This is a genomic window from Arthrobacter sp. StoSoilB19 (assembly GCF_019977275.1).
Taxonomy (GTDB): Bacteria; Actinomycetota; Actinomycetes; order Actinomycetales; family Micrococcaceae; genus Arthrobacter.
In genome coordinates, this window is record NZ_AP024650.1 from 282006 (window position 1) to 337857 (window position 55852).

Consider the following 55852-nt stretch of genomic DNA (forward strand, 5'->3'; position numbering starts at 1 on the left):
GTAACCGGGCCAGACGCCCGCTGAAGGACCACACCGCAGGGGCCCGGCCGGCAACGGACGGGCCCCTGCACCGGCCCCGCCAATGGCCGGCATACATGGAAGGGAGGCGGCACGCATGATGGCAGGCACGACGCCGGCACCCGGGTACCGCCGTCGCCATCCGGCAGGCGGCGCGGCGGCAGCGATGGTGGCTGCCGCGTTGGTTTTGTCCGGCTGCGGTCCTGCCGGTCCCACTGGTTCCCCCGGTCACACTGGTTCTGCGGGTCCCACCGGTTCTGCCGGGCAGGCGGCCCCCTCCACGGTTGCCGCGGCAACCGGCTCTCACGAGCCGGCGCCCTCGCCGGGGGCGCCGCCCCCTGCCGGCTCCGCTGTACCTCCCACCGGGGCCATCCCGGTCCGGCCCGCGGCCCCAACCGCCGCGGCGGTTGTGCCGGCACCAACATCACTGACCGTGGCGGGCACTGCCATCGACATGCCGGTGGTGCCCGGGGGAGTTTCCGGCGGGGGAGCGATGGAAATCCCTGACGCCTTCGACCGGGCGGCCTGGTACAAATTCGGTCCGGCCCCGGGCGCAGCCGAGGGAACCGCCGTCATCGCCGGCCATATCGACACCACGTCCGACCGGGCACCGTTCTCGGCATTGAAGTCCCTCTCGCCGGGAACCCTCATCCGCGTGGGCAGGGATGGGGCCGGGCCGCTCGCCTACCGGGTGGTGGGAGTGGAACTGATGGCAAAGGACAAGTTCGACGGCGGCGCCCTGTTCCGCCGGTCCGGCCCGCACGAACTCAAGCTGGTCACCTGCGGCGGCCGATGGCTGGACGAGCGGATGGACTACAGCGACAATGTCATTGTCACCGCAGTTCCTGCATGAACCTGGTTTCTGCATCACCGGTGGCCAGCCATGTAACTCGTGCGCCGACGCCGGGAAGGAGTTGCCTGTGACGCTTCCCGGGCACGCTTTCCGCGGATGGGATGACGCACTGACCGACTCCTTCCTGGCCGGGGATGAGCACGCCCTGGCAGCGGCCTACCGTGAGTTCGCGCCCCTGGTGCACACCCTTGCCCTGCGTTCCCTGCCGGACAGGGCAGCGGCGGACGACGTGACCCAGGAGGTCTTCATCCGGGCCTGGCGTTCGCGGAGTACCTTCAACCCGCAAGTGGCCAGGCTGCCGGCGTGGATCGTGGGAATCACCCGGAACGCCATCACCGATGCCCATTCGGCGGCAGCCCGGGAAGCACGCAAGGCCTTCGCCGCGGCCGGAGCCGGTATGGGCGAAGACGCCGGAACGGGAACAGAGGCGGCGGAAATGCTGGCGGACAGGCTGCTCCTGGACGGCGAGCTGGAGAGGCTGGGCGAGCCCCAGGGGTCCATCATGAAGCTCGCCTTTTACGAGGACCTGACCCACGAGCAGATTTCACGCAAACTGGGCCTTCCCCTTGGTACGGTCAAGAGCCACATCCGCCGGAGCCTGTCGCACCTGCGAAGCAGATTGGAGGTAGACCATGCCGCATCTTGATCCGGAACAGTTGAGCCTCCTGGCACTTTACGACGGCTGGGAGGACCCGGGTGCCCGGGAGCACCTGGCTGCCTGCCCCGAGTGCGCCGCCGATTTTGCCGCCCTGCGCCGCACGGTGGACGCGGTGAAGACCGCACCGGACACCAGCCGCCTGGCCGTGCCCGGGCCACAGGTATGGGCTGGAATCCACCGGGAACTGGGCCTTTCGGGGTCCGTGCGGGAGGATCCGCTGGCGGCGGACGCCGCCAAGGGAAACAGCGTGGGTCCGGCGGCCGCACCTGTGGACGCGCCGCCGTCGAACGTCATCCCTGTCCGCCGGCGGACCAAAGGTGCCTGGTGGCAGCGCCCCGGTACGTGGGTGGCAGCTGCAGCCGCAGCCGTCCTGGTGGTGGTTGGTGCGGTGTTGACCTTGACCCGTCCGCCCCAGCCCCAGCAGCTGGCCTCTGCCCAGCTGGCGCCGCTGGCGCAGCACTCCGCCGCAGGATCGGCCAAGGTGGTGACGGCGCCCGACGGTTCCCGCAACCTGGAAATCAGCCTGGACAAGGATGAAGCCAAGGGTTACCAGGAGGTGTGGCTGATTGCGCCGGACCTTTCCCGGCTGGTCAGCCTGGGCGTCATGAACTCCACATCCGGAACGTTCCAGGTGCCCAGCGGCCTGGACCTCTCCCAGTACCCGGTGGTGGATGTTTCCGACGAACCGATGGACGGCAATCCTGCGCACTCCAGCGTGAGTATCGCCAGGGGCACCCTGTCATCCTGACGCGGTCAGCCGCCGAAGTGTGAGTGCGGGGCACCTTCCGGCAACCGCTCCAGCAGTTCCTCCGCCACCTTGCGCAGCTTGATGTTCCGGTGGCTGGAAGCCTTGGCAAGGATGGAGAAGGCCTCCTGGTACGAGCACCTGTTCTGGGCCATGATCACGCCGCAGGCAACGTTGATGGAGGTGCGGCTGTCCAGGGCCGAACGGAGGTCGGTGGCCAGCGAGCGGGCGGAGTGCAGGTTGATGGCCATCTGCAGGCTCTTGGCTGCCAGGGCGGCAAAGGTGCGTGCCTCGGCGATGGCCTGCAGCGGGAAAGCCTTCGAGTCGTGCGCGAAGAAGGCAAGTGCGGCGGCGGTCCGGCCGGGGCCACTGCTGCCGATCGTTTGGTCATCTTCCGCGGGGTCCGCTTCCAGACGGAGCCGTACGGCAAGGGCACTGCCGAACCCTGATAACTGCAACTGCGACGAATAGTGCTGCCACCGGAAATCCCCGTTCCGCTGGAGCACCGCGACGGGGTGCCCGCCTGACATGACGTCAGTTACCGGCCCCTCGTCCATTTCCCGTTCCCAGTCCAGCATCCGCACTACTTCACCGGTGGTGCCCGTTATGGCAGGAGTCCGCTTGGCCTGGTGCAGCACCAGGCCGCAGCCCACGTCAATCCCGGCGGTGGCGGCCACATGGTCAGCCGAGGCGGCCACCAGCAGCCTAAGGGAATCGGAGAGGGTCTGGGCGTCATTGACCAGGTCCAGCACGAGGGCGGGGTTTCGGGGTGCACCGCGTTCACGGCCGCGCGGCTCCGGATGGGGCACGCGCGTCCTGCGGGCGTTCGCTGCGGAAAGAGGGCCGGCGACGGCTGGGGGAGAGCCCTTGGTCTCAAAGGACTCCTCGTCGCCGGCCCCGCTTAGTACCCGGGTCCTATGAACCGGGAAGCCTGGGTTTACCTGTCGTGCATGCATTGCCAGTCTCACACCCCCTAGTGAGCCAAGTACCGGAAAGCAGAACAGGTCTTGTCTCTGTGAAAAACCTAATGGCCGTCCAGCCCCCAGTGGATGCGTAACCAGTACCTGTTTTTCCGATTAGGGAGTACTTGGGCGCGCCCTGCGGAAACCCCTCAGGCGTGTTGCCGCAGGTGGGAAGCGGGTCGCTTGGCGACCCAGGGGTGAGGCCGCGCTGCCGCCCGGTCAACGGAGCACTTGACTCCCGAGGCGGGCCCCCCAACAATAGTTTCTATAACGTTGTAGAAACCAAGCCGAGGATGCCTTCGTGACCCAGCCAGAACCCGCCGCAGCAAAAATCACCGTCGACCCGTCGTTCACCGTGGGGCCGGTCCGCCGTCGTACGTTCGGTGCCTTTGTTGAGCACCTTGGCCGGTGCGTCTACACCGGCATTTTTGAACCGGACCACCCGGATGCCGACGACGACGGGTTCCGGAGGGACGTCCTCGCGCTCACCCGCGAACTGGGGGTATCCACCGTCCGCTACCCCGGCGGCAACTTTGTGTCCGGCTACCGCTGGGAGGACGGGGTGGGCCCGGTTGACCAGCGGCCAGTGCGCCTGGACCTGGCCTGGCACTCCACCGATCCCAACACGGTGGGCGTGGACGAGTTCGCCACGTGGTCCGCCAAGGCCGGCGTTGAACCCATGATGGCGGTGAACCTGGGCACCCGCGGGGTCCAGGAGGCGCTGGACCTCCTGGAGTATTGCAACATCGACGCCGGCACGGCGCTGGCCGGCCAGCGCCAGGCGAACGGTGCCCGGGACGGCTATGGCATCAGGATGTGGTGCCTGGGCAACGAAATGGATGGCCCCTGGCAGATCGGCCACAAGAACGCGCTGGAATACGGCCGCCTGGCCGCCGACACTGCCCGTGCCATGCGCATGATGCAGCCGGACGTGGAGTTGGTGGCCTGCGGCAGTTCAGGGCCCACCATGCCGACTTTCGGTGAGTGGGAACGCGTGGTTTTGACGGAGACCTACGAGCTGGTGGACCTGATCTCGGCGCACCAGTACTTCGAGGACTTCGGCGACCTGCAGGAACACCTCGCCGCGGGACACAAGATGGAGGCCTTCATCCGCGACCTCGTCAGCCACATCGACCATGTGAAGTCGGTCAAGAAATCTTCCAAGCAGGTGAACATCTCCTTCGACGAGTGGAACGTCTGGCACATGAGCCGCGACGAGTCCAAGGTGCCCACCGGCAAGGACTGGCCCGTGGCCCCCGTCCTGCTGGAGGACACCTACACGGTGGCGGACGCCGTCGTCGTGGGGGACCTGCTGGTCACGCTGCTCCGCAACACGGACCGCGTCCACTCCGCCAGCCTGGCGCAGCTGGTGAACGTCATCGCCCCCATCATGACCGAGCCGGGCGGCCGCGCCTGGAAGCAGACCACCTTTCACCCCTTCGCCCTGACCTCACGGCACGCCTCCGGCACCGTCCTGCAACTCGCCGTCGAATCCCCACTGGTCAGCGGCGGCACGACAACTGACGTCGCCGCCCTGTCCGCCGTCGCCACGTATGACGCGGACAAGGGCGAAGCCGTGGTGTTCGCCGTCAACCGGTCCGCCGGCCAGGCACTGACGCTTGACGCAGCCGTGGCCGGGCTGGGCGATGTCCGGTTGCTGGAGGCGGTGACCTACGCCAACAAGGACCCGTACTGGCAGGCCAGCGCCGACGATTCCACCTCCGTCCTGCCATCGGAAAACGGCACCGTGAAGGTGGACGGCGGGAGGCTCACCGCCGAACTCCCCGCCGTGTCCTGGTCCATGATCCGGCTGTCCGTGGACAGCTGACCCCCCCCGGGGGCGGGAGGGCAGGGGCGCCCTTATGACGACGGCGGGCCGCAGGTGGGAGGATGGACGGCATGGAACTGCACATCACGGGCGATCCCGCCGCGGACAAGTTGTTGAGCGAGGACGACTTCGCCCTGCTGACCGGCATGCTGCTGGACCAGCAGGTGACGATGGAATCGGCCTTTGCCGGGCCCGAGAAGATCCGCAGCCGGATCGGGTCGCTTAAGCCGGAGGCCATCGCCGCGCAGGACCCCCAGGCGTTTGTGGAGATGTTCAAGGAACGGCCCGCCGTACACCGCTTCCCCGGTTCCATGGCCGCCCGGGTGCAGGCGTTGGCCGAGGCCGTCCAGAGCGAGTGGGACGGGGACGCCGCGGCCATCTGGACCAAAGGGTCACCGGACGGGGCCGAGGTGCTGCGCCGCCTCAAGGCCCTGCCCGGATTCGGCGAGCAGAAGGCGAAAATCTTCCTGGCCCTCCTGGGCAAGCAGCGCGGCCTGAATGCGCCGGGATGGCGTGAAGCCGCGGGACACTATGGTGAGGACGGCAGCTACCTGTCAGTGGCAGACATCGTGGACCCGGAATCCCTGGCAAAAGTGCGCGCCAGCAAGCAGGCCGCCAAAGCAGCGGCGAAAGCAGGAAAAGAACGTTAATGGCAGTCACCATGAACGACGTCGCACGGGCGGCGGGCGTTTCCCTCAAGACCGTTTCCAACGTCCTGAACGACTACGAATTCATCCGTCCGGCCACCAAGCAGCGGGTGCAGGATGCCATTGCGGAGCTGGGCTACGAAGCCAACCTCACGGCGCGCAGCCTCCGGTCCGGCAAGACTTCCATGCTGGGGCTGGTCCTGTCCGACCTCTCCGCCCCGTACTACGCCGAGCTGGCGTCCAGGCTGATGAAGGCCGCTTCCCGCCGGGGTTACCGGGTGCTGGTGGAGCAGTCCGACGCGGAAGCGGCCGCTGAACTGGGCGCCCTGCAGGGGACGTTCCGGCAGCTCACCGACGGCCTGCTGTTCACGCCGCTGATGGTTGACGCGGAGGCCATTTCCGCGCGTGCCGGCAGCAAGCCGCTGGTGATGCTCGGCGAGCACATCATGGATCCCCGCTTCGACCTGGTCACGATGAAGAACGGGGAAGCCGCGGCGGCGCTCACGGCGCACCTGCTGGCCGGCGGCCGCCGCCGCATTGCCGTGATCGGGGCGAACGCCGGGGAGACCTCCGGCAGCGGGGGCCTGCGCCTGAACGGATACCGGAAGGCGCTGGAGGCAGCCGGCATCGCGTTCGACCCTGCCCTGGTGGTGCCTGCGGAGTGGCGCCGCGACACCGGCGCCGCCGCCGTGGCCGGCCTCCTGGCATCCGGCGTGGAGTTCGACGCCGTCTTCGGGCTGAACGACGTGCTGGCACTCGGCGCATTGCACGAACTCCTGATCCGCGGGGTTAAGGTGCCCCAGGACGTGGCCGTGGCAGGCTTTGACGACATCGACGAAGCCCGGTTCGCGTCCCCGTCCCTGACCACCGTCTCGCCGGGCATGGACGAGATCGCGGAACGGTCCATCGGCCTGCTGCTGGACCGGATCGCCGGGCGCGAGACATCCGGGGCGGGCGTGCACGTGGAGGCCGGGTTCGAACTAAAGATCCGCGAGTCCGCGCCGTAGTTCCGGGCGGCCAGGTTTCGCCTGCTCCGCAAGCGGGTACGCCTATGCCACCGGTTCAAGAGACGGAAAGGTGCCGCCATGATTGCCCTCCTGGTCATCGACATGCAGAACGCTTTCTTCGAAACCCCCGAACTGGCAGCCCAGCGGGAACGGGTGGTCAGCGAGTGCAACCGGCTGCTGGAAGGGTTCAAGGCCGCCGGCCACAAGGCGCTGCTGGTGGGCACCGAACACGAGCGGGACAAATCCACCTGGACCCTCAGCATGCTCGACGACGACCAGGGGTTCATCTTCCGCGGCAGTGAACAGGCCCAGTCCGTGCCGGGGCTCATCACCGAAGACCTGCCCCAGCTGAACAAGACCCGCGACAGCGCCTTCGTGGGCACCAACCTGCTGGCCCGGCTGCGGAACTGGGGAGCCGACCAGGTGGTGCTCGCGGGCGTCTCAACCCACAACTGCATTGCCCAGACCGCCGCCGATGCATTCGCGCACAACATCCGCGTGACGTATGCCAGGGACGCCATGGCCTCCGAAGCCGACCAGGACGCCGCCGACATGCTCCGCATCCTTTCCGCTACCTACCGCCAGCCCGTCCAGTCCAGCGGGGAGATCCTTTCCGGGCTCAGCAAGTAGGCCCCACCGGTCAGCAAACAGGCTCCGGATAGACCGGCCTGATGCTGCTGAAACCTGGCGGAAACGTGCCGGGTCTACGCTGGAGCCCACGCCGTTGGCCGTCGAAGGGAAATCCATGCATCTGATGCCGCGTGAGCAGGAAAAGCTCATGATCGTGGTGGCCGCGGACCTGGCCCGGCGCCGGCAGTCCCGCGGCCTGAAACTTAATTACCCGGAGGCCGTGGCCATCATCAGCTATGAACTGATCGAGGGCGCCAGGGACGGCAGGACCGTTGCCGATCTCATGAGCTACGGCACCACCCTCCTCAGCCGCGAGGACGTCATGGAGGGCGTGCCGGAAATGATCCACGACGTGCAGATCGAGGCCACCTTCCCCGACGGCACCAAGCTCGTCACCGTCCACAACCCCATCCGCTAAGGAGAGCCGCAATGATCCCAGGCGAGTACGTTCTCCGGCCGGAGCCCGTGACCGCGAACGCGGGCAGGGACGCGATCGAGGTGGCCGTGACCAACACCGGCGACCGGCCCGTCCAGGTGGGTTCCCACTTCCACTTCGCTGAGGCCAACGCTGCCTTGTCCTTCGACCGGGACGCCGCCTACGGCCGGCGCCTGGACATTCCTGCGGGAACGGCTGCGCGGTTTGAGCCGGGCGACTCCCGGAGCGTGCGGCTGATCGAACTGGCCGGGCGCCGCGAGGTGTTCGGGCTCAGCAACGCGGTCAACGGAAAGCTCGACGGCGGCACCCGCCAGGAAGGGGACGTCCAGTGAGCTTCGAGATCCCGCGCCGGCAGTATGCGGACCTGTACGGGCCCACCGCCGGTGACAGGATCCGCCTGGCGGACACCGACCTGTTCCTCGAGATCGAACAGGACCTCACCGTCTACGGTGAGGAAGTAGTGTTCGGTGGCGGCAAGGTAATCCGCGACGGCATGGGCCAGAACGGCCAGGCCACCCGCGACGAGGACATTCCCGACACCGTCATCACCAACGCGGTGGTCCTGGACTACACCGGCATCTACAAAGCGGACGTGGCACTCAAGGACGGGCATATCTTCCGCATCGGCAAAGCCGGGAACCCGCAGATCACCGACGGCGTGGACATCGTCATCGGGGCCAGCACCGAAATCATCGCCGGCGAACGGAAGATCCTCACTGCCGGCGGAATCGACACCCACATCCACTTCATCTCCCCGGACCAGGTGCCCACGGCCCTGGCCAGCGGGGTGACCACCATGATCGGCGGCGGCACCGGCCCTGCCGAAGGCACCAAGGCCACCACCGTCACACCCGGAAAGTGGCACATCCAGCGGATGCTGCAGGCGGCTGAGGGGCTGCCCATCAACATCGGGCTGTTCGGGAAAGGCCACGCGTCCGCCGTCGAACCTTTGGCCGAGCAGATCCGCGCCGGTGCCATCGGGCTGAAAGTCCACGAGGACTGGGGGTCCACCACCTCCTCCATCGACACCTCCCTGAAGGTGGCGGACGAGTACGACGTCCAGGTGGCCATCCACACCGACACCTTGAATGAGTGCGGATTCGTGGAGGACACCATCCGCGCCATCGACGGCCGCGTCATCCACACCTTCCACACGGAGGGTGCCGGCGGCGGCCACGCCCCGGACATCATCAAGATTGCCGGCATGCCCAATGTCCTGCCGGCCTCCACCAACCCCACGCTGCCCTATACGCGGAACACCATCGAAGAGCACCTGGACATGCTCATGGTGTGCCACCACCTCAACCCGGACATCCCCGAGGACGTGGCCTTCGCCGATTCCCGGATCCGGGCCGAAACAATCGCCGCCGAGGACGTCCTGCAGGACCTGGGCATCTTCTCCATCACCTCCTCCGACTCCCAGGCAATGGGCCGGGTGGGCGAGGTGATCACCCGCACGTGGCAGGTGGCGGACAAGATGAAGAAGCAGCGCGGGGTGTTGGAAGATCCCACCGCCGGAATCCATGGCAGCGCGGGCAGCGACAACTTCCGGCTCAAGCGCTACGTGGCGAAATACACCATCAACCCCGCCATCGCCCAGGGCATCGCCGACTCCGTGGGGTCCCTGGAGGTGGGCAAGTTCGCGGACCTGGTCCTCTGGGATCCCGCATTCTTCGGCGTCAAACCGGAGCTGGTGCTCAAGGGCGGGCAGATCGCCTACGCACTGATGGGGGACGCGAACGCCTCCATCCCCACTCCCCAGCCCCGCACCATGCGGCCCATGTTCGCCACGTTCGGCAAAGCCATGCAGCAGTCCTCCATCACCTTCCTGTCCCAGGCCGCGATCGGCGCCGGGGTACCCCAGGAACTGGGGCTGGAAAAGGTCATCCGGGCCGTCTCCGGCATCCGGACCCTCACCAAGGCCGACCTCAAGTACAACGACGCCACCCCCGACATCCAGGTGGACCCGGAAACGTACCAGGTAACCGTCGACGGCGAGGACGTCACCTGCGAACCCGCGGACGTCCTGCCCATGGCCCAGCGTTATTTCCTGTTCTAGACCCCACCGGAGCCCCCACGTGATCATCGACAAAGTCCTCGGCAACCTGCACGACCTTCCGGACCCCGAAACCTACGCCGGGCTGCACCGGGAAAAGGTGGTGCTTCCCAGCTCCCAGCTGGTCAAACGCATCCAGCGCGCCACCACCGACCACGGAAAGGAAATCGGCATCCGCCTCCCCTCCGGCTCCGGGGACCTCCGCGACGGCGACATCCTCCACGTGGAAGAGGCCAACATGATCGTGGTGTCCGTGCTGCCCACCGACGTCCTGGTCATCGCACCCCGCACCATCTCCGAAATGGGCGTCACCGCGCACTCCCTCGGCAACCGCCACCTCCAGGCCCAGTTCTTCGACGCCGCTTCCGAATACGGGGCGGACGTCATGGTGTGCGCCTACGACCACACCGTCGAGGACTACCTCCGCCACAATGCCGTCCCCTACACCCGCCAGGAACGCGTCATGCCTGTACCTTTCCGCCATGCTGAGCACAGCCACTAACTATCAGCTGGCGCTTCAGCAGCTTGTCGATTCCGCTTTGCCTACCGGGGCGTTTGCGCACTCCCTTGGGTTCGAGACATACATCGAGCGGGAGCTCGTATCTGATGAAGAGTCCTTCGGTATCTGGCTCGGCGCATTCATCGGGCAGCAGCTGACATACTCTGACGGGCTCGCCATCCGCTTTCTCTACGGGGGTGTTGATGTGGGGGAGCTGGATACTTTGCTCTCTGCGTCCCTGTTGCCCCGGCAGGTGCGGGAGGCGGGCATCAAAATGGGGCTTCGGTTGCTGGAGATCGGGGCGGAGGTGTTTCCGTCGCCTGCGCTGGAACTGTACCGGGACCTGGTGACCACGGGCCGGGCCGCCGGGCACCAGCCGCTGGCGTTCGCCGTCGTCGCCCGCTCTCTGGGCGTGCCGCTCCAGGAGGCGCTCGCCGCCTACCTCTTTGCCACCGCCACCTCCCTGACGCAGAATGCCGTCCGCGCCATCCCCCTGGGGCAGAACGCCGGGCAGCGGGTGCTGCGGAAAGCGCACGACGACGTTGCTGCCGCCATCGACAGCATCGCCCGCCTGACGCTGGACGACTTCGGCGCCGTCAGTCCGGGGCTGGAAATCTCGCAAATGCGGCACGAACGCCAACGTGCCCGGATGTTCATGAGCTGACCGTGCTTGTAAATACTGTGCTTTTGAGTCAAGGAGGACATATGTCTGAACCCATCAAGATCGGCATCGGCGGCCCCGTGGGAGCCGGCAAGACCCAGCTCGTGGAGCGGCTCACCCGGCACATGAGCGGCGGGATCTCCATGGCCGCCATCACCAACGACATCTACACCATCGAGGACGCCAAGATCCTCGCCGCCAACGGCATCCTCCCCGTGGACCGGATCATCGGCGTCGAAACCGGCGGCTGCCCCCACACCGCCATCCGCGAAGACACCTCCATGAACACCGCCGCCATCGAGGAACTCAAAGCCCGCCACCCCGACCTTCAGGTCATCTTCGTCGAATCCGGCGGCGACAACCTCTCCGCTACCTTCAGCCCCGAACTCGTGGACTTCTCCATCTACATCATCGACGTGGCCCAGGGCGAAAAGATCCCCCGCAAAGCCGGCCAGGGCATGATCAAGTCCGACCTCTTCATCATCAACAAAACCGACCTCGCGCCGCACGTCGGGGCTGACCTGGCCGTCATGGAGCGGGATTCCAAGGAATTCCGAGGCAACAAACCGTTCTGCTTCACCAACCTGAAAACTGACAAGGGCCTGGACAAGGTCATCGACTGGATCCGGCACGACGTCCTGATGCTCGACCTGGCGCACTAGACATGGCAGTCGTGGACTTGCCCGAAGGTGACGTACACGCTGAGGCGGCGAGGCCGGATTTTGGGGCCGCGGCGTGGCGGGCACCGCGAAGCGGGCACGGCCCAAAATCCGGCGAAGCCGCCGGATCCAGCCACGGACAGTCACCTATGGGGCGGCTTGAGCTGGGCGTCACTTTGCGGGGCCGCCGGTCCCTTGCCTCACATCAGTTCCATGAGGGGGCCCTTCGGGTACTCCGCCCTCACTATCTCGATGACTCCGGGCAGGTTTGTTATGTCGTCGTGAATCCTGGCGGGGCGTATCTTGGCGCTGACCTCTTCCTTGTTGATGTTGAGGTCCAGGATGGGGCCGACCTTCTCCTGACCACCCAGTCCGCCACGAAGGTCTACCGGACTCCCGGGTCCTATGCAGAGCAGCGGATGACTGTGCGGCTGGGGGAGGGGGCGCGGCTGGAACTCATGCCCGACCAGCTCATCGCCTACCGCGAGGCCAGTTACCGGCAGCGGACCTCGGTGACCCTGCGACCGTCGTCGAGCCTGGTCATGGCCGAGGTAGTAACCCCCGGCTGGTCGCCCGACGGAGCCGCGTTCCGGTACGAGGAAGTCCGGCTGCGCAACGACATCCGTATTGAGGCCGCTGATGGTGACCCGCAGCTGCTGGCGCTGGACAACCTGCTGATCCGGCCGCCACTCCACGACGTCACCGGACTCGGCTTCATGGAGGGATACAGCCATCTGGGGTCGCTGGTGGTGGTGGACGCACGGGTGGACCAGGCGCTCGCCGACCAACTCCACGGCCTCACCGCCGGCCGGGAATCGCTGACCGGCATCTCCCTGACCCGCACCGTGGCAGGCACAACCGGACTGGTGCTGCGGAGCCTCTCCCACAGCACCGACGAACTGAACCTGCTGCTCCGTTCCTGCACGGACCTGCTCCGCGGACTCTGGTACGGCCAGGCCCCGCTAAACCTGAGGAAGCACTGATGACCAGCATCGGCATCCTCTACCGTGACCGGGACCTGCTGCCGCTCCGGACCCGGGTGCTGTTCACTTTCGGTGCGGTAGCCGCGCTCCATGCCGCCGCCGTCGTCCTCTTGCTAGCCGGGACCTTCGGCGCAGGAAGCCGGCCGCTGTCCTCGGGGCTGGTGCTCACCGCTTACCTCGCAGGCGTGAAGCACAGCTACGACTGGGACCACCTTGCCGCCATCGACAACTCCACCCGCAGGTTCGTTGCCCAGGGGCAGGACCCGGTGAGCGTGGGCTTCGCCTTCAGCCTGGGCCACAGCTCAGTGGTGACCCTGGCAGGCGTGCTGGTGATCGCCGGCGCGTCCGTGGTGGGTGGACTGATGCAGGACGGTACGGCCGGAAACCTGGTCCTGGGCCTGATTGGCAGTGGTGTGTCCGGCCTGTTCCTGCTGGCCATGGGACTGTTCAACGGCTCCGCGTTCACCCGCTCACTTTCTGCCTACCGGCGCGCCCGTGATGGCGCCACCATTGGCCACCGGGACCTGGCGCCGCAGGGGCTGGTGGCGCGGCTGCTCGCCCGTCCGCTGTCCCGGGTGCGCCGGCCGGGGAGCATCTATGTGATCGGCTTCCTGTTCGGCCTGGGCTTTGATACTGCCACCACCATCGGGCTGCTGATGATGGCGACGGCGGCCTCGCTGGCCGGGGTGCCGCCCTTCGCCTTGCTTGCGCTGCCGCTTGCCTTCGCTGCCGCGATGACCCTGTGCGACTCGCTGAACGGCATGGCCATGATGCGGATGTACCGCTCCGCGTTCGATGATCCCCGGCGGAAGCTCGGCTTCAACGCGCTGGTCACGGGCATTTCCGCGGTCTCGGCGCTGTTCATCTCGGTGATTACCTTGGCCGGGTTCTTCCACGCGGCCTTTGCCCCTGAGGATCCGCTGACCGCGTGGCTGGCCTCCGTCGACCTGGGCGACGCCGGCCTGCTGCTGGTGGCGCTGCTCCTGGCCGTGTGGGGCGGGGCCGGGCTGAGAGGGAAGGCACTTCGAAACACGTAGCAGGGCGCGGTGCGGCCTTGACTGCCGCACCGCGCCCTGCGGTGGTCCTGAGGGGTTCTTTAGCCGAAGTCGGCTACGTAGCTGGGAACTCCGACGGCGTCGGTTGACACCGGTGCGCCGGTGTCATTGACCACGTGGTCCAGCGTTCCCGCGCCGAGGTTCACCGTCAAAAGGCTGTGCAGCCTCACACCCGGCGTTACCGGAACCTCAAAGCCACGGGTGGCGTGGATGCTTGGATCCACGTTGTTGTACACGTAGCTGCCGCCGCCCCACAGCTCGTGGGTTTTGACGGAATCTGCCACCTTGTAACCTGCCCAGCCCAGGACGCCGTCGTGCTGCCACGCTGCCTGGTTGGGCGCGTCGTAGGGGAGCTCATTCTGGAAGAAGACGGTCTTGCCGCCTTCGCCGTTCCAGATGACGTTGTACTGCTGGTAGTGCTCCACGAACAGGCCCGTGGCGGTGACGTTGTTGCCGTTGACGATCACGCCGTTCGCGCCGGTGTTGGTGGTCCAGCCGACGCCGTTCCCATGGTCGGCGCGCCAGGCCCAGATGTGGTCCAGGAGGACGTTGTCGCTGTTGACTTCCAGGCTGACCGAAGCCTTGCCAACATGCGGGCCGCCGATGCGGAAGAACACGTCATGGAGCGTGGTGGGGTTGGCCGGATCACTGTGCATGGGAGAGTTGGCCGGCCCGCTCCCTGCGCCCTGGCGGGCCTTACCGACGCGCATCAGGGCAGGTGACTCCACCTCTCCGGCATCTATAGTGACGGCGGCGACGTCGACACCAGGGACATCCGCCACCGTCAAGGGGACCGCTCCGTTGACGGCGGTGAGGGTTGCCATGCCCAGCCCGAGAACGACGGTTCCTGCCCGCTTGACCTCGATGCTTTGGTCAACGTCGTACACCCCCGGGGTCAGGAGGAGGTGCTTTCCCCTGGCCAGCTGGGAGTTGATGGCCTGCACTGAATCGCCGGGCTTCGCGACATAGAAGTCGGCTAAGGGGACGCTGCGGCCCTCTGTGGGACCGTTTTCCCACGTGGTCCCGGCAGAGTCCTGGCGGACGGCGGGCAGGAACACGTTGTACTGGCCGGCCTGATCCAACGTCAGGTACGGCTTCTCGCGGCTGATCGGCGTGGCGGCCAGGGTGGTGTACGGCGGGTTCGGGAAGGACTGCGGAGGCGCCCCGTTTACGCCCGAGAACACCTGGTTCCACACTCCGTTGGACCAGCTGCCGATGCTGCTGTTGCGGACCAGGTACTGCTGCTGTGAGCCGTTGATGACGGCGCCCGTCTTTGAATCCGCGATGAAGCCGCCACTGGCGTACTGCGGCCCTGCCGTGCAGTAGTCCATGAGGGAAAGGTTGCCGCCGGTGATGTTGATCCGCCGCATGGGTGAGGCCTGCGAAGCCGCCCAGAAGTTCGCCGAGCTGCGGCAGCCTTCAAGTCCGGTGACGTTGATGGTGAGGTTGGACAGCGAACGCCAGAAGTTGTTCAGCGCGATGCAGTTGTCCGCGGACAGGCAGCGGTTGTAGACGTCCACGTGCCCGTTGATGGTGACGTCGGTGGGTGCAGCACCCAGCCCCGCAACCTCCGTCGAGTAGCCCACCTGGACAATCAGCGGCTGCTCCGGGGTTCCATAGGTGCCGGGTTTGAACAACAGGGAATAGCGTTTGGTCCCCATTTCGTCGTCCACCTGCTGCGCCGCGATGGAGTCCACCGTTGCCTGGATCCGGGCCACCGGCATGCTGGGGTCGAAGACGTACACATTGGGTCCGAAGGGGTGTTGCGTCGCCTGTGGAGGAGCCGGGATCGCGGCCGGCAGGGGGGCCTGGGGCGCGGCTGCCTGGGTCGGGGCCCATGCCTGTGGTGCGGCGGGCGACGCGACGGCCATTCCTCCTCCGCTGCCTATCAGGCCGGCCAGGAGGACCGCCGTGCCGGTGACGTGTCTGAGGGGGCTTTTCATTCGCCGCGGTTGCGGGCCGTTGGGCCTTTCGGCGCGCGGCGGTTGGGGCAGGTGGGCTAGCGGCATTGCTGGTCCTGTTCGTCGGTGGGATTCGTCGAGACGGATGTGGGCGGCGAAAAGACGCGGCCGTGGGAGCGCTCTCGTCGGGGAAGCCTAACACCGCAACGGGGTGTCGACAAGGGCATATGGGAGCGCTCCTACCTCGCCTTGACAACCATCTGTGAGATGGGATCTCATTTGGTGAGAGCGCTCCCACTACGGATCGGCCTCCGACCCGTCCCCACCGCTCCCCAGCCCCACCGTCCATCGGACCAATGGGGCATTTCTGACGAAGGAGTCTTCCCCTGTGAAAAACCCCAGCAAGTTCTCCGTGCTTTCGGCTGCCGCCGCGTGCCTTGCCCTGTCGTTGACCGCGTGCGGTTCCTCATCGCCCGAGAAGGCAGGAGTCAACGGTGCAACGGGATCCGAGCCCGTAACGCTCACGGTCGGCACGTTCAACGAATTCGGCTACGAGGCGCTCTTTGAGGAATACAAAGCCCTGAATCCGAACGTGACCATTGTGCACAAGAAGGCGGCAACCACGAATGAAGCACGGGACAACCTCACGACGCGCCTGGCCGCCGGCTCAGGCTTGTCCGATATCGAGGCCGTAGAGGTGGATTGGCTCCCGGAACTCCTGCAGTATCCGGACCGCTTCGCGGACCTGAGCGACCCCGCTGTTGAAGGTCGCTGGCTGGACTGGAAGGCCGAGGCTGCCACAACCGCCGACGGCAAGCTTCTCGGCTACGGGACCGACTCCGGCCCTGAGGCCGTCTGCTACAACGCTGAGCAGTTCAAAAAGGCCGGCCTGCCCACCCAGCGTGAGGAAGTTGCCAAACTGCTGGGCACCACGTGGGACAGCTACTTCCAAGCCGGGAAGGCATTCAAGGCCGCCAGGCCGGAGTCCGCGTGGTTCGACTCCGCCGGGGCTATCTACCAGGGCATGAGCAACCAGCTTGACAAGGTCTACGAGGAGGAAGACGGCACCGTCATCGCCACGGAGAACCAGAAGGTCAGGGACACCTACAACCAGGTCCTCAAAGCCTCCACCGAGGACGGGCTGTCAGCTCATCTCAAGCAGTGGAGCGATGACTGGGCTTCCGGTTTCCAGACCGGCGCCTTCGCCACCACCCTTTGCCCGGGCTGGATGCTCGGTGTCATCGAGGGCAACGCGGCGGGGGTCGCCGGCTGGGACGTGGCCAACGTCTTCCCCGGCGGCGGCGGAAACTGGGGCGGGTCCTACCTGACGGTCCCCACCCAGGGCGCGCACCAGGCCGAGGCGAAGAAGCTGGCAGGCTGGCTGACCGCACCCGAACAGCAGATCAAGGCATTCACTGCCAAGGGCACCTTCCCCAGCCAGAAGAAGGCCCTGGAAAGCAGTGAACTGTTGGACCAGACGAACGGGTTCTTCAACGGTGCACCCACCGGCCGGATCTTCGCCGAACGCGCCAAGGCCGTTGACGTGACGCCTTTCAAGGGAACCAAGTTCTTTGCCATCAACGACGCCATGCAGCAGGCCCTCACCCGGGTGGATGTGGACAAATCCGACGACGCCGCCTCCTCCTGGGAGAAGTTCGCCGCCGCGGTGAAAGCCCTCTAGGCATGACTGTCACCGACCGGGTCAAGCCCCAAAGCGCCGGGGGACAGTCCCCGCGTCCGGCGGGCGCGAAGAGTGTCCGGCGCCTGGCCTTCTCGCAGCAGGTCTCCAGGTGGGACGTAAAGCTGTCCCCCTACCTCTACATCTCGCCGTTCTTTATCCTGTTCGCCGTCACCGGTCTGTTCCCGCTGGTGTACACGGCATGGGTTTCCCTGCACAACTGGAACCTCATCGGCGGCCAGGGGAAGTTCACGGGCCTGGATAACTACGCCTTCATCGTGGCCCAGCCCTACTTCTGGAACGCCGTGGGCAACACCTTCAGCATCTTCATCCTGTCCTCCGTTCCCCAGGTTGTTATCGCCCTGGTGATAGCGGCGGTGCTGGACGCGAACCTGAGGGCGAGGACGTTCTGGCGGATGGGGGTCCTGGTCCCCTTCGTCGTGGCGCCGGTGGCAGTAGGCCTGATCTTCAACAATCTCTTTGCGGACCAGTTTGGGCTGGTTAACGGGATGTTGACGGCGGCAGGGCTGGACCCGGTCCGGTGGCATTCAGAGTCCGTTGCGAGCCACCTGGCTATTGCCACCATGGTGAACTTCCGCTGGACCGGCTACAACGCGCTGATCTTCCTCGCAGCAATGCAGGCCATACCCCGGGATGTGTTCGAGGCGGCAACAATCGACGGCGCGGGCAGGCTGCGGCAGTTCTTTTCCGTGACCGTTCCCATGCTGCGGCCAACGGTGATCTTCGTGGTGATCACATCCACCATCGGTGGTCTTCAGATTTTCGACGAACCGCGGGTTTTCGACCAGTCCGGCCTGGGCGGAGCGGACAGGCAGTGGCAGACGCTGACCATGTACATCTGGGAACTCGGCTGGGGCCAGCGCAACTTCGGCAGGGCATCTGCCGTGGCCTGGCTGCTCTTCCTGATCATCGTGCTGATCGCCCTGCTCAACTTCCTCATCACCAAACGCATCGCAAGCAACGGAGGCCGCAAGTGAGCTCCATTCCCATGATCGAACAGTCCGCCGGGAAAGGGGCGGCCAAGGCAGCAGCGCGGCGCGGGCCAGGTACCCGGAAACAAAGGTCGGGCCACGGAAGTGACCGCCGGCCCGGCTTCCTCACCTACGGCTTCCTGGGCGCTGTCCTCCTGGCGTCCCTCTTTCCGCTCTATTGGTCCTTCCTGGTGGGCAGCCACGACAACACCGCACTGAGCCGCGGCATCCCGCTGCTGCCTGGCGGGAACTTCCTGGCCAACGCCGCCAAAGTCTTTGCCAGCATTCCGTTCTGGAAGGCAATGGGCAACAGCCTTATGGTCTCCTGCGTGACGGCGGCATCCGTCGTCGTGTTCTCCACCCTTGCCGGATTCGCCTTCGCCAAGCTCCGCTTCCGCGGCAGCAAGGCGCTGCTGGTGTTTGTCATCGCAACCATGGCCGTTCCCACCCAGCTCGGCGTAGTCCCGCTGTTTATCCTGATGTCCAAACTGGGATGGACCGGATCCCTCTGGGCCGTCATCATCCCCGGCGTTGTTACCGCATTCGGCGTCTTCTGGATGACCCAGTACCTGCGCGACGCCCTCCCGGATGAACTGATTGAAGCTGTGAGGATGGACGGTGCTTCCATGATCCAGGCCTTCTGGCACGTCGGATTCCCGGCGGCAAGGCCTGCTGCCGCCATGCTCGCGTTGTTCACTTTCGTGGCCACCTGGACGAACTTCTTCTGGCCGTTCATTGTCCTTGACCCTTCGAACCCCACCCTTCCGGTGGCCCTGCAGCTGCTCCAGGCGGCCCACTTCGTGGACTACTCCGTGGTCCTGGCCGGCGCAGTCCTGGCCACCATCCCGCTCCTGCTCCTCTTTATCGCTGCAGGCCGGCAACTCGTATCTGGAATTATGCAAGGAGCAGTCAAAGGATGAGTCCCACCCGACTTGAATTTCCGGAGGGTTTCCTCTGGGGCGCGGCAACAGCTGCCTATCAGATCGAAGGCGCAGCACACACCGGCGGCCGAGAGGACTCCATCTGGGATGTGTTCGCCCGGCTGCCCGGTGCCGTCGCGGACGGCCACAACGGTGAGGTGGCCTGCGACCACTACCGGCTCTACAAGCAGGACGTGGCGCTCATGGGCAAGCTGCACATGAAGGCGTACCGGTTCTCCACGTCCTGGGCGCGCTGCGTGCCCGACGGCGTCACACCCAACCCGGAAGGGATCGCCTTCTACTCCCGCCTGGTGGATGAACTGCTGGCCGCCGGGATCACGCCATGGCTGACCCTCTACCACTGGGACCTGCCACAGGCACTTGAAGAGAAAGGCGGCTGGGCCAACCGGGACACCGCATACCGTTTCGCCGAGTACGCGGCCCTGATGCACAGCGTGCTGGGGGACCGGGTCCGCATCTGGACGACCCTTAACGAGCCGTGGTGCTCGGCTTTCCTTGGCTACGCTGCCGGCATCCATGCCCCGGGGCGTCAGGAGCCCCGTTCAGCCCTTGCTGCGGCACACCACCTTTTGCTGGGTCACGGCCTGGCGGTCCGGGAACTCCGGCGCCGAGACGCTTCAACGTCCCTGGGCATTACCCTGAACCTGACGGTCGCCGATCCCAGGGACCCCGGCAGCGCCGGCGACCGGGACGCTGCCAGGCGGATCGACGGGCAGTTCAACAGGATTTTCCTTGACCCGTTGTTCCGCGGCGAGTATCCGGACGATCTCCTGGCAGACGTCGCACACCTGGGAATGGCTGACCTGGTGCATGACGGTGACCTGGATCTTATTTCCACGCCGCTGGACCTGCTGGGCGTCAACTACTATCACGGTGAATCCCTCACGAAGGACCCGGCGGACCCCGGGGAACAGGCGGGGCAGGAGACGACGTCGGTCCCCGGGCAGGCAGCGCGCCCGGTGTCCTCCCCTTTCGTGGCGGCCGACGGGGCGCGGTCGGTTCCAAGGGGCCTGCCAAGAACGGGCATGGGCTGGGAGGTCCAGCCGGAGGGGCTGCGGCGCCTGCTCAACCGGCTGCATGGAGACTACACCGGCCCCGCCGGGATCCCCATGTACATCACCGAAAACGGGGCCGCCTACAATGATGTTCCCAATGAAGCGGGGTTCGTGGACGACCAGGACCGGCTGGGGTTCTTCGCAGCCCATCTCCAGGCCGTCCACGGGGCCATCGAAGACGGCGTGGATGTCCGCGGCTATCTCGCATGGTCCCTGCTGGACAACTTTGAATGGTCCTTTGGATACCATCAGCGCTTCGGCCTGGTCCGGGTGGACTATCCAACCCAGAATCGTGTCCCGAAAGCGAGCGGTTTGTGGTACGCGGCGGTGGCATCCGGCAACGCCATGACGGCGGCCAGCAACCTCGTGCCGGCATCAGGTCAAGGTGTCGTATTGTCGGTGTAATGAACGCAAACTCCAGCCGCCCGGCCCCGGCAGGGGCGGGGCGGCCAAGTCCAACGCTGGAGGACCTGGCGTCGGCCGCCGGCGTGTCCCGCTCTACTGCCTCCCGTGCCATCAACGGCGGATTGAAGGTGAGTCCCGAAGCCAAAGCGGCCGTCGACGCCGCGATCGTCGCTTTGGGCTACACGCCCAACCGTGCTGCGCGGAGCCTGGTTACCCGGCGTGCGGGTTCGGTGGCCCTGGTGATCCCTGAACCTGATGCCAAGGTCATGATGGACCCTTATTTTGCTGCGGTGATCACGGGAGTCAACGAGGCACTGCGCGATACGGACCTGCAGCTGGTCCTGCTGATGTCCCGGGCAGGGGACGATTCTGCACGGACCATCCGCTACCTGCGCGGCGGTCACGTTGACGGCGCGATCGTGGTGTCCCATCACCGGGCGGACGACTGGGTGGAGACCCTGGGAGCCACCGGGCTGCCAACCGTCTTCATCGGCAGGCCGTGGGACACGGCATCCGGGATTCCCTACGTGGACCTGGACAACTTCGAGGGCGGCCGGTTGGCAGCGCGGCACCTGGCCGGCATCGGCCGCACCAGGCTCGGAACTGTTGCCGGCCCTACGGACATGACAGCCGCCGTCGACCGCCTGGAAGGTTGGCTGCAGGGATTGCGGGAAGCCGGCCTCCAGCCCGGGCCCGTCATCCACGGGGACTTCACGACGGCGGGAGGTGCGGAGGCTACGGAGCACCTGCTGTCCACGGCGCCTGAGGTGGACGGGATCTTCGCTGCGTCCGACCTCATGGCGCTTGGCGTCGTGGACACTCTTCGAAGTGCGGGCCGCCGTGTGCCCGTCGACGTGGCGGTTGTCGGCTTCGATAACCATTCCATCCAGGCGGCGAACGGCCTGGGACTGACAACGGTGGCCCATCCCATGGTGGAGATGGCTGCTGCGGCAGGAAAGCTTCTGGTCAGCGCCATCGGAAACCCCGAAGAGGCATCGGAACCGGTCATCTATCCGGCGGAACTGGTGGTGCGCGGGAGCACCGCCCCGTGACCCATTAACCCAGTAACCCGCGAACCTACAGCCCCGGGTTAGGCCGCTATCCCGCCCTTGACTCTCCGGTGCTGCCGGTGCCGGGCCGGTGCCAGGCGTGAGTGCGCCCCGGCGAGGACCTCGCTGCCGTCAGGCACCGTGCTGTCGCTGTCCAGGTGGGCGCCGTGTTCGATCAGGACGCTGGAACCAATCCTTGAGTGGCTGCCAATGTGGACCCGGTTGCCGATCACCGTGCCCCGGCCAATGCGCACGCCATCGCCGATCACCGTCCGGTCACCGATCGTCGCGTCCCGGTCGATCCAGCTGCCGTGTCCAATCCGGCAGCCTGCACCCACCCTGGCCCCGTGTTCCACATAGCTCATGGAGCCGATCCTGGCGCTGTCGGCCACGATGGCTCCAGGTGCAATGAGGCCGCCGCCGTTGTCGTGGCGGGCATACCGGGTGACCTTGCCGGCGTCGTCCTCAACTGACACAAACTTTGCGGTCATACCATCCCTCGTTAACGCCGCGGTTATTTACCGCGCAGTAGGTTAACGGCTGGGAGTGCCGTGGGATTCCCAACCGGGAAGGTAAAGAGGCCGAAAGCTACGCCACCAGGTTGGCTGCCGCGGTGTCCATGTGTTCCAGGATGGTCTTGCGGGCCAGGGTGGCATCCCCGGTGTCGATGGCGGCGACGATGTCCTTGTGCCGGTCCACGCTCATGTTGCTGACGCCTTTTTCCAGGCCGGCGAACATGATGGACATCCGGATGGAGCCCTCCAGGGATTCCCAGGAGTGGAGCAGTGTTTCGTTGCCGGTGAGCCGGCACAGCGTGCGGTGGAATTCGAGATCGGATTCGATCCGCGCCTCAAGGCTGCCGCTGGCCGCGGCCTCCATGGCGTCAATGGCCTTGTGCAGTGATTCGGTGACCTGCTGCCGGTCCGGCAGTTCGCACAGGGTCCGGGCAGCCAGGGACTCCAGGGCGGCGCGGACGGAGTAAATGTCCCGGATTTCCTTTTCGTCCAGGTGCCGGACGGACAGCCTGCCGCGGGGGCCGGCGGACAGCAGGCCCTCCTGCTCCAGTTGGCGGAGGGCTTCGCGAAGGGTGCCGCGGCTGATCTGCAGCATCTCGGACAGCTCGGTTTCCACCAGGTGGCGGCCGGGTTCCAGTTCTCCGCTGGTGATGGCGGTCCTCAGCGCCGAGAGCGCCTGCTCGCGCAGGCTCTTCTTTTCCAGTCCCAGCAAGGGGGCGGTCAGTCCGGCCATGGCTTCTGTCCTCAATGTCATAAGTCGACTGTTTACAGTCGGTAGTAGTTTCGATAGTACGGCAGAATGCACGGCACCGGCTTAGGACCGGTGCCGTGCATTTTCCATCTGGTGCCTGGCCTTTAGCCGAGTTCGGCCAGGACCTTGGCGACGATGCGGTCTGTGGCCAGCCCGTAGCGCTCGTGCAGGGTGGGCAGGGCGCCGGCGTCCAGGAACTGGTCGGGGAGCGCCACGGGCACCACCCGCTTGCCCAGGCCCGCGGTGACGACGGCGGAGGCGACGGTTTCGAACAGTCCGCCCACCACGGAGTGGTTTTCCAGGGTGACGGCGAGCCGGTCGGTGTTGATCTCCTTGAGGACGGTTTCGGCGTCGAACGGCTTGATGGTGGGGGTGTGCACGACGGCGACGTCCACGTTGTGTGCCGCCAGCGCCTTGGCTGCCTGCAGCGCACGCATGGTCATCAGGCCGGAGGAGATGAAGACGACGTCGTTGCCGCCGCGCAGCACCTTGGCCTTGCCGAGTTCGAACGTGTAGTCGTACTCGTCCAGGACGGTGGGCACGTTGCCGCGCAGCAGGCGCAGGTAGGTGGGTCCTTCGGAGGCGGCGAGCTGCGGCACTGCCTGTTCGATGTCGATCGAGTCGCAGGGGTCCACGATGGTCAGGTTGGGCATGCCGCGGAAGATCGCCATGTCCTCCGTGGCCTGGTGGCTTGGGCCGTAACCGGTGGTCAGGCCGGGCAGGCCGCCCACGATGTTGACGTTCAGGTTCGGTTCGGCCGCGTCCAGGCAGAGGAAGTCGTAGGCGCGGCGGGCGGCGAACACCGAGTAGGTGGACGCGAACGGAACGAGGCCGGTTTCGGCCAGGCCGGCGGCGGCGCCGAAGAGCAGCTGCTCGGCCATGCCCATCTGGAAGAACCGCTCCGGGAAGGCCTTGGCGAAGATGTGCATGTCCGTGTACTTGCCCAGGTCCGCGGTCAGGCCCACGATCCTGTCGTTCTCCTGCGCGGCCTTGACCAGGGCGTGACCGAACGGCGCGGAGGACGTCTTCTGTCCCGGGTCCGCGAAGGATGCGATCATCGCCGAGGTCTTCAGCTTCGGCTTGGCCGCGGCTGCGGTATCGGGAGCCTCGGTGGTGGTGCTCATGCTGGAGCCTTTCCTTCATATCCGGCGGTGAGTTGCTCGCGGCAGGTCTGCCATTCGTTTTCTTCGATGCGCATGAAGTGCGCCTTTTCGCGGTCCTCGAGCAGGGGGACGCCGCGGCCCACCTTGGTGTCGCACAGGATCACGGAGGGACGTCCGACGGCGGCGGCCTGGGCGGCTGCGTTGTCGAACGCTGCCAGCAGCGCGCCGACGTCGTTCCCGTCCACCCGCTGCGTGTACCAGCCGAACGATTCCCACTTTTCGGTGACCGGCTCAGTCCGGAGCACGGTGTCGGTCTTGCCGTCGGCCTGCAGGGCGTTGATGTCCACCATGGCGGTGAGGTTGCCCAGCTGGTGGTGGTGCGCGCCCATGGCCGCTTCCCAGGTGGAGCCCTCGTCCAGCTCACCATCGGAGAGGAAGTTGAACACCCGGGCGCTTGAGCCCTGGTAGCGCAGGCCCAAAGCCATGCCGACGGCGATGGTCAGGCCGTGCCCCAGGGAGCCGCCGGAAATTTCCATGCCGGGGGTGTAGGTGGACATCCCGGACATGGGCAGCCGCGAGTCGTCCGAGCCGTAGGTTTCCAGCTCCTCGACCGGGACGATGCCGGCCTCCGCCAGGGCGGCGTAGTGGCCGATGGCGTAGTGCCCGGTGGAGAGCAGGAACCGGTCCCGGCCCTCCCAGTGCGGGTCATCCGCGCGGAATTTCAGCTGGTCCCCGTAGACGGTGGCGAGCATGTCCGCGGCGCCCAGTGCCTGGCCCACGTACCCCTGGCCCTGCACCTCGCCCATGTTCAGGGCGTGGTGCCGGATCCGGTAGGCGGCGGCGCTGATCCTGTCCACACGTTCCGGGGTCACTGCGGTCTGCAGTGCGTTGTCCTGGACTGTATCTGTAGGCATTACTGGCTCCGTGATCGTTTGGTGCGTGCGGGTCATTCAGGCGTTGACGGTGTTGGGGGTGCTTTTGGTGGCTTCGTCGGCGAGCTCCCGTTCGCGCTTGCCCCAGGTTTCCCGGGTGGCGATGGCGGCCCAGAGGCCGATCAGGGCGTAGGCGCCGAAGAGCAGTGCCGGGCCCATCCAGCCGAAGCTGACGAACAGCAGGGTGGTGATGAACGGGGTGAAGCCGGAGACCATGGCGGAGATCTGGTAGGCCAGGCTGGCGCCGGAGGCGCGGGTGCGGGCCTGGAAGAGCTCGGGGAACCACGAGCCCTGGGCACCGGCGAGCGAGTTCTGGCAGACAGCGTACGAGATCACGATGGTGATGATGATGGCAATGAACAGGCCGGTGTTGACCAGCAGGAACATCGGGATGGCGAACAGTGCGGCAAAGGCGGTGGACCAGACGTACAGGGGGCGGCGCCCGATGCGGTCCGTCAGTGCTGCCCAGGCCTGGGTGGCGAAGATGCCGATGGCCGACGCGATGCAGAGGGCGATCAGGGTCTGGCTCTTGTCCGCCAGGTGCTGGCTGTTGATGTAGGAAATCATGTAGGTGATGGAGACGGCGTAGCCGGCGGTCTCGGCGATGCGCAGGCCGATGCCCTTGACGATGTTGCGCCAGTCAGTCTTGATGACCTCGACGATCGGGGCCTTGACGATGGTGCCGCTGTCCTTGACTTCATCGAAGACCGGGGACTCGGGAACCTTGGAACGGATGATGAGGCCCACGATCACCAGCAGGATGCTGGCGAGGAACGGGATGCGCCAGGCGAGTTCGTTGCCGAGCTGGACGCTGAAGAGGAAGGTCAGGTTGGCCAGCAGCAGGCCCACGGGGAAGCCGGCCTGGACGATCCCGGTGTACTTGCCCTTTGATTTCCAGGGGGCGTGCTCGTAGCTCATCAGGATGGCGCCGCCCCACTCCGCACCGAAGGCCAGGCCCTGGACGATGCGGACGAAGACGAGCAGTGCGGGGGCAAGCAGCCCCACCGCTGCGTAGGTGGGGAGCAGGCCGATGGCGAACGTGGCCAGGCCCATCAGGATCAGCGAGGCAACCAGGACGGGCTTGCGGCCCACCTTGTCACCAAGGTGGCCGCCGATGATGCCGCCCAGCGGACGGGCCGCAAAGCCGACGCCCAAGGTGGCGAAGGAGGCAAGCGTGCCGGTGACGGGATCGCTGCCGGGGAAGAACGCGGTGCCGAAGTACAGTGCGGCAGCGGTGCCGAAGCCGATGAAGTCATACGTCTCGATGACGGCCCCAACGCCGGATCCGATGGCAACTCGGCGGGCGTCCTTGGTGCCGTGCACCGGGCCGCGCATGGTCAGAGCATCTTTGCTCATGGTGGTTCCCTTTCGAAAAGCGGCTGAAGAAGTCCGCCGCTGTCGACTGTTAACAAATTGGTACGACCCAGTGTGACGCACATCATCTACACTGTCAACAGTCGACTTTCAGAGTTGACTGTTGACAGTTAACGCGACTACTGTGGTGTCCATCACTACCGCTCGGCACGATTCAAAGGATCAATGATGTTCCATTCCAGACTTGGGTGCTCATCCATCAGCTTCCGGCACCAGGACCTGGACACTGCCCTGGGCACCATGAAGGGTCTTGGTTTCGAGGAGATCGATCTGGGCGCCCTGCCCGGGGTCTGCGACCACGTGCCGTACGAACTTGACGGGGCCGCAGTGGCGGCGGTGTCGCAGGAAGTCGTCGCCTCCGGTGTGCGGGTCCGTTCAGTGAACGGCGACATCGGGGACCTGAACGCAGTCCTCGACGCCGATGGGCAGGACGCCAGGCGGCGCCACCTGGACGCCCTGCTCACCCTCACGGCCAACATCGGGGCCAAAGCCCTGGTGCTGCCCTGCGGCGCCCTGGACCACAACCCGGTCCGGAGCGTCGAGGGAGACCTGGACCTCATTGCCGCGCAGCTCGCTGCTGCTGGCCGGCGCGCTGCAGAGTTCGGCGTCGAACTCTGGACCGAATCCCTGCACTTCCTGCGGTTCTGCTGGAATCTGGAACGTGCGGGACTGCTGGCCGACCGGCTGGCCGGATCCGGCGTCGGAATCGTCATGGACTTCAGCCACATCACGGCTGCCGGCGAGGACGTCCAGGCGTATCTTGACCGGCACCCTGGCCGCATCAGCCATGTCCACCTGCGCGACGCCGTGCCGGGGAACATCAACCTCAGCATCGGCAACGGCGAGGCCGACTTCGCCGGCGGCCTGAAGCGGCTGGCCGCGGACGGCTACACGGGCCACTTCTCCCTGGAACTGGAGACCCGGGACGTCACCCATGACGAACGCCCGGCCGCCGCCGCCAAGGCTGCAAGCTTCATCACCGACCTCATCTGAACTGAACAACCCAAGGAGCACCACCATGACCGCCATCCAGCGCACCGCCGTCCTCACCGGAGCAACTTCGGACCGGGGCATCGGCATCACCACCGCCCGCCGCTACGCCCGTGAGGGCTGGGGCATCGTCATCCTGGACCTTGACGGCGAGAAGTCCGCCAAGGTCGCAGCCGAGATCGGCAATGAATTCAACGTTCCCGCCTTCGGCCACGAGATCGACGTCGCCAACGAAGCCTCCGTCAGCGCAGCCCAGGCCGCCGTCGCCGCAGAGGTGGCCGCCGGCAACCTCCCGCCCGTCGGCGCCCTGGCCAACATTGCCGGCATCACCTCCCCGGTTCCGTTCCTGGAAACCACCCTTGAGCTGTGGCACAAGGTCATGGACGTCAACGCCACCGGCACCTACCTGGTGACCAAGGCGTTCCTGCCGGAGATGATCGAGAACGGCTGGGGCCGGATCGTGAACATGTCCTCCGTCTCCGCCCAGCGCGGCGGCGGCGTCTTTGGCAAGGTCCCCTACTCCGCCGCCAAGGCAGCCATCCTGGGATTCACCAAGGCCCTGGCCCGCGAACTGGGCGCCACCGGCGTCACCGTCAACGCCATCACCCCGGGTGCCGTGGACACCAACATCCGCGTGGGCAGCACCGAGGAGCAGGAAGCCGCCATCAACGCGGGCATCCCGCTGGGCCGGAACGCCACCACGGAAGAAGTGGCCTCCGTCATCACCTTCCTGTCCTCCGAGGACTCCGCCTACCTCACCGGCACCACCATCGACATCAACGGCGGCAGCCACATCCACTAGCAGCAACAGCTCCCAGACCACCCCGGATGCCGGAGAACCCCCATGACCAAAATCTTCAATGACCCCTCAGAGTTTGCCGAGGAGGCCCTGGCAGGCTTCTGCGACGTCCACTCCGACCTGGTCCGGCAGGTTCCCGGTGGCGCTGTCCGCCGGTACCGGCCGGCGCAGCCCAAAGTCGCCGTCCTGGCCGGCGGCGGCTCGGGGCACTACCCCGCCTTCGCCGGGCTGGTAGGCGCCGGCTTCGCCGACGGCGCGGTGGTGGGAAACATCTTCACCTCGCCCTCCGCGCAGCAGGCCTACTCGGTGGCCAAGGCCGCAGAGTCCGGCGCCGGCGTCGTCTTCACCTACGGCAACTACGCCGGCGACGTGATGAACTTCGGCATGGCCAGCGAACGCCTGGCCGCCGAGGGCATCCCCGTGGAGAACGTCCTGGTGACGGACGACATCGCCAGCGCCCCGCCGTCGGAATCCGCTAAGCGCCGTGGCATCGCCGGTGACTTCACCGTGTTCAAGGTAATGGGGGCGGCGGCGGACAACGGCGCGGACCTCGCGGAGGTGGTGCGGCTGGGCCGCAAGGCCAACGACCTGACGCGGACCATCGGCAGCGCGTTTGCCGGCTGCACCTTCCCGGGCGCCGACTCACCGCTGTTCACGCTGCCCGAAGGGCAGATGGGCCTGGGCCTGGGCATCCACGGCGAGCCCGGCCTGCACGACACGGACCTGCCTTCGGCGAAGGACCTCGGGCAGGAACTGGTGTCCCGGGTGCTCTCTGAAACGCCACCTCACGCCGGCAAGCGCATCGCCGTCATCCTCAACGGCCTCGGCTCCACGAAGCATGAGGAGCTCTTTGTCCTCTGGGGAGCCGTGGCGCCGCTGCTCCGCGCGGCCGGCTACACGCTGGTGATGCCCGAGGTGGGCGAGTTGGTGACCAGCCTGGACATGGCCGGCGTCTCGCTCACGGTCACCTGGCTGGATGAGGAACTTGAGCGGCTGTGGGTTGCCCCTGCGGAGACGCCCGCCTACCGCCGTGGCAACGCGGCCCTGGAGTCCGGGGCCCGTGGCGTTGAGGAAACGTCCGACGGCGGCGCGGCCGCCGCTTCGTTCGTCGCCACGGACGCCTCCCGCGGGTACGCCGCCGCCTGCGTAGCGGCCATTGACGCCGCCCGTTCGTCGCTGCACGACGCCGAAGAGCGGCTGGGCCGCATGGATGCTATTGCCGGCGACGGCGACCACGGACGTGGAATGGTGCGCGGCGTGGATGCGGCAGCCGCCGCAGCGTCGGATGCCCTGGCCGGCGGGGCCGGCGCCGGGGATGTACTTGCCGCTGCCGGTGATGCCTGGGCGGACAAAGCCGGCGGCACCTCCGGCGTCCTGTGGGGAGCGGCGCTGCGTGCATTTGGCGAGACACTGGGCAACTCTTCCGCGCCCGAACCCGGTGCCCTTGCGGCAGCCGTGACCGCATTCGCTGACCGGATCATCCAGTTGGGCAAGGCCCAAAGAGGCGACAAGACCATGGTGGATGCCCTGCTGCCCTTCGCCTCCGCCTTTAGCCGCGCAGTGGCCGAGGGCGTGGAAACGGGCCGTGCATGGCAGGAAGCCGCGCAGGAGTCCGCTGCTGCGGCGGAAGCCACCGCGGACCTCCTTCCGCTCAAGGGCCGTGCCCGCCCGCTGGCCGAGAAGAGCCTGGGCACGCCGGACCCCGGTGCAACCTCCCTGGCGATGGTCTTCGCCGTGATGGGGCCGCACTTCACCCGCGCAACCGCTGCCACTGTGCAGGCGTCAGCAAAGTAATGGCAACGAAAGGAAACACCATGGGGCTGCGGCTCATTGTCGGCGCGGACGAGGCCGGCGTCGATTACAAGGACAAGATCCTGGCGGACCTGCGCACCGACCCCCGGGTCAGCGAGGTCCTCGACATCGGCGTCAACCGAAGCGACGCCCCGGACGACTTCACCAGGCCCTACCCCTACGTGGGCATCACAGCCGGCGAGATGATCCGGGACGGTGCCGCTGACCGGGCCATCCTCTTCTGCGGCACCGGAATCGGCGTGGCGATCGCTGCGAACAAAGTGGACGGCATCCGCGCCACCGCTGCCCACGACTCCTTCTCCGTGGAACGCTCCATCCTGTCCAACGACTGCCAGGTGCTCACCATGGGCCAGCGCGTGGTGGGCATCGAGCTCGCACGGCGGCTTGCGAAGGAATGGATCGGCTACACGTTCGATCCGACGTCGGCCTCCGCCGGGAAGGTCAAGGTCCTCACCGACTTTGAGGGCTGCTAGCGCTGGCGCGAAGCTGGGCGGGCTTACCCGTCCAGCTTCGCGCGGAGCCCTCCGATGATGACGTCGAGCCCGAAGTCGAACGCATGGTTGCCGCGCTCCGCCGGAGGGCCGGCATGGCTGACGGCGCGCTTGAGCGTGGGATAGCCCTCCGCCGGCGGATCCCAGACGACGTCCGGCGCGGCCAGATCCAGGGCCGCGCCCAACGCAAAGCTGTCAATCGTGGAAATCGCCGACACCACGTCCCGGCCACGGAAACCGGCAGCCTCCAAGGCAAGCGCGAGGTCCTCGTAAAGCCCGATGACCTCGGGGTCGGTAATGGACTGGAGCACCATCAGGGGTGCCAGCCGCGGATGGCGGGCAAAGGCGTCCCGGTAGGCGCGGATCAGGATCCGCAGGGCACCTTCCCAGTCCTCATGGTCCACCGGCGGATACGGCTCCTCGGTGATGATGCGGTGCCTGAGCAGTTCCAGGATCTGGTCCCGTCCCGAGACATGGTTGTAGATCGAGGACTGACTCACGCCGATCTTCCTGGCGAGTTTGGGAAAGCTGAAATCCCCGCTCTGGTCCACCAGTTCAAGTGCGGCCGTCGTGAGGGCCTCCACGGAAATCAATGGGAGGGGCGGGCGGCCCATCGGTTCTCCTGACTGCAGCTCTTGGACATCGGCTCCAGCCTAGCGGGCTGACACATATCCGCCCGTGCCGGCAAAACTATTGTGCTCTGGACCACTTGGTCCCATACTAAACGAAAGCCTTTCGTTTAAGTGGGCTTCAAGGAAAGGACAGAGCTGTGCCCGAGACCAAAACAAAACCAATTGCGCCGTCCGTGGATGGCGCACTCAAGCGCAATGCCCTGGGCACCGGAGGCATAGCCTTCCTGGTGATCTCGGCTGCGGCACCCCTGACAGTGATGGCGGGCGTAGCCCCGGTGGCGATCGGAGTAGCGGGCATCGGCGCCCCTGCCGGTTACCTCCTGGCGGGCATCGTCCTGACCCTCTTCGCCATCGGGTTCATGGCGATGACGCGCCACGTCAAAGCCTCCGGCGGCTTCTACACTTACATCTCGATTTCTTTGGGAAAGACCGTGGGGCTGGCGTCCGCCATCCTTGCGATCGTCTCCTACAACTGCCTCCAGATCGGCGTCTACGGGCTCTTCGCCGTCCAGACGCATGACATGCTGCAGGTCCTCTTTGGGCTTGAGGTTCCGTGGCCCGCCATTGCCCTCATCGCCGTCGCGGCTGTCTGGTTCCTGGGATACCGGGGGATCGACGTGGGCGCCAAAGTCCTCGGCGTCCTCCTGGTCGCGGAAACGGGCATTCTCGGCGTGATGGGCGTGGGCATCCTCAGCAGCGGTGGCGCACACGGTATCAGCCTGGGCTCCTTCAGCGCCGGGCAGGCCTTTGGACCTGGCGTCCTGGCAATCCTGGGCATCTGCTTCGCCGCCTTCATGGGCTTTGAATCCACGGTGTTGTACCGCTCCGAAGCCCGCAACCCGGATCAGTCCGTTCCCCGCGCCATGTACATCGCGGTGGGCTTCATGTCCGTGTTCTATGCCTTCATCGTCTGGGCCGTCATCCAGGCCTTTGGCGACGACCAGGTGGTGGAAGCCGCGGGCGAACTGTCCGGCGGGATGTTCTTCCAGACCATAGGGCAGTATGTGGGACCCTGGGCTGAAACTGCCATGTACGTCCTGATCGTCACCAGCGTCTACGCATCACAACTGGCGTTCCACAACGCCATCAACCGCTATGTCTACATGCTGGCCAGGGACGGGGTCCTGCCGGCGTTCCTCGGCCGCACGCACCACCGGTTCAGGTCACCGCACCGTGCCGGGCAGCTGCAGACCATGTTGGCAGCGGTGGTCATCACTGTTTGCGCCATCCTGAACGCGGACCCGTACCAGCAGCTCCTGATCTGGGTGAACACCCCGGGCATCTTCGGCATCGTGGGCCTCCAGGGGCTGGTGTCCGTGGCAGCATTCCTGTACCTCCGCCGGAACCCTGCTGCTGCCCGCAACAAACTCCTCGCCCCGCTCAGCCTCGTATCAGCGGTCCTGCTCTTCGGCGTCGTCCTCCTCATCGCACTGAACATCGAACTCCTTACCGCGGCCGACGCCCTGACCAACACCATCCTGATCCTGGTTACGCCTGTGGTGTTCGCCGGGGGCCTGCTGGCCGCCCGGTGGCTGCGCCGCCGTCGTCCTGCCACCTTTGACCGCATTGGAAGCTTCGAAGCACATGAATGACATGAATCCTGACCTGATTATCCTTGCCGGCACAGTCCACACCATGGACGGGACACCCAATGGACCTGCGCCCCAGGCTGTAGCGGTCCGGGACGGGCACATCCAGGCGGTTGGAACGCGGCGCGACGCGCAGTCCTGGGGTCCGGCCGAGGTCATCGATTTCGGTGACGCCGTCCTTACCCCGGGGTTGGTCGACTGCCACGTCCACCCCGTCATGGGCCTGGACATGACACGCGGCTGCGACCTCTCCGGCATCACGGACCTTGCCGCCGTGCGCGCCTTGCTGCGGGCAGAGGCGGCGGCAACGCCGGCGGGCGAATGGGTCCGCGGCTGGGGACTCGACCCAAATGCCTTCGGGTCAGCGCCGCCGCACCGGGAGCTGATCGACGACGTCGTGGCCGGCCGCCCGGCCGTGATCCGGCTGTTCGATGCCCATTCCGCCCTGGCGAGCACGGCGGCGCTGGAGACCGCCGGCATCACCGGGCCACGGCACTTCGACCAGGCAGCGGAAGTGGTCTGCGACGGCAGGGGGAACCCCACCGGTCTCCTGCTCGAAGCCGCGGCTTTGGACCTGGTCCTGAAACATATGCCCCAGGAGACTTTCCAGGAACGGAAGCGCCGGCTGGGTGAGCTCTTTGATTCGTTCTCCCGGGCAGGCCTGACAGGCATCCATGTCATGGACTGCGGGGAGGGAACCCTGGAGCTCCTTGCCGCCCTTGAGAACGATTTGGCCGGATGCGGCAGGGGCCTGCCGGTGCGCGTGCGGGTTTCGCCATGGTGCATGCCGGGAAGCGGGGAGGCCGACTGGCGGCGGCTGGTGGAGCAGGTCAGGACTGCTCGGGGCTCCCGGTGGGAAGTGGCCGGAATCAAGCTGTTCGTGGACGGCACGGTGGACAACGGCACGGCCTGGCTTTTTGAGCCCGACAGCCACGGCCAGTCCGTCGCACCCTTTTGGCCAAGCCCGGAGGAGTACAACCGGGCCATCAGGTTCTTCGCAAGCCAGGGCATTCCCACCGCAACCCATGCCATCGGTGACGCCGGCGTGGCGGCAGTGCTGGCAGCGTTCGAGGATCTTCCGGCGGACCTGCCCCGGGCTCCGCACCGGATCGAGCACCTTGAAACGGTCCCGGACGGACTCATCCAAAGGTTCGCCGGTTCCGGCCTGATCGCCAGCATGCAGCCCAGCCACTGCACCCACTATTCGCGCGCGGACCAGACGGACAACTGGTCAAGGCGGTTGGGAAAAGAACGGGCGGACCGTGGATGGCGGTCCGCTGACCTCCGGTCCGCAGGCGTAACGCTCGCGCTTGGCTCCGATTGGCCTGTCGCCCCCTTTCCGCCCCTTCCGATCCTCGCAGACGCGCAACTTCGGCGGCGGTCGGGCCACCCGGATGAACAGCCGATTGTGCCGGGCCAGGCGCTCACAGCACGCCAGGCGCTGGAAGGCTACACCTCGCACGCGGCCGAAGCTGCAGGGGAGCGGACGGTATCGGGCTCGGTAACGGTGGGCAAGCGCGCTGATTTCACCGTTTTCGACGTTGATCCACTGTCAACGGCCCCTGATGAGCTGGCGCAGGGTCACGTGCTGGCCACTGTGGTGAACGGCCTGCTGCAGCACTGTTCCGTGGGCGTCGCCGGCTAGCGGCGGCGGATTTTGCTCCAGGGGTTTTGCCCCAGCCCCCGCCGCGCGGGGGCTGGGCTTACGTGATCCCCCTTCCTAGACTGGGGTGATGATCACAGTCACCGGAAGTGTGGAAACCAACCTGTCCGCGGAGAAGGCCTTTGCCTTCATGAGTGAGTTCGAGAACACCCCCAAGTGGGACCCCAACACGCCCGTCATGGACAAAACCACCCCGGGGCCGGTGGCCGTGGGGCACAAGTACCATGCCGAGTCCGAGTTCCGGGGGAAGCGCCAGACCCTGGTCTACGAGGTCATCGAGCTGACCGACAACCACATCAAGCTGCGCGGCGAGAACAAAACTGTGACTTCCTTCGATTCCATCGACGTCACCCCCAACGGGACCGGTTCGGTGGTGAAGTACACGGCCGAGTTCAGCATCAAGGGACCGGCCAAGATCATCCAGCCCCTCCTGAAGCCCGCCTTCATGTCGCTGCGGGATCCGGCGCTGAACGGCATCCGGGACACCCTCAACGCGCTGGCAGCAGCCTGACGGCTTCGAAAAACTCCCTGATCTCATGGCGGGGGTCGGCTTCAAGCCGGGACTCGCCGTCGAGCACCATGGTGCGCCGCTGCCCTCCAACTCCCGGCCACGGAAGGCGTTCCGTGCCAGGTGACCCGGTTCCGGCGAAGGCCGCCCAGGCCCGGCTCATGGCGTCGCTGAGGGGCGCCGGTGCCTTGCCCCGTGTGAGGAAGGCGGCCTCCGGCGCGTCCAGGTGCCGGAAGACGAATGGGATGTCCAGGGCGTGGCAGGCACCCAGTTTCCCGCCCATGGCCGGGCTGCGCCATGTGAACAGGTAGGCGAAGTCCTTCCCGGCGGCTCCTTCACCGGTCGCTCCGTGGGCCAACCGGCCTGCGGCAGCCGCCTGCCTCGCGTCCAGCAGCCGGTTGCTGGGCTGGCGGTAAAGGGAATCCGCGATGGCGGCTTCCAGGAGTTCCTTGCCTGACGGTTCCCTGCCCAGCACCCTGGTGAGCGCCTCCGTATAGCCGGGGGCAAGCGCCGGCGGCACCCCCGCTCCGCACAGCACGGCGGCTGCACGGTCCGGGTAGCCCGGGTCCGACCCCGTGTCCGGGCGCATCTCGACGGCGAATGAGCCCTCGTTCAGGTTGGTGCCGATCAGCAGGTCCACCCCGAAGTTGACCCCGTTGCCGATACTTTCCAGCGGTGGCAACGGAAGCGACGGCGTGCCCACCGTGGGCTGGAATGGCAATGGAACCGCGAAGGACTCCGCCGCAGCACGCTGTTCCAGGGCGGCCTGCGCTTCCAGCAGCCGCTCCACAGGGACGGTCAGCAGTTGGTTGGCGGAGGAGGCATCCAGACCACACAACTCAAGGAATGTGGCGCTGATCCGCGCCGAGTCCTCCGGCCGGCGGCAGCGCTCGGCCGTGCCGCTTTGCATGATGGCCCGGCGGAAGAGCCCTTCCGACGCCGGCATGCCCAGCAGGGTGCCGATGGCTGCGGCGCCTGCGGACTCCCCGAAGATGGTCACGTTGTGCGGGTCGCCGCCGAAAGCGCCGATGTTGCGGCGGATCCAGCGCAGGGCCTCAAGCTGGTCCAGCAGGGCGAGGTTGGACGAATCGCCGTAACCGGGCCCCAGCAGGTCCGCCAGGTGCAGGAAACCCAGCGCGCCCAGGCGGTAGTTGATGGATACCAGCACCACGCCCGCCGCAGCCGCCAGCCGGGCGCCGTCGTACATTGCGTCACTGTTGGCGCCCATGAGGTAGGCGCCGCCATGGATCCATACCATTACGGGCCTGGCCGGGCCTTCCGTTGCCGGCGTCCAGATGTTCAGGTTGAGGCAAGCCTCTTCGCTCCAGGTGCGCGGCGTAGTGCCGGGAGGGGCATGGGACTCGGGATTCTGGGGCGCGGCGGGGCCAGGTGCGGTGCAATCAAGCACCCCGCTCCATGGCGATACCGGTACCGGCGGGCGGAATCGGTTGCTTCCCGACGGCGGCTCCGCGTAGGGGATGCCAAGGAACCGGTGGACGGTGGTCCCGTCAGTCTCAAGTGAATTGCCCAGGACGGATCCGTCCGGAGTGGAGAGGGGCGTCATGGTTGACAGGTTACGACACGGGCGAAGGTAGGCTGGCATCACCGTTCGGCAGTGGGCGGCCACAGAGGTGTGGCTTTTAACCAATGTCCGGGAGGTAAGACGCGTGCTCCATGCCGGCGTGCCTGAAGACGAGGATTTTGCAGACGTTGCCCTGCATCTCCAGGAGTCCTTCCTGCAGAACCCTGAAGTTGAGGCATTTCTCCAGGATCTTGCAGCCTACGCGGCGGCCCGGCTTGGCGGGGAGGGGCACGTGTGCTCCTGCGAAATCGTGGTGCTGCGGCCCAAAAAACCCGCGGCATGTGCCAGCAGCCACCGCAGTGCACAACTCCTCTGCCAGCTGGAGGCCACGCTTGGCGATGGTCCCGGCGCCACGGCCATGCGGGCAGGAAAGACAGTGCTGGTTTCCGACCTCCGGCGCGAAGACCGCTGGCCGGAGTATGTCCACGCTGTCCAGGAGCAGGGCTTCCGCTCGGTATTGAGTATCCCCGCGCTGCTGGAAGGCGATTCCCAGGGCGTGATTACGTTCCACTGTTCACAGCCCCTCGTCTTTGGCAGCCATGGCATCGGTGCCGCGGAAGCGTTTGTCCGGCAGGCCTCCAAGGGGCTGACACTTGCCCTGCGGATGCTGAAGCTGGAAGAGACCAGGGACGGCATGAGCGCCGCCATGCAGACGCGTACCGTGATCGACCTGGCAACCGGGGCCATCATGGCGCAGAACCGGTGCAGCCAGGCTGCGGCCTTCAAGCTGCTGCGGGACGCGTCCAGCACGCGGAACATGAAACTCCGGGATGTTGCGGCCGCCGTCGTCGCGTCAGTCGCCGGCGCCGCGGACACCTTCACCTACTTCGACGAGTAGGGATCCTTCCGTTCCGGGTCACGGTGTTCCGGCTGCAGGGTGGAAAGGGCGGAACCGCTGAGCGGAGCACGGAGCGGCAGGCCTTCGGAAGCGCAATGTTCGTTGACAGCCTGCGCCAGTGCGTCGCGTTCCTTCGTTGAAAGGGCGGCTTCGCCTGCGCAGTAGTCCCGGATGAGCTGTTCAGAGGCGTCCCCGCCCAGCCCAACGAACTCCAGCCACAACTGTGCCAGATCCAGCCGGTACTCCTTTATCAGAGCGCCGGTCAGGGCCTGCTGGTCCACGGCATCCATCGTCACGTCCTTGCCTTTGGTTGCACTCCTACGGTTGGGATTCGGAACCGGCGGCACCGTGGATGGGAAATGATCCAGGAAAATCCACAAGGGGAATTGACCCAGGCAGGCCGTGGGACCTTTGCCCCTAGGCAGGCAACTCCCGGAAGCAGTCAACTGGAGTGTCCGGAGCAGGCGAGTACACCCGGCGAGCACAACAGGAGGCAGAGACCATGGGCGCATGTGATGTCTGCGGCAGCAGCGAGGGCCGCATGTTCACCGTCAATATGGGGAACCAGACAGGCACGTTCGACAGCTTCGAATGCGCCATCCACATGATGGCTCCCGCATGTGAGCACTGCGGTTGCCGGATCCTGGGCCACCCCGTGGAAAGCCAAGCAGGCATCTACTGCTGCCTGCACTGTGCCAAGGAAGCAGGGAATCCCCACCAGTCCGCCAAACCTGAGCACTCCACGGTGGCCGTTCCGGCACACGGTGCATCAGCGGGTCAGGCCTAGTCCCGCCGGCACTACCGCAACAGGAAAAGGGAAGCCGTGGCCGGTAACGGAAGCTTCAGGATCGTGGTGGGCGTGGACGGTTCCGACCAGTCCCGGTCGGCAATGGACTGGGCCATCGAGGAGTCCAGGCTGCGCAAGGGTGAGGTCCAGGCGTTGACCGCCTGGAGCTTTCCTTATGTCAGCGATGCCCTGGGCACCGCCTGGGACTACGAGATCTTCCAGAAGGACGCCCAAGCGATCCTGGAGGCGGAGCTTGAGCGCATCAAGGACCAGGGCGTGACGATCACAGGACGGGTCGTGGAAGGCAACCCGGCAGCGGCACTCATTGACGCCTCCCGCGATGCCGACCTGGTTGTCGTCGGCTCCCGGGGCCATGGCGGATTTACCGGCATGCTGCTCGGCTCTGTATCCCACCAGACCATCCACCATGCGCACTGCCCGGTACTGGTCATCCGCGAGCCTGCCGCAGATTAGGACGGACCTTCCACCTTTCGGTGAATGGAAAGTGTCGTCGTGTGATGCTGCCTGCGCTGCAAGGCTTGCAGGATGGACATGATTCGGATTGAACCCCGGTGCCGCGTGATTGTCGACAACGACTGGGCCGGTGACCCCGACGGCCTGCTTGGACTGGCCCACCATGCCCTGTCCCCGGCAAACAGGATCGCAGCCGTCACAAGTTCCCTGACGAATCCGATGTTCGGGGTGCCGGAGGGCAGATCCCAGCGGGGCGCCTGCCTGGCCGGGGAACTGCTCCGGGTGCTCGAGCGCCCCGAACCGGCGGCGGTGCATCCCGGACCGGACAGCCCTTTTACCGGACAGCCACGGAGCTCCGCTGCGGCGAGCGCGATCATTGAAACCGCAATGACGGCGGATGACCTGCCCTTGATTCTGGTGTGCGCCGGTCCGCTCACCAATGTTGCGGACGCGCTCCTGCTGGAGCCGGGCATCGCCCGGTTGCTGACGCTTGCCTGGGTAGGCGGAGCCGCCCGGAACGACGACGAGTACAACTACTTCACGGACCCCGCCGCTGCGGACTTCGTGCTGGCGAACCAGGAGCTCGCAGTCTGGCAGTTCCCCGCCGAAACGTACCGGCAGATGGTGGCGTCCGTCGCGGAACTCGATCATGCCTTCAGGGTTGCCGGCCCGGCCGGCGAGTGGCTGTGGGAGCACTTCAACAGTCTTGAGGTGCCGGACTTCGTGAAATTCGGGCCGGTGTGGTGCCTTGGAGACAGTGCACCCCTGGTGGTCACCGGGCTGGATGACGTCACCTCGGTGTTCACCGAAACGTCCGCGAGGCCGTCCCGCCGGACTTATACGGGTGTGGACAGCCGGTTGGTTGTTGCGGACTTCTTTGCGAAGCTGCACCTGCACGCCCGGCGGCCGTAGACAAGGGCAAAAGGCCTGCGGCAGAGGAATGGCCCGGACTTCACAGGGAAGTCCGGGCCACTATGAACCACGCTTAAGCGGGTTGCGGTGCCCCGGCCCCGGCGTGCTCCCTGGCCAGGTTCCCCAGCCAGCGCGCGCTCTCCTTGGGAGTCCGCTCCTGCGTGGAGCGGTCCACGGCGATCAGGCCAAACTTGGGCCCGTAGCCGAAGATCCACTCGAAGTTGTCGAACGCGGTCCAGGCGATGTACCCGCGGACATCGATGCCGTCCGCAAGGCAGGAAGCAACCCCGTCGACGGCCGTCTGCAGGTACGCCACCCGCTGCGTGTCATCCTCGGTGGCCAGGCCGTTCTCGGTGACGATCACCGGGATGCCGGCGATCCTGTGGGCCTCGCGGATGGTGGCCTCCAGCGCCTGGGGATAGATTTCCTCGCCCATCTGGTTGGTGGGCACGCCCTCCGGTGCGGGGGCATGGCCATCGGGGCCGTACACGGTGCGCCCGTAAGTCTGGATGCCCACGAAGTCGTCACCCCGGGAGGCTTTGAGGAAGCGTTCGTTGACGTCCCGGCGCACCCGGTCTGCAATCCCTTCGCCACCGGGCAGCGCCTGGATATCGGAGTTTGCGAGGGTCCACCCCACCTGGAGGTCCGGGCGATGGGCTTTGATGGCCTTGGTGGCGGCCCGGTGCGCCGCCACCTTGACCTGGAACCCCGCCTCCGTGGAGCAGAACTGGAACGGGGCAACAGTGCTGGCATCCACGCCCAGGCGCTGGGCGGCGGCCGCCCAGATGGGCACCGAACCGCGGTTCTCCGGGGCTTCCCCGCCGATGCCGAATGACTCCAGCAGCCAAGGGAGGTTCGGCTCGTTCAGGGTGCAGGCGACGCCGATCAGGTCACCCAGGTGGGCCATGACCCGGTCGCAGTAGCGTGCGAAGAGTTCGGGCGTCCGGCTGCCCTCCCAGCCGCCGATCCGGAGGAGCCACAGCGGTGACGTGAAGTGGTGGAACGTGACCACCGGGGTGAGTCCATGTTCGTGGCAGGCTTCCAGCACCCGCTTGTAGTGGTCCAGCGCAGCCACCGAGAACTGGCCTTCCTCCGGTTCGATCCGGGCCCATTCAACGGAGAACCGGTAGCTGTTAAAACCGAGGCCGGCGATCAGTGCGATGTCCTCGCGGTAGCGGTGGTAGTGGTCCACGGCGTCCCCGGACGGCTCCGCGAAGATCGTTCCGGGAAGGTGCTCCAGGAACCAGGTATCGCTGTTGACGTTGTTGCCTTCCACCTGGTGGCCGGCGGTGGCCACGCCCCAAAGGAAGTCGCGGGGGAACGGGTTGGTCATGGGGTTCCTTTCGTGATGGACGCGTGCAGGCGTCCGAGGCTTCGTTGCCTTCCATCCATCCTTCCGCCCGGCGTGACCGCCGCCACAATACCTTTTCAATCAATGACATTGTCATGTTTGGCGCCTGTGGTCCCGGCTGATTCTTGAAGGGAGCCGGCGAGCAGCCAGCCCCCACAACCGTTCCTCCGTCATCACATCAGAATGCAAAGGCGCACTACATGAAACTTCCGAACTCCACCGCCCGTGCGAGCTCCGCCGTTCTGGCCGGTGCCCTGCTGATGGGTTCCCTGGCCGCCTGCGGCGGCGGGTCCAGCCAGGCCGCCGCAAAGGCTGATACCAGCAGCCTCACCCTGGCCATCGACAGCGACTCAGCCTCCTTCGGGTTCGACCCGCTGCGCGTCTCCGCAGCCCAGCGCCAGTTCTTCGAAGGCCTCTACGACAGCCTGATGACCCTTCAGCCGGATGGTTCCGCAGGTCCGGGCCTGGCCAAGGACTTCAGCTACAACGCGGACAACACCGTCCTGACGCTGAACCTCAAGGACGACGTCACGTTCACCGACGGCTCCAAACTGGATGCCGCCCTGGTCAAGGCCAACCTGGACCGCCGCTCCGATCCCGCGCTGAGCGCCTACTCCGCCGTCGCGAAGGGCGGCGCCCAGGAAATCACCTCCGTGGACGTGGTCAGCCCCACCCAGGTGGCCCTGACCTTCGCCAAGCCGCAGCCCGGATTCGAGAAAAACCTGGCCTCCACCACCGGCATGATCGTGGGCAGGAACGGCGTCACCGACACCTCCAGCCTCGCTGCAACCCCTGACGGCTCGGGACCGTACACCCTTGACCCCTCCACCGTGAAGGGCAACAAGTACGTCCTGGTGAAGAACGACAAGAGCGCGGACGCCTCCAAGTACGCCTACAAGAAGGTGGTCTTCAGCGTGGTCCAGGACCCGCAGGCCCGCGCCAACGCCCTGGTCTCCGGCCAGGCCGACGTTGCCATGCTGACGTCCTCCACGGTGGACTTCGCCAAGTCCAAGGGCGTTGGCGTTTCCCAGATCGGCGGCACTGTGAACACCATGATCTCCTTCGACAAGATCGGCAAGACCGCACCGGCGTTCGCCCAGGAGAAGGTCCGCCAGGCCATTCAGTACGCCATCAACCGCCAGGCCCTGGTGGATGCCCTGCACAAGGGCGACATCCCTGCATGGAACGCCCTGCCCAAGGATTCGGCCGGCTTCACCAAGGACCTGGAAACCACATTCGCGTACAACCCGGACAAGGCCAAGAGCCTGCTGGCCGAGGCCGGATACCCCAACGGCTTCGAGTTCACCATCATCGCAAGCGCGCAGACCCAGACGGACCTGCAGGCCGTCCAGAAGGACCTCGCCGCCGTCGGCATCACCATGAAAGTCAAGATGGCAGCCTCCACCGACGAAGCGTTCGCCGCCGTCGCCACCACACCCCTTGGCTACGCTCCCCTGAACTGGGACAACCCCGTCGGCGTGATGTACGGAGCCATCCTGAACGGCTTCACCAACGTGCAAAAGGCCACCGATGACAAGCTCAGCGCCGCTACCGGCGAGCTGGCCGCGGCCAAAGACGACGCCGCCGTCAAGGCAGCCGCCACCAAGCTGAACACCCGCCTGGTGGAGTCAGGCTGGATGATCCCGCTGTATGAGGCGCTGACCAACCAGGGCTACAACACCAAGAAGGTGGCCCAGGTGAAGTTCGCCGGCACCAACGCCTACCCGCTCCTCTCGTCCTACACGCCGGCCAGCTAATACCCGCACCTTCCCGCCGGGCCCTCCCCAAACAGGAGGGCCCGGCCGGGCAGGGCCTGACCGATGGAGGTCACCATGGCACTATTCATCACTAAGCGCCTGCTGATGGCGCTGGCCACCGTGCTGGTGGTTGCGGTGCTGGCATTCCTGCTGGTGCACGCAATGCCCGGCAGCCCGGGAGCCGTCTCCCTCGGCGCAGGCGCCTCCCAGGAAGCCATCGACGAGGTCAACCAGAGGATGGGCTGGAACGATCCGCTGTTCACACAGTTCTTCACGTGGCTTGGTTCCGCCGTCCAGGGCGACCTGGGCGTCTCGCTCATCGATGGCCGCTCCGTCAGCGCCGACCTCGCCGGCCGCCTCCCCGTCACAGCCTCGCTTGCCGCCGGCGCCACCGTCCTCAGCGCGGTCCTGGGCATCGCCCTGGGCGTCACCGCAGCGGTCCGCGGCGGCCTCCTGGACCAGGTGATCGGCGGCTTCGTTGGACTCCTGGTCGCCCTGCCGGCGTTCTGGGTGGGCGTCCTCTTCGTGTACCTGTTCGCCGTCCAGTCCTCCATCTTCCCGGCCACCGGCTACGTGCCGTTCGAGGCCTCACCGCAGGACTGGGCCCTGTCCCTGGCGCTGCCGGTGATCACCCTCGCCGTGGGCGGCGCTGCCTTCATAGCCCGCCAGACCCGGGCGTCCATGCTCGAGGCGCTGCAGCAGGAACACATCCGCACGCTGCGCGCCACGGCCACCCCCACCTGGAAGATCCTCTACGTCCATGCCCTGCGCTACGCCAGCCTGCCCATCGTGGCCGGCATCGCCCTGCAGTTCATCGGCCTGTTCGGCGGCTCCGTCATCGCCGAGCAGCTGTTCGCCATGCCCGGCCTGGGCCAGGCCGTCCAGACCTCCGTCAGCACCCATGATGCCCCCGCCGTCCAGGGCGTGGTGGTGATCGCCACCGTGGTGGTGGTTGCCGTCAACCTGGTGCTGGAGCTGGCCACCAAGTTCCTCGACCCGAAGTTGCGTGCCTCATGATCCCAACAGTTACCCCGGCCCCCGCGGACGCGGACCAGGCAGGAAGTACGACGCCGGCAGCAGCCCCCGCGCGCAACGCCGGCAGGGCGGCCATCACCAAGGTATCCCGGCACGGGCTGTTCACTTCGCCGGGCGCCGTGGCCGGCCTGGCCTGGCTTGCGGCGCTTGTCACCGCGTCGCTGACAGCGCCGCTGTGGCTGCCCTTCAAGACAGAGGACCAGGATTTCACCTCAGTCCTCTCCGGCCCCATCGCCGCCCACTGGCTGGGAACGGACGAACTGGGCCGCGACATCCTCAGCCGGATCTTCGCCGCCGCAGCCGGCACCCTGGGGACGTCCATGCTCACGGTGATTGTCGGCGTCGGGCTCGGCACCATCCTGGCCATGCTTGCTGCCGGCACCGGCGAACGCGTGGAGGCCGTGATCAGCAGGGTTACCGAGATCATGATGTCCCTGCCGGGAACCGTGATCATCCTGGCCGTCATCGGCGCGGTGGGAACCAACATCCCCGTGGTTATGGCCATCCTGGGCATCCTGATGTCCGCCGGCATCTACCGCGTGATCCTGGGCCAGGCCAAGTCCCTGCAGTCCCAGCTCTACGTGGATGCGGCCAAGGTGGACGGCGTCAACCCACTGCGGATCAGCCTCCGGCACGTCCTGCCCGGCCTGGCGAACACCATCGTGGTCCAGTCCGCGCTGATCTTCGCTGTGGGCATGCTCATCCAGGCCGGCCTCGCGTTCATCGGCTTCGGCCCGCCCATCCCGCAGCCCAGCTGGGGCGGCATGATCCAGGGCGCCTCACAGCACGTCTATGACGCCCCCTGGATGATGGTGCCCACCGGTGCCGTGCTGGCGCTCACCGTCCTCTCCGCCAATGCCATCGGCAATGCCCTGGGCAAGGCCCCCAACGCGGCCGCACCGCACCTGCCCTCCGCCGCGGCACGCCGGCAGCGCGCCAAGGCCGTCGCCGCCATCGCGGCGGAGGCGCCCGGATCGGAGGACTTGGCCGCATTGGACGGCGCCTCTGCCGATAAGGAGACGCTCAGCGTCCGTAACCTGTCCGTCGGCGTCGACAGTGCAGGTACAGGCACCGGCGTCCGCCTGGTCACCGATGTCTCGTTCGACGTCCAGCCCGGCACCGTCCTGGGTTTGGTGGGGGAGTCCGGCTGTGGCAAGACCATGACCGCGCTGTCCTTGTTGGGCCTGCTGCCCTCGGGCGTAAGTGTCACCGGCGGCCAGATCCTCTGGAACGGAAGAAACCTGGCAGCGGTGGCGGAGAGGGACATGGAAGCAGTGCGCGGCCGGGAGATCGCGCTGATCAGCCAGGAACCCATGCGCGCCCTGGACCCGATGTTCACCGTGGGGTACCAGCTCACCGCGACCATCCGCCGGCTCCGCGGCATGGGCAGGACCGAGGCCCGCCAGGAGGCGCAGACCCTGCTGGAAAAGGTGGGCATCGTGGACGCGGCGCGGATCCTGAAGACCTATCCGCACCAGATCAGCGGCGGCATGGCCCAGCGCGTGGCGATTGCCCTGGCACTGGCCGGGCAGCCGAAGCTGCTGGTGGCGGACGAGCCCACCACGGCCCTGGACGTCACGGTGCAGGCCGAAATCCTGTCCCTGCTCCGGACCCTGGTGAAGGACACAGGCATGTCCGTGGTGATGGTGACCCACGACCTTGGTGTGGTGGCGGACATCTGCGACCAGGTGGCCGTCATGTACGCCGGCCAGGTGGTGGAGAACGGCACAACCCAGGCCGTCCTGGACCACCCCCGCCACCCTTACACCCTGGCGCTCCTGGCCGCAGACCCGCACGCCAACCACGCAGACGACATGCCGGAACGTCTCGCCACCATCAGCGGACAGGTGCCGCAGCCCAAGGACTGGCCCACCGGCTGCCGGTTCGCGGCCCGCTGCCAGTTCGCCGGCTCAGCCTGCATGGAACCCGTGCAGCTGCTGCGCTCCGGCGCCGGCGAAGGGCTGGTGCGGTGTGTCAAAGCGGACCAGCTGGCCGTCGAAGGCATGGACTGGCTGGCCACGGACGTGCCCGCCTCCCGCGTTTTGGAGGTCACCCCCAAGCAAAACCCGATCGTTGAAAAGGACCCGGCATGAGCACCGCAGTGACCGAGCGCCAAGATTCCGCGGCTTCCTCCGCCGCCACCCCCATGCTTGAGATCAAGGACCTGGTGGTCCGCTTTGGACGGGGCCGGAAGGCAGCCGCCGCACCGGCCGCCGTCGACCATGTCAGCTTCAGCATCGCACCCGGGGAGACTGTGGGACTGGTGGGGGAGTCCGGATCCGGAAAGTCCACCATTGGCAAGGCAATCCTGGGCCTGCAAAAGGTCTCCGGCGGCACCATCACCTACCAGGGCAAGGACATCACCTCCGCCAGCGCCAAGGAGCGCCGGGCCCTGGGCGGGGAACTGCGTGCCGTCTTCCAGGACCCCAACTCATCGCTGAACCCGCGGAACACCATCGGCACGTCCCTGGCCGAACCGCTGCGCCTGCGAGGGGTTTCAGCGGCAGAGGCACGCGCCAAGGCCGGGGACATGCTCGAACGCGTGGGCCTGCCGCGGGACGCCGTGGACCGCTACCCCAGCCAGTTCTCCGGCGGCCAGCGCCAGCGCATTTCAGTGGCGCGTGCCCTCATCTGCGATCCCCAACTGGTGGTCTGCGACGAAGCCGTCAGCGCCCTTGACCTCTCCACCCAGGCGCAGGTGCTCAACCTCCTGGCCGACCTCCGCGACGAGCGGGGCCTGAGCTACCTGTTCATCGCCCATGACATCGCCGTGGTCCAGTTCCTGGCCCAGCGCGTGGTGGTGCTCTACCGCGGGCAGGTCATGGAAAGCGGACCTGCCGCGGCCGTCACCGGGAACCCCAGGCACCCCTTCACCCAGGCCCTCGTGGCAGCGTCCCCGGTGCCCCGGCCGGCGGAACAGGCCGAACGCCGCGAAGCCCGCGAATCGCTTGGCGTCCGCACCGGGGCGGCCGCGGTCCCCGGGCCCGGCGGATGCCCCTTCCGGCTCCGCTGCCCCCTGGCCACTGACCTGTGCGCCACCGAACGGCCGGCCCTGCGGCGTGTGGGTGCGGCGGATGTGGCCTGCCACTACGCCTGACCGGCACTTCTTCCACCTGCTTTTGACCAGCTTCCACCAGAACGGAACCCTCCTTCCATGACCTCCACGCCCTGGCACGCCGCCATGATCACGCCCCAACAGGACTTTGACGGCGCCCCCCTGCTCCGCAAGGAATTTACGCTCGACGAGGGCCACGGCGGCGTGGTGAAGGGGACACTCCGGGCCACCGCCCTCGGCGTCTACGAGGCATCCATCAACGGCACTCCGGTGGGGCCAGACGTCCTGGGCCCCGGCTGGAGTTCCTACGAATGGCGGCTGCGCTACCGCAGCTACGACGTCACCTCCCTGCTGGCGCCAACCAGCGTGCTGGGGGTGGAACTGGGCAACGGCTGGTACCGCGGACGGCTGGCCTGGCACGGGATGTCCAACCTGTACGGCAGTGAGCTGGGGTTCCTCGGCCAGCTGGACATCGAGTTCGACGACGGACACGTCCAGTCGGTCGCCTCTGACACCTCCTGGCAGGCAGGCCCCTCCGCCACCACCTTCAACGACCTCTACGACGGCCAGACCATCGACGCCCGCCGCCTGCAAAAGGGCTGGGCGGAGCCCGGCTTTGTACCCGGTGCTGACTGGACGGGTGTGCGTGGGCTGGCGTTCGACGGCGGCCGGCTGGCTGAGCCGGTGGGCCCGCCCGTGGTGCGTGCCGGCGTCGTGCATCCCGTGGAAATCCGCACCTCACCCACCGGCCGGACGCTGGTGGACTTCGGCCAGAACCTGGTGGGCTGGCTCCGCTTCACGGTGCGGGGCGAGGCCGGGCAGGCCATTACCGTGCGGCACGCCGAGGTCCTGGAAGACGGCGAACTCGGCGTCCGGCCCCTGCGGTCAGCCAAAGCCACGGACACGTTCATCCTCTCCGGCGGGAAAGACGACTTTGAACCCACCAAGACCTTCCACGGCTTCCGCTACGCCGAGATCACCGGCTGGCCGGGCGACCTCACCGATGGTGACTTGGAAGCCGTGGTGGTCCACTCCGACCTCGAGCGCACCGGCACCTTCGAATGTTCCAACGAACTCGTCAACCAGCTGCACCGCAACATCGTCTGGGGCCTCCGCGGGAACTTCCTGGACCTGCCCACCGACTGCCCGCAGCGCGACGAGCGGCTGGGCTGGACCGGCGACATCGCGGTCTTCGCCCCCACTGCTGCCTACCTGTACGACGTCAAAGGGTTCCTGCAGGACTGGCTGCTGGACCTGGCCGCCGAGCAGAAGGCCGCGAACGGTCTGGTGCCCATCACCGTGCCCGATGCCCTGAAATTCTGCCCGCAGCCGCCCGAATTCCCGGCTCCGGAATCGTCCGCCCTGTGGAGTGAAGCCTCCGTGTGGGTGCCATGGGCACTCTGGGAGGCCTACGGGGACCTCAGCGTGCTGCGGAACCAGTACGAGTCGATGGCCTCGCACACCCGCCGGGTGGAGGGGCTGCTCTCGCCCACCGGCCTGTGGGACTCCGGCTTCCAGTTCGGCGACTGGCTGGACCCCGACGCCGCGCCGGACCAGCCATGGGCGGCCAAGGCAGACACCGGCGTGGTGGCCACCGCCTGCATGTACCGCACCGCGCGCCTAACCGCCCAGGCTGCCGGGCTGCTGGGCAGGCACGACGACGAGGCCCACTTCGAGGCGCTCGCCGCCCGGGTGCGTACCGCCTTCGCCGAGAACTACGTCGCTGCCGACGGCACCATCCGCAGCGACTGCACCACGGTCTACGCGCTGGCTATCGCCTTCGACATCCTGGCCACCCCGGAGCTGCGGGAGTTCGCCGGGACCCGCCTGGCCGAGCTGGTCCGGGACAACGGCTACCGCGTGTCCACCGGATTCGCGGGCACCCCGTTCATCACGCACGCGCTGACGGACACCGGCCACATGGACGAGGCCTACCGGCTGCTGCTGGAGAAGGGCTGCCCGTCCTGGCTGTACCCCGTGACGATGGGAGCCACCACGGTCTGGGAACGCTGGGACTCCATGCTCCCCGACGGCACCATCAACCCCGGCGAAATGACCAGCTTCAACCACTACGCCCTGGGCGCCGTTGCCGACTGGATGCACAAAGCCATCGGCGGCATCCGACCGCTGGAACCGGGCTACGCGCGCGTCCTCATCGCCCCGCAGCCGGGCCAAGGAATCGACTGGGCCAGGACCTCCCTGAAGACTCCGCACGGTGAGGTCCGGGTTGAATGGACGCTCGACGGCGGTGCGTTCCGCCTCGAGGCGACCGTCCCTGACGGGGTGGCGGCCGACGTCGTCCTTCCCGACGGTGCGCAGCGCACCGTTGAGGGCGGCACCCACTCTTTCGAAGGGCGCGTTGCCCCCATGCCCGATTACGAGGCAAGCCGCTGATGGGCAGACAGGAGACGGTTCGGCTCCTGCGCCTCGATCAAATCCGGATGCGGGACCCTTTCATCCTGGAACCGGTTCCGGGGGAGTTTGTCCTGTTCGGAACCAGCGACAGGAACGTGTGGAGTGGCCCCGCCACCGGCTTTGACTGCTATACCAGCAATGACCTTGAACACTGGGAAGGCCCCTTTGCGGCCTTCCGGCCGCCAGCGGATTTTTGGGCGGACGCGCAGTTCTGGGCTCCGGAGGTGTACGCCCTTGACGGACGGTTCTTCATGTTCGGCACCTTTGCGACGTCAACGGGCAACCGCCCCCGGGGCGTCGCGGTTCTTGCCTCGGATCTGGCCACGGGCCCCTACCAGCCCTGGAGTGACGGAGCCGTGACGCCGGCGGCCGAACCGTGCCTCGACGGGACGCTGTATATCGACGAGGATTCCACCCGCTGGCTCGTCTACAGCCGGGGGACGGAGGGAACCGCTGATGCACCAGGGATCACTGACGGCGAGATGCGTGCCGTCCGCCTGGCGCCGGACCTGCGCACGGCAGTCGGTGAGCCTGCTCTCCTGTTCAAGGCATCCGCGGCGGCCTGGACCCGGCCGCTGCGGTTCCCGGAGGGGGTGGAACCCCCAAAGGACCTGAACCTTGCCGCAGATCCCCTGTTCACCGATGGACCGTTTGTTGTCCGTTCGCCGGAAGGGTCTTTGCTGATGCTGTGGTCAAGCCACGGCGAGGCCGGGTATGCAATGGGCATCGCCGAGTCGAAAAGCGGAACCATCAAGGGGCCCTGGATCCAGCAGGCGGACCCTGTGTGGTCCAGCAATGGCGGGCATGGAATGGTCCTCCGCACATCCGGCGGGCGTGACTATCTGGTCTTTCACGGGCCGAACGACACACCCAACGAAAGGGTCAGGATCACTGGCGTGGAAATCGACGGGAACAGCATCCGCGTCCTTCGATGAGGTGCAGCGGAGGCGCTGATCTGCAACGATGTGGCAAAAGATCATTCCCAGGGAGGACTCATGCCGTACACCGTGGATTTCAAGAACGTGTCCACCGCCGGTCTGGAATCGTCACCGGTAGCGGAGGCGTTGGCCGGGCTCCGCGCCAACGAGGCCCGCTACTACAAGAATAAATACGACCACGACTTCACGGTGGTCCCTGCCGGGGAAGCGCCGGAAGTGCTGGACTATGTGAACAACATCCTGTCCGCCGAGCGCAACCTGGTGATTGCCTCCAAACCCCTTGAGGTGTCCTCCTTCGAAGTGGACGGGCTGCGAATGGCCTACGTGTTCTACGAGTCAGGGCTGTCCATCAACGTCATGTACGGCATTGAGGAAGGGGGCAAGCGGGCGGTCGGATTCAAGCTCTCGGACGGCATGGACGTTCCGGAAGAGCTGGCGTCCAGCTTCAAGTTCGCCCGCCAAAAGTCGAAGCTGGCGGGCACCATCCGCGGCTCGTACTTCGTGATCAAGGGCGAGTACGCCTAGATGGTCACGTTAGACGCCGCCGCATAGACCGTCGCCGCGGATCCGGTCATGGTGGCCAGCTGGTAGATGCCGCCGTCGTCGCCGAACACGTTGTCTGACTGCAGCGTGGTCCGGGTCATGTTGGTGATGCTCTTTTCGTAACCAGGAGTTGCGTAGACGTCGTCACAGGCCGCTTTGGTCAGGGCAATCTGCGAGACGGTGAGCACCTGGCCGGCGGCGGTGGCGTTGTTCATGGATTCGAACACTTCGAAGTGGATGTGCGGCCACCGTCCGGCGTAGGCACCCGGGAAGATGGACGTGAAGGTGACCTGGCCGTTGGCGTCTGCCTCCTGGACGCCGCGCAGGTAGTTTTCGTTTTTCAGGCTCGAGTCGTACATCGAGTACTTGCCGTCGCGGTCGCAATGCCAGGCGTAGACCGCCGCGCCCGCCAGCGGTGTGCAGCCGTTGGCGTTGTCCAGCAGGGTGAGGGTGAAGGTCAACGGGACGCCCACCGCTTTAGCGGACGCGGTGCCGAAGCTGGAGGTGATGTCCTGCCGCACCACGCCGGAGGCTTCCAGGACGTTGGGTCCGTTGGAGCCGTCGCCCGGGTACGGTCCGGCGGTTTCCTGGGGAATCTCCACGCCGCACTCGGCAATGGCCCGGGTAATGGTGGGTGTCGACGTGGCGGAGGACGATGCCGTAGCCGAAGCCGATGCGGATTCGGTGGAAGCCGCCGTGGCGGTTGCGTCCGTGGCTGACGGCGCAGCCGTGGTTGATCCGTTGGGGCTGCAGGCAGCGAGTGCGACGGCGGCGCCGCCGGCACCGAGGAACATGCCGAGGGAGCGGCGGCTCATCAGCGTCGACAGGTCGATCAAGGCCGCGGTCGTGATCCGGGTGCGGCTGGTGCGCGTTTTCGGGGAGCTCATTGCGGTTGTGCGAAGTGGTCATGAACCCATCAGAAGCCACCGCACTATGCATCCGGTAGGCGGATTCTGTGAGCCACCTGTGTGACGTTGCCCCGCGACCCCGGCCTCGGCCGCGTAGGGCCGCTACCCCTGCGAGTGCGTCCGGGTGCCGGCGCTGACGGCAGCCTGGTGCCCCAGGTTCCTGGAGACGGCGCGGGCGGCCGCGCGGACAGCGGGGGCCAGTACGTTCGGGGGAGTGGACCCGTCCGGGACCACGATGGACAGTGACGCCACCACGGAGCCCTGGGCGTCGAAGATGGGGGACGCCACGGAGACGGTCCGGGACGGGACGGTACGGCGGATCATCGCAATCCCGGTGCGCCGCACATCCGAAAGGGTCCTGCGCAGCTGGCCCTCCGGCAACTCCGGCACTCCGGGCTCGTTTTCCGGCGGCCGCTTCAGGATGGTCTCCTGGAACTGCTGGTCCGCGCCCGCCAGCAGCACCAGCCCGATCGCCGTGGACCGCAGGGGCGCCCGGCCACCCACGCGGTACGCCACCTCCGTGGCATCCTTCGCGGACAGCCGCTCGATCAGCACCGCCTGCTCGTTGTCCCGCACCGCCAGCAGCACGTGGTGCCGGGTGACTTCGAACAGGTCTTCCAGGTAGGGAAGGGCAATTTCCCGCACCCCGTGACCGCGGGGCGACAGCGACGCCACTTCCCACAGCCTGACCCCCACGACATACCGGCCGTCGTCGAGTCTTTCAAGCGCACCCCATGCCACCAGCCGAGCGATCAGCCGCAGTGCGGTGGGCGCGGGCATGTCCGCATACCGGGCGAGTTCCGAGAGCGTCAGTGCCCGCCGCCGGTCGGAGAAGACGGCGAGCAGGCTCAGCGCGCGGTCGATGACGGGTTCGCCCTGTTTGGGCCGCTTTCCGCGGGCAGGCGGGGTGTCCGGGTCCGGAATGACAGTCATGGCGGTGGTTCCTAGCGCTGATGCATTGGTGAGCTGCCCCACAATACTATTTCGACCAATGAAAATGCTGTGTGGGGGATAGGAGCACGCCAACCAAGCTGGAACTCCCAGCACCCGCACCCCAGGAGCCCTGCCGCATGACCGCCCCCACCCGGCTTCGGGCCGAGCACCTGTTGGAAGCGATGGGCCTGACCATCCGGGAGCCCAGCCTCAGCTGGACGCCGCCCGCCGGAACCACAGGCCAGGCGGCATACCGCATCACCGCAAGCAACGGCTGGGACACGGGGAAGGTCGAGTCGGCCGCCTGCAGCGGCATCCCGTACGGCGGGCCGGCGCTGCGCTCGCGGGACCGGTTCGAGTGGCGCGTCCGCACCTGGGACAGGGACGAAAAAGGCACCGAAACACCGAGCGGCTGGTCCCGTCCGATGCCGGTGGAGCTGGGGCTGATGCATGCCGAGGACTGGACGGCGCAGTGGATCGGGCCAGACGAGCCCCAAGTTCCGGCGCCAGAAGACCGGCCCGGCTATGCCCTCACCAAAACCTTCTTCCTGCCGGCGGCCCCGCACAAGGCCCGCGCCTACGCCACCGCGCACGGCATCTATGAGCTATTCATCAACGGCCACCGCGTGGGCGACCAGCAACTCACCCCAGGCTCCACCAGCTACAACACCACGCTCCAGGTCCAGGCCCACGACGTCACCGCCCTGATCCGTGAAGGCAGCAACACCGTGCGAGCCGTCCTCACCGACGGCTGGTACCGCGGCACGTTCGGATACACGCGCGACGCCGACATGTACGGAACGCACACGGCCTTCCTGGCGCAGCTCGAACTGGAGTCACGGGCCGGCAGGCAGGTCATCGGCACCGACAGCTCGTGGCTGGTGTCCGCCACGGAGATCCTCCGTGCCGACCTTATGGCGGGCCAGGGCGTGGACTTCAGGAAGGCCGACGGCGGCAGCGCACCTAAGGCGGGCAACGGCGCCCCGGTTGCCCGCGCACCCCGGCCGTGTTCCGCAGTCGTCCGTCCCGGCAGTTTCACCGCACTGGCCGGACCCCTTGCGCCGCCCACCCGGGTGGCGCAGGAACTTGTTCCGGCGTCCATCACGCGGCTGGCCAACGGCAGCCAGGTGGTGGACTTTGGCCAGAACATCCACGGCTGGGTCCGGCTCACCCGGCTCGGCGCACCGGGCGAAACCGTCACCCTGGAATACGGCGAAGCGCTCGGAGCGGACGGTGACGTCAACCGGGACCATCTGCGCCCCCTCGACTTCCGGGCGCCGGGAGCCTTCCGGGACGCAGGCCAGGTGGACACCGTCACCGCCTCGGGTGCCCCCGGGGAAGTCTTCGAACCCCGGCACACCACCCACGGCTTCCGGTACGTCTCGGTCCAGGGCCTCGCCGCGGGCCTCCAGCCGGGAGACATCACCGGCTGCCTGGTGCGGACGGACCTGGAACGTACTGGCACCTTCAGCTGCAGCGATGCGCGCCTGAACGCACTGCATGACATCGTGGAATGGAGCTTCCTGGGTAACTCCTGCGAGGTCCCCACCGACTGCCCGCAGCGCGAGAAAGCCGGCTGGACCGGGGACTGGCAGCTGTTTGTCCCCACTGCCGCATACCTTTTCGACGTCACAGGCTTCTCCCGCAAGTGGCTGCGCGACGTCCGTGCAGACCAATGGGACAACGGCGTCATCACCAACATCTCGCCGTCCCCCGGGCCCGCGGCCACCTCGGCGGAGTTCATGGGCTTCACCAACGGGTCCGCCGGCTGGGGCGATGCGGTGGTGATGGTGCCCTGGGAGGTCTACCTGGCGTCAGGGGACGCCAGGATCCTCGCCGAAAACTGGGAGGCCATGCAGCGGTGGCTTCACTTTGTGCAGGCTACCGCCGAAACGGAGCGGCACGCCGCGCGCGCCGCCGCAAGCGCAGCGCCCGCGCCGCACGAGCGGTACCTGTGGGACACCGGCTTCCACTTTGGTGAATGGATGGAACCGGACGGCCCCGAACCTGACCTGTTCGCCGCCCGCAGCGCCGACCACGGGATCGTGGCCACGGCCTACTACCGGCACACCACGGACGTGATGGCACGAATCGCTGCTGTCCTGGGCCTGGATACAGAGGCCGCCGAGCTCGCGGAACTTTCACACCTGATCCGGGACGCGTGGGAGACGGAATACCTTGATTTTTCGGGCAGCGTAATCCAAGCCACGCAGGCCAACTGCGTCCGCGCCCTGGCCTTCGACCTTGTCAGCCCCGAACACCGCCCCACGGTCACCTCGCAGCTGGCCGCCCTGATCCGGAACGCCGGCACCCACCTGGGCACCGGCTTCCTGGCCACGCCCTACCTGCTCCCGGTCCTGGCGGACAACGGACAACTGGACCTGGCCTATGAACTCCTGATGCAGGACTCGGAACCGTCCTGGCTGACCATGGTGGACCGCGGCGCCACCACCGTGTGGGAGTTGTGGAACGGCATCGATGCCAACGGCACGCCGCACCAGTCGCTCAACCACTACAGCAAGGGTGCCGTGGTCTCCTTCCTGCACCGCTACACCGCCGGCCTGCGGCAGGCGCCCGGAAGCGCAGGCTGGGAGCGCATCATCATTGAGCCCCGCCCCGGCGCCGGCCTGGCATCCGCCTCCACCTCACACATGGGGCCACGGGGCCTGATCCAGGTGGCCTGGACTGCGGCGGAAGGAGCAATGGACGGCGGCGTGCTGACGCTCACAGCCACGATTCCCTCCGGCACCACCGCGGAGGTGCGGCTCCCCGGCGCGCCGGCCGCCGTCGTCGGGCCGGGACACCACACTTTCCCTGCCGCCACCGGCCGGGGCACTGCACAACCTGCGCTGATGAGGAGCACACTATGACAGTGGATGACGCTACCGGGGTACTCGACCTGTCCCCTTCCGACATGTCGCGTTCTGACATATCCCGTTCCGACACCTCCCGTCCCGGAGGCAGGAAGGTTCCGCCGTTCCCTGTCTTCGATGCCCCGGGCACGGCGGGGCAGGTCTCGGACGTATCCTCCGTGCACCGTGAAGTCACCTACGCCCGGGCCATCGGATTCCGGCCGCTGAAGATGGACATCTGGCTGCCCCGCAAGGCCTTTGGGACCACGCCGATGGTCCTCTGGGTGCACGGCGGAGCGTTCCAGCTGGGCGACCGCCGCGAACTGCCGCCCACCTTCGCCCCCGATTCCGTGTTCCGGCTGCTCAACGAGGCAGGCATCGCCTGCGCCACGGCAGACTACCGGCACTCGCTGGAAGCACCGTTCCCGGCACAGCTCCACGACCTCAAAGCCGCGGTCCGCTACCTCCGGGAGTTCGCCGGGGACCTCAACATCGACCCGGACAGGTTTGGCGCCTGGGGCGAATCAGCAGGCGGACACCTGGTAGCGCTCCTGGGACTCACCGGCAAGCGCGAAGACCTGGAGGGCGGTCTCGG

53 protein-coding genes and 1 pseudogene (2 of these 54 only partly in view) are annotated in these 55852 nt (G+C 66.7%); 41 read left to right on the forward strand and 13 right to left on the reverse strand.

The genetic code is table 11. The features are described from left to right. The 4 genes from LDO86_RS01370 to LDO86_RS01385 form a co-directional block, all read left to right on the forward strand. Nucleotides 1-4, forward strand: partial view of a DUF4397 domain-containing protein gene (locus LDO86_RS01370; protein ID WP_018770917.1) — the 3' end only. 833 nt of this gene lie to the left of the window's left edge; only the last 4 of its 837 coding nucleotides appear in the window; its start codon lies off the left edge, out of view; it ends in the stop codon at nucleotides 2-4. Between the two features lie 111 nt (nucleotides 5-115). Continuing rightward, nucleotides 116-871: a class F sortase gene (locus LDO86_RS01375; protein WP_155845617.1), complete on the forward strand. Its 756-nt coding sequence runs from the start codon at nucleotides 116-118 to the stop codon at nucleotides 869-871. A gap of 67 nt (nucleotides 872-938) precedes the next feature. Further along, nucleotides 939-1517, forward strand: coding sequence for a sigma-70 family RNA polymerase sigma factor (locus LDO86_RS01380; RefSeq protein ID WP_018770915.1), 579 nt, complete (start codon nucleotides 939-941; stop codon nucleotides 1515-1517). Then, the gene (locus LDO86_RS01385) at nucleotides 1504-2277 is read left to right on the forward strand and encodes an anti-sigma factor (RefSeq protein ID WP_018770914.1); all 774 of its coding nucleotides are present in this window, start codon (nucleotides 1504-1506) and stop codon (nucleotides 2275-2277) included. Before LDO86_RS01380 ends, LDO86_RS01385 begins: the two co-directional genes overlap by 14 nt. Before the next feature lie 5 nt (nucleotides 2278-2282). Here LDO86_RS01385 and LDO86_RS01390 read toward each other — a convergent pair whose 3' ends face one another. Next, nucleotides 2283-3083: an ANTAR domain-containing protein gene (locus tag LDO86_RS01390; RefSeq protein WP_018770913.1), complete on the reverse strand. Its 801-nt coding sequence runs from the start codon at nucleotides 3081-3083 to the stop codon at nucleotides 2283-2285. Between the two features lie 454 nt (nucleotides 3084-3537). On the opposite strand from LDO86_RS01390, the gene LDO86_RS01395 reads away from it, so the two are divergent. From LDO86_RS01395 to LDO86_RS01450, 12 genes are all read left to right on the forward strand, one after another. Further along, complete coding sequence (locus LDO86_RS01395; protein ID WP_018770912.1) at nucleotides 3538-5064, forward strand: alpha-N-arabinofuranosidase; 1527 nt, start codon at nucleotides 3538-3540, stop codon at nucleotides 5062-5064. Nucleotides 5065-5126: 62 nt separating this feature from the next. Continuing rightward, on the forward strand, nucleotides 5127-5714 hold the full coding sequence (locus LDO86_RS01400) for an HhH-GPD-type base excision DNA repair protein (protein ID WP_018770911.1): 588 nt from the start codon (nucleotides 5127-5129) through the stop codon (nucleotides 5712-5714). After that, the gene (locus LDO86_RS01405; protein ID WP_018770910.1) at nucleotides 5714-6718 is read left to right on the forward strand and encodes a LacI family DNA-binding transcriptional regulator; all 1005 of its coding nucleotides are present in this window, start codon (nucleotides 5714-5716) and stop codon (nucleotides 6716-6718) included. Before LDO86_RS01400 ends, LDO86_RS01405 begins: the two co-directional genes overlap by 1 nt. A 78-nt stretch (nucleotides 6719-6796) precedes the next feature. Then, nucleotides 6797-7348, forward strand: coding sequence for an isochorismatase family cysteine hydrolase (locus tag LDO86_RS01410; RefSeq protein WP_018770909.1), 552 nt, complete (start codon nucleotides 6797-6799; stop codon nucleotides 7346-7348). Between the two features lie 115 nt (nucleotides 7349-7463). Further along, the gene (locus LDO86_RS01415; RefSeq protein ID WP_026266013.1) at nucleotides 7464-7766 is read left to right on the forward strand and encodes an urease subunit gamma; all 303 of its coding nucleotides are present in this window, start codon (nucleotides 7464-7466) and stop codon (nucleotides 7764-7766) included. An 11-nt stretch (nucleotides 7767-7777) separates the two neighbouring features. After that, a complete protein-coding gene (locus tag LDO86_RS01420; RefSeq protein ID WP_018770907.1) occupies nucleotides 7778-8116 on the forward strand; it encodes an urease subunit beta in 339 nt (112 codons plus the stop codon). Then, entirely contained in the window at nucleotides 8113-9843 is a 1731-nt protein-coding gene (gene ureC, locus LDO86_RS01425) for an urease subunit alpha (RefSeq protein ID WP_018770906.1), read from the forward strand. The genes LDO86_RS01420 and ureC overlap by 4 nt, the downstream gene beginning before the upstream one ends. Nucleotides 9844-9862: 19 nt before the next feature. Next, nucleotides 9863-10342 (forward strand): urease accessory protein UreE, encoded by a 480-nt coding sequence (gene ureE, locus LDO86_RS01430; RefSeq protein WP_018770905.1) that lies wholly within the window; start codon nucleotides 9863-9865, stop codon nucleotides 10340-10342. Then, entirely contained in the window at nucleotides 10323-11003 is a 681-nt protein-coding gene (locus LDO86_RS01435) for an urease accessory protein UreF (protein WP_018770904.1), read from the forward strand. Before ureE ends, LDO86_RS01435 begins: the two co-directional genes overlap by 20 nt. Before the next feature lie 41 nt (nucleotides 11004-11044). Further along, nucleotides 11045-11662 (forward strand): urease accessory protein UreG, encoded by a 618-nt coding sequence (gene ureG / locus LDO86_RS01440; protein ID WP_018770903.1) that lies wholly within the window; start codon nucleotides 11045-11047, stop codon nucleotides 11660-11662. A gap of 146 nt (nucleotides 11663-11808) precedes the next feature. Continuing rightward, nucleotides 11809-12642 (forward strand): urease accessory protein UreD, encoded by an 834-nt coding sequence (locus LDO86_RS01445; RefSeq protein WP_051081420.1) that lies wholly within the window; start codon nucleotides 11809-11811, stop codon nucleotides 12640-12642. Further along, a complete protein-coding gene (locus LDO86_RS01450) occupies nucleotides 12642-13679 on the forward strand; it encodes a nickel transporter (protein WP_018770901.1) in 1038 nt (345 codons plus the stop codon). The genes LDO86_RS01445 and LDO86_RS01450 overlap by 1 nt, the downstream gene beginning before the upstream one ends. 59 nt (nucleotides 13680-13738) lie before the next feature. On the opposite strand, the gene LDO86_RS01455 is transcribed toward LDO86_RS01450, so the two are convergent. Further along, a complete protein-coding gene (locus tag LDO86_RS01455) occupies nucleotides 13739-15568 on the reverse strand; it encodes an adenylyl cyclase (RefSeq protein ID WP_224084212.1) in 1830 nt (609 codons plus the stop codon). Between the two features lie 418 nt (nucleotides 15569-15986). Between LDO86_RS01455 and LDO86_RS01460 the strand changes: the two genes are divergently transcribed. Genes LDO86_RS01460 through LDO86_RS01480 form a run of 5 tightly spaced genes read left to right on the forward strand, consistent with a single transcriptional unit; the run spans nucleotide 15987 to nucleotide 21721 of the window. Further along, a complete protein-coding gene (locus LDO86_RS01460; protein WP_018770899.1) occupies nucleotides 15987-17279 on the forward strand; it encodes an extracellular solute-binding protein in 1293 nt (430 codons plus the stop codon). A gap of 2 nt (nucleotides 17280-17281) precedes the next feature. Further along, nucleotides 17282-18274, forward strand: a complete 993-nt coding sequence (locus LDO86_RS01465; protein WP_018770898.1) for a sugar ABC transporter permease — start codon at nucleotides 17282-17284, stop codon at nucleotides 18272-18274. Beyond that, nucleotides 18271-19188, forward strand: a complete 918-nt coding sequence (locus LDO86_RS01470) for a carbohydrate ABC transporter permease (RefSeq protein ID WP_018770897.1) — start codon at nucleotides 18271-18273, stop codon at nucleotides 19186-19188. Before LDO86_RS01465 ends, LDO86_RS01470 begins: the two co-directional genes overlap by 4 nt. Next, entirely contained in the window at nucleotides 19185-20669 is a 1485-nt protein-coding gene (locus tag LDO86_RS01475) for a family 1 glycosylhydrolase (RefSeq protein WP_018770896.1), read from the forward strand. The genes LDO86_RS01470 and LDO86_RS01475 overlap by 4 nt, the downstream gene beginning before the upstream one ends. Continuing rightward, a complete protein-coding gene (locus LDO86_RS01480) occupies nucleotides 20669-21721 on the forward strand; it encodes a LacI family DNA-binding transcriptional regulator (RefSeq protein ID WP_018770895.1) in 1053 nt (350 codons plus the stop codon). The genes LDO86_RS01475 and LDO86_RS01480 overlap by 1 nt, the downstream gene beginning before the upstream one ends. A gap of 38 nt (nucleotides 21722-21759) precedes the next feature. Here the strand turns inward: LDO86_RS01480 and LDO86_RS01485 are convergent, their stop codons facing one another. The 5 genes from LDO86_RS01485 to LDO86_RS01505 form a co-directional block, all read right to left on the reverse strand. Next, a complete protein-coding gene (locus tag LDO86_RS01485) occupies nucleotides 21760-22209 on the reverse strand; it encodes a DapH/DapD/GlmU-related protein (protein ID WP_018770894.1) in 450 nt (149 codons plus the stop codon). A 97-nt stretch (nucleotides 22210-22306) separates the two neighbouring features. Further along, the gene (locus tag LDO86_RS01490; RefSeq protein ID WP_018770893.1) at nucleotides 22307-22966 is read right to left on the reverse strand and encodes a GntR family transcriptional regulator; all 660 of its coding nucleotides are present in this window, start codon (nucleotides 22964-22966) and stop codon (nucleotides 22307-22309) included. Between the two features lie 122 nt (nucleotides 22967-23088). Then, nucleotides 23089-24108 carry a transketolase C-terminal domain-containing protein gene (locus LDO86_RS01495; protein ID WP_018770892.1) on the reverse strand — a complete coding sequence of 340 codons (1020 nt, stop codon included), beginning with the start codon at nucleotides 24106-24108 and terminating at the stop codon, nucleotides 23089-23091. Further along, nucleotides 24105-25001 (reverse strand): transketolase, encoded by an 897-nt coding sequence (locus LDO86_RS01500; RefSeq protein ID WP_018770891.1) that lies wholly within the window; start codon nucleotides 24999-25001, stop codon nucleotides 24105-24107. The genes LDO86_RS01495 and LDO86_RS01500 overlap by 4 nt, the downstream gene beginning before the upstream one ends. A gap of 36 nt (nucleotides 25002-25037) precedes the next feature. Then, on the reverse strand, nucleotides 25038-26375 hold the full coding sequence (locus tag LDO86_RS01505) for an MFS transporter (RefSeq protein ID WP_018770890.1): 1338 nt from the start codon (nucleotides 26373-26375) through the stop codon (nucleotides 25038-25040). A gap of 186 nt (nucleotides 26376-26561) precedes the next feature. On the opposite strand from LDO86_RS01505, the gene LDO86_RS01510 reads away from it, so the two are divergent. The 4 genes from LDO86_RS01510 to LDO86_RS01525 are packed head-to-tail and all read left to right on the forward strand — an operon-like array spanning nucleotide 26562 to nucleotide 30467. After that, nucleotides 26562-27386, forward strand: a complete 825-nt coding sequence (locus tag LDO86_RS01510; protein ID WP_134165344.1) for a sugar phosphate isomerase/epimerase — start codon at nucleotides 26562-26564, stop codon at nucleotides 27384-27386. A gap of 25 nt (nucleotides 27387-27411) precedes the next feature. Continuing rightward, on the forward strand, nucleotides 27412-28185 hold the full coding sequence (locus tag LDO86_RS01515; protein ID WP_018770888.1) for an SDR family NAD(P)-dependent oxidoreductase: 774 nt from the start codon (nucleotides 27412-27414) through the stop codon (nucleotides 28183-28185). 42 nt (nucleotides 28186-28227) lie between these two features. Then, nucleotides 28228-29976, forward strand: a complete 1749-nt coding sequence (locus tag LDO86_RS01520) for a dihydroxyacetone kinase family protein (protein ID WP_018770887.1) — start codon at nucleotides 28228-28230, stop codon at nucleotides 29974-29976. Further along, a complete protein-coding gene (locus tag LDO86_RS01525) occupies nucleotides 29976-30467 on the forward strand; it encodes an RpiB/LacA/LacB family sugar-phosphate isomerase (RefSeq protein ID WP_026266011.1) in 492 nt (163 codons plus the stop codon). Before LDO86_RS01520 ends, LDO86_RS01525 begins: the two co-directional genes overlap by 1 nt. Nucleotides 30468-30490: 23 nt before the next feature. Here the strand turns inward: LDO86_RS01525 and LDO86_RS01530 are convergent, their stop codons facing one another. Further along, nucleotides 30491-31099, reverse strand: a complete 609-nt coding sequence (locus tag LDO86_RS01530) for a TetR/AcrR family transcriptional regulator C-terminal domain-containing protein (protein WP_018770885.1) — start codon at nucleotides 31097-31099, stop codon at nucleotides 30491-30493. A gap of 155 nt (nucleotides 31100-31254) precedes the next feature. Here LDO86_RS01530 and LDO86_RS01535 point away from each other — a divergent pair, with 155 nt between their 5' ends. The 3 genes from LDO86_RS01535 (at nucleotide 31255) to LDO86_RS01545 (ending at nucleotide 34880) form a co-directional block, all read left to right on the forward strand. Continuing rightward, on the forward strand, nucleotides 31255-32709 hold the full coding sequence (locus tag LDO86_RS01535) for an APC family permease (RefSeq protein WP_018770884.1): 1455 nt from the start codon (nucleotides 31255-31257) through the stop codon (nucleotides 32707-32709). Then, on the forward strand, nucleotides 32702-34351 hold the full coding sequence (locus LDO86_RS01540; protein ID WP_018770883.1) for an amidohydrolase: 1650 nt from the start codon (nucleotides 32702-32704) through the stop codon (nucleotides 34349-34351). The genes LDO86_RS01535 and LDO86_RS01540 overlap by 8 nt, the downstream gene beginning before the upstream one ends. A gap of 88 nt (nucleotides 34352-34439) precedes the next feature. Continuing rightward, on the forward strand, nucleotides 34440-34880 hold the full coding sequence (locus LDO86_RS01545) for an SRPBCC family protein (protein WP_018770882.1): 441 nt from the start codon (nucleotides 34440-34442) through the stop codon (nucleotides 34878-34880). On the opposite strand, the gene LDO86_RS01550 is transcribed toward LDO86_RS01545, so the two are convergent. After that, a complete protein-coding gene (locus LDO86_RS01550; protein WP_026266010.1) occupies nucleotides 34858-36441 on the reverse strand; it encodes a carboxylesterase/lipase family protein in 1584 nt (527 codons plus the stop codon). The two genes, LDO86_RS01545 and LDO86_RS01550, sit on opposite strands and share 23 nt — an antisense overlap. 118 nt (nucleotides 36442-36559) lie before the next feature. Between LDO86_RS01550 and LDO86_RS01555 the strand changes: the two genes are divergently transcribed. Beyond that, nucleotides 36560-37297 (forward strand): GAF and ANTAR domain-containing protein, encoded by a 738-nt coding sequence (locus LDO86_RS01555; RefSeq protein ID WP_223993445.1) that lies wholly within the window; start codon nucleotides 36560-36562, stop codon nucleotides 37295-37297. Here the strand turns inward: LDO86_RS01555 and LDO86_RS01560 are convergent. After that, a complete protein-coding gene (locus tag LDO86_RS01560) occupies nucleotides 37282-37587 on the reverse strand; it encodes a hypothetical protein (protein WP_018770879.1) in 306 nt (101 codons plus the stop codon). The genes LDO86_RS01555 and LDO86_RS01560 overlap by 16 nt on opposite strands. A 212-nt stretch (nucleotides 37588-37799) precedes the next feature. On the opposite strand from LDO86_RS01560, the gene LDO86_RS01565 reads away from it, so the two are divergent. The 3 genes from LDO86_RS01565 to LDO86_RS01575 all read left to right on the forward strand — a co-directional run bounded on the left by LDO86_RS01565 (nucleotide 37800) and on the right by LDO86_RS01575 (nucleotide 39470). Next, nucleotides 37800-38084 carry a hypothetical protein gene (locus tag LDO86_RS01565; RefSeq protein ID WP_018770878.1) on the forward strand — a complete coding sequence of 95 codons (285 nt, stop codon included), beginning with the start codon at nucleotides 37800-37802 and terminating at the stop codon, nucleotides 38082-38084. Between the two features lie 36 nt (nucleotides 38085-38120). Continuing rightward, nucleotides 38121-38558, forward strand: coding sequence for a universal stress protein (locus LDO86_RS01570; RefSeq protein WP_018770877.1), 438 nt, complete (start codon nucleotides 38121-38123; stop codon nucleotides 38556-38558). A gap of 78 nt (nucleotides 38559-38636) precedes the next feature. Next, nucleotides 38637-39470 (forward strand): nucleoside hydrolase, encoded by an 834-nt coding sequence (locus LDO86_RS01575; protein ID WP_224084213.1) that lies wholly within the window; start codon nucleotides 38637-38639, stop codon nucleotides 39468-39470. Nucleotides 39471-39543: 73 nt separating this feature from the next. Here LDO86_RS01575 and LDO86_RS01580 read toward each other — a convergent pair whose 3' ends face one another. Next, nucleotides 39544-40803, reverse strand: a complete 1260-nt coding sequence (locus LDO86_RS01580) for a family 1 glycosylhydrolase (protein ID WP_018770875.1) — start codon at nucleotides 40801-40803, stop codon at nucleotides 39544-39546. A gap of 218 nt (nucleotides 40804-41021) precedes the next feature. Between LDO86_RS01580 and LDO86_RS01585 the strand changes: the two genes are divergently transcribed. From LDO86_RS01585 to LDO86_RS01615, 7 genes are all read left to right on the forward strand, one after another. After that, nucleotides 41022-42578 (forward strand): ABC transporter substrate-binding protein, encoded by a 1557-nt coding sequence (locus tag LDO86_RS01585; protein WP_018770874.1) that lies wholly within the window; start codon nucleotides 41022-41024, stop codon nucleotides 42576-42578. 63 nt (nucleotides 42579-42641) lie between these two features. Continuing rightward, nucleotides 42642-43595: an ABC transporter permease gene (locus LDO86_RS01590; protein ID WP_018770873.1), complete on the forward strand. Its 954-nt coding sequence runs from the start codon at nucleotides 42642-42644 to the stop codon at nucleotides 43593-43595. After that, complete coding sequence (locus LDO86_RS01595; protein ID WP_018770872.1) at nucleotides 43592-45706, forward strand: dipeptide/oligopeptide/nickel ABC transporter permease/ATP-binding protein; 2115 nt, start codon at nucleotides 43592-43594, stop codon at nucleotides 45704-45706. The genes LDO86_RS01590 and LDO86_RS01595 overlap by 4 nt, the downstream gene beginning before the upstream one ends. Continuing rightward, the gene (locus LDO86_RS01600) at nucleotides 45703-46710 is read left to right on the forward strand and encodes an ABC transporter ATP-binding protein (protein ID WP_018770871.1); all 1008 of its coding nucleotides are present in this window, start codon (nucleotides 45703-45705) and stop codon (nucleotides 46708-46710) included. The genes LDO86_RS01595 and LDO86_RS01600 overlap by 4 nt, the downstream gene beginning before the upstream one ends. A 57-nt stretch (nucleotides 46711-46767) precedes the next feature. Then, nucleotides 46768-49062: a family 78 glycoside hydrolase catalytic domain gene (locus LDO86_RS01605; RefSeq protein ID WP_018770870.1), complete on the forward strand. Its 2295-nt coding sequence runs from the start codon at nucleotides 46768-46770 to the stop codon at nucleotides 49060-49062. Beyond that, nucleotides 49062-50018, forward strand: coding sequence for a glycoside hydrolase family 43 protein (locus LDO86_RS01610; RefSeq protein WP_051081419.1), 957 nt, complete (start codon nucleotides 49062-49064; stop codon nucleotides 50016-50018). The genes LDO86_RS01605 and LDO86_RS01610 overlap by 1 nt, the downstream gene beginning before the upstream one ends. Nucleotides 50019-50078: 60 nt before the next feature. Next, nucleotides 50079-50546, forward strand: coding sequence for a hypothetical protein (locus LDO86_RS01615; RefSeq protein WP_018770868.1), 468 nt, complete (start codon nucleotides 50079-50081; stop codon nucleotides 50544-50546). Here LDO86_RS01615 and LDO86_RS01620 read toward each other — a convergent pair. Then, a pseudogene (locus tag LDO86_RS01620) lies at nucleotides 50543-51473 on the reverse strand (intradiol ring-cleavage dioxygenase). The gene LDO86_RS01615 and the pseudogene LDO86_RS01620 overlap by 4 nt on opposite strands. A gap of 101 nt (nucleotides 51474-51574) precedes the next feature. Further along, nucleotides 51575-52405, reverse strand: a complete 831-nt coding sequence (locus LDO86_RS01625) for an IclR family transcriptional regulator (protein ID WP_018770867.1) — start codon at nucleotides 52403-52405, stop codon at nucleotides 51575-51577. Between the two features lie 137 nt (nucleotides 52406-52542). Between LDO86_RS01625 and LDO86_RS01630 the strand changes: the two genes are divergently transcribed. Together LDO86_RS01630 and LDO86_RS01635 are read left to right on the forward strand one after the other, a co-directional pair. Beyond that, entirely contained in the window at nucleotides 52543-55275 is a 2733-nt protein-coding gene (locus LDO86_RS01630) for an alpha-L-rhamnosidase (RefSeq protein ID WP_223993457.1), read from the forward strand. Beyond that, nucleotides 55272-55852 carry the 5' portion of an alpha/beta hydrolase gene (locus LDO86_RS01635; protein WP_018770865.1) on the forward strand. The gene runs 442 nt beyond the window's last position, so only the first 581 of its 1023 coding nucleotides appear in the window; the start codon lies at nucleotides 55272-55274; its stop codon lies off the right edge, out of view. The genes LDO86_RS01630 and LDO86_RS01635 overlap by 4 nt, the downstream gene beginning before the upstream one ends.

What these genes read in the sequence shown, in the direction of transcription:
- LDO86_RS01375 (WP_155845617.1), top strand. Translation starts at nt 116, where the DNA reads ATGATGGCAGGCACGACGCCGGCACCCGGGTACCGCCGTCGCCATCCG.
- LDO86_RS01385 (WP_018770914.1), top strand. Translation starts at nt 1,504, where the DNA reads ATGCCGCATCTTGATCCGGAACAGTTGAGCCTCCTGGCACTTTACGAC.
- LDO86_RS01400 (WP_018770911.1), top strand. Translation starts at nt 5,127, where the DNA reads ATGGACGGCATGGAACTGCACATCACGGGCGATCCCGCCGCGGACAAG.
- LDO86_RS01405 (WP_018770910.1), top strand. Translation starts at nt 5,714, where the DNA reads ATGGCAGTCACCATGAACGACGTCGCACGGGCGGCGGGCGTTTCCCTC.
- LDO86_RS01410 (WP_018770909.1), top strand. Translation starts at nt 6,797, where the DNA reads ATGATTGCCCTCCTGGTCATCGACATGCAGAACGCTTTCTTCGAAACC.
- LDO86_RS01415 (WP_026266013.1), top strand. Translation starts at nt 7,464, where the DNA reads ATGCATCTGATGCCGCGTGAGCAGGAAAAGCTCATGATCGTGGTGGCC.
- LDO86_RS01420 (WP_018770907.1), top strand. Translation starts at nt 7,778, where the DNA reads ATGATCCCAGGCGAGTACGTTCTCCGGCCGGAGCCCGTGACCGCGAAC.
- LDO86_RS01435 (WP_018770904.1), top strand. Translation starts at nt 10,323, where the DNA reads ATGCTGAGCACAGCCACTAACTATCAGCTGGCGCTTCAGCAGCTTGTC.
- ureG (WP_018770903.1), top strand. Translation starts at nt 11,045, where the DNA reads ATGTCTGAACCCATCAAGATCGGCATCGGCGGCCCCGTGGGAGCCGGC.
- LDO86_RS01445 (WP_051081420.1), top strand. Translation starts at nt 11,809, where the DNA reads ATGGGGCGGCTTGAGCTGGGCGTCACTTTGCGGGGCCGCCGGTCCCTT.
- LDO86_RS01450 (WP_018770901.1), top strand. Translation starts at nt 12,642, where the DNA reads ATGACCAGCATCGGCATCCTCTACCGTGACCGGGACCTGCTGCCGCTC.
- LDO86_RS01455 (WP_224084212.1), bottom strand. Translation starts at nt 15,568, where the DNA reads ATGGCCGTCGCGTCGCCCGCCGCACCACAGGCATGGGCCCCGACCCAG.
- LDO86_RS01465 (WP_018770898.1), top strand. Translation starts at nt 17,282, where the DNA reads ATGACTGTCACCGACCGGGTCAAGCCCCAAAGCGCCGGGGGACAGTCC.
- LDO86_RS01475 (WP_018770896.1), top strand. Translation starts at nt 19,185, where the DNA reads ATGAGTCCCACCCGACTTGAATTTCCGGAGGGTTTCCTCTGGGGCGCG.
- LDO86_RS01480 (WP_018770895.1), top strand. Translation starts at nt 20,669, where the DNA reads ATGAACGCAAACTCCAGCCGCCCGGCCCCGGCAGGGGCGGGGCGGCCA.
- LDO86_RS01485 (WP_018770894.1), bottom strand. Translation starts at nt 22,209, where the DNA reads ATGACCGCAAAGTTTGTGTCAGTTGAGGACGACGCCGGCAAGGTCACC.
- LDO86_RS01490 (WP_018770893.1), bottom strand. Translation starts at nt 22,966, where the DNA reads ATGGCCGGACTGACCGCCCCCTTGCTGGGACTGGAAAAGAAGAGCCTG.
- LDO86_RS01495 (WP_018770892.1), bottom strand. Translation starts at nt 24,108, where the DNA reads ATGAGCACCACCACCGAGGCTCCCGATACCGCAGCCGCGGCCAAGCCG.
- LDO86_RS01500 (WP_018770891.1), bottom strand. Translation starts at nt 25,001, where the DNA reads ATGCCTACAGATACAGTCCAGGACAACGCACTGCAGACCGCAGTGACC.
- LDO86_RS01505 (WP_018770890.1), bottom strand. Translation starts at nt 26,375, where the DNA reads ATGAGCAAAGATGCTCTGACCATGCGCGGCCCGGTGCACGGCACCAAG.
- LDO86_RS01510 (WP_134165344.1), top strand. Translation starts at nt 26,562, where the DNA reads ATGTTCCATTCCAGACTTGGGTGCTCATCCATCAGCTTCCGGCACCAG.
- LDO86_RS01515 (WP_018770888.1), top strand. Translation starts at nt 27,412, where the DNA reads ATGACCGCCATCCAGCGCACCGCCGTCCTCACCGGAGCAACTTCGGAC.
- LDO86_RS01520 (WP_018770887.1), top strand. Translation starts at nt 28,228, where the DNA reads ATGACCAAAATCTTCAATGACCCCTCAGAGTTTGCCGAGGAGGCCCTG.
- LDO86_RS01525 (WP_026266011.1), top strand. Translation starts at nt 29,976, where the DNA reads ATGGCAACGAAAGGAAACACCATGGGGCTGCGGCTCATTGTCGGCGCG.
- LDO86_RS01530 (WP_018770885.1), bottom strand. Translation starts at nt 31,099, where the DNA reads ATGGGCCGCCCGCCCCTCCCATTGATTTCCGTGGAGGCCCTCACGACG.
- LDO86_RS01540 (WP_018770883.1), top strand. Translation starts at nt 32,702, where the DNA reads ATGAATGACATGAATCCTGACCTGATTATCCTTGCCGGCACAGTCCAC.
- LDO86_RS01545 (WP_018770882.1), top strand. Translation starts at nt 34,440, where the DNA reads ATGATCACAGTCACCGGAAGTGTGGAAACCAACCTGTCCGCGGAGAAG.
- LDO86_RS01550 (WP_026266010.1), bottom strand. Translation starts at nt 36,441, where the DNA reads ATGACGCCCCTCTCCACTCCGGACGGATCCGTCCTGGGCAATTCACTT.
- LDO86_RS01560 (WP_018770879.1), bottom strand. Translation starts at nt 37,587, where the DNA reads ATGGATGCCGTGGACCAGCAGGCCCTGACCGGCGCTCTGATAAAGGAG.
- LDO86_RS01565 (WP_018770878.1), top strand. Translation starts at nt 37,800, where the DNA reads ATGGGCGCATGTGATGTCTGCGGCAGCAGCGAGGGCCGCATGTTCACC.
- LDO86_RS01575 (WP_224084213.1), top strand. Translation starts at nt 38,637, where the DNA reads ATGATTCGGATTGAACCCCGGTGCCGCGTGATTGTCGACAACGACTGG.
- LDO86_RS01580 (WP_018770875.1), bottom strand. Translation starts at nt 40,803, where the DNA reads ATGACCAACCCGTTCCCCCGCGACTTCCTTTGGGGCGTGGCCACCGCC.
- LDO86_RS01585 (WP_018770874.1), top strand. Translation starts at nt 41,022, where the DNA reads ATGAAACTTCCGAACTCCACCGCCCGTGCGAGCTCCGCCGTTCTGGCC.
- LDO86_RS01590 (WP_018770873.1), top strand. Translation starts at nt 42,642, where the DNA reads ATGGAGGTCACCATGGCACTATTCATCACTAAGCGCCTGCTGATGGCG.
- LDO86_RS01595 (WP_018770872.1), top strand. Translation starts at nt 43,592, where the DNA reads ATGATCCCAACAGTTACCCCGGCCCCCGCGGACGCGGACCAGGCAGGA.
- LDO86_RS01600 (WP_018770871.1), top strand. Translation starts at nt 45,703, where the DNA reads ATGAGCACCGCAGTGACCGAGCGCCAAGATTCCGCGGCTTCCTCCGCC.
- LDO86_RS01605 (WP_018770870.1), top strand. Translation starts at nt 46,768, where the DNA reads ATGACCTCCACGCCCTGGCACGCCGCCATGATCACGCCCCAACAGGAC.
- LDO86_RS01610 (WP_051081419.1), top strand. Translation starts at nt 49,062, where the DNA reads ATGGGCAGACAGGAGACGGTTCGGCTCCTGCGCCTCGATCAAATCCGG.
- LDO86_RS01615 (WP_018770868.1), top strand. Translation starts at nt 50,079, where the DNA reads ATGCCGTACACCGTGGATTTCAAGAACGTGTCCACCGCCGGTCTGGAA.
- LDO86_RS01625 (WP_018770867.1), bottom strand. Translation starts at nt 52,405, where the DNA reads ATGACTGTCATTCCGGACCCGGACACCCCGCCTGCCCGCGGAAAGCGG.
- LDO86_RS01630 (WP_223993457.1), top strand. Translation starts at nt 52,543, where the DNA reads ATGACCGCCCCCACCCGGCTTCGGGCCGAGCACCTGTTGGAAGCGATG.